This window comes from Catellatospora coxensis, assembly GCF_016862635.1.
In the GTDB taxonomy this organism is placed as follows: Bacteria; Actinomycetota; Actinomycetes; order Mycobacteriales; family Micromonosporaceae; genus Catellatospora; species Catellatospora coxensis.
Window position 1 is genome coordinate 1 of the sequence record NZ_BONI01000069.1, and the last position, 51,298, is coordinate 51,298.

A 51,298-nucleotide genomic window follows, 5' to 3' on the forward strand; every position below is an offset into this window, starting at 1 on the left:
AAAGAGGGGGTCAGTGGGTGGCGGGGGCGGTGGCGTGGCCGTCGACGAGGTGGAGTTCGGTGTCGCAGGCCGCCGCGGCTTGGGGGTCGTGGGTGGCGAAGACGACGGCGGCGCCGCGGTCGGCTTCGGCGCGCAGCAGGGTCAGCACGGTCTGGCGGTTGGCGGCGTCGAGTTCGCTGGTGACCTCGTCGGCCAGCAGCACCGGGCCGCGCAGGGCCAGGCCGCGGGCGATCGCCGTACGCTGCTGCTGCCCGCCGGACAGCTCCTCGACCAGCTGCTCGCCCTGGTTGGCCAGGCCGACCCGCTCCAGCGCCTCGGCGGTGAGCCGGCGCGCGTCGGCGGCCCGCACCCCCGCCGACACCAGCGCGACCAGGATGTTCTCGGCCGCGGTCAGGGTCGGGGCGAGCCCGTTGTGCTGCGGGATCAGGATGATGCCCTGGCCGGCAGCCTGGTCGCGGTCGCGCAGCGGGGTGCCGTCGAGGGTGACCTGGCCCTCGACCGGGCGCAGCAGCCCGGCCAGCGCCCAGAGCAGCGTGGTCTTGCCCGCGCCCGACGCGCCCGTGACGGCCAGGATGCGGCCCGGCTGGGCGGCGACGCTGATGTCGCGCAGCACCGCCCGGTCCTTGCCGTACGCCATGGTGATGCGGTCGGCCAGCAGCATCCGGGTCATCAGGCCACCTCACGGCTGTAGTCGGGGACGATCTGCCCGCGCCGGGAGTACGCCGCCGCGTCGTCCTCGGGCTCGTACTCGTCGGCGGCCACGAGCGCGCTGCCCGGCTGGGCGGCATGGGCCGGGGCCAGCAGGACCGTGCCGTCGGGGCGCGCATGCACCCGCAGCTTGGTGCCCGGCGGGAGCAGGGCCAGCACGTCGGGCGGCAGGTGCACCGAGCCGTCCCGGCCGACCACGGCGAACTCCTCGCCGAGCCGGCCCTCGCCACCGACCCGCCCGTCGCGGATGGTGACCTGGCGGCCCATGCCCGCACCGACCTCGGGGTCGTGGGTGACCACGACGACCGTGGTGCCGTTGCGGCGCACCGACTCCAGGGCCGCGATGACCTCGTCGCGGGCGACGGAGTCGAGCTGGCTGGTCGGCTCGTCGGCGAGCAGCAGCCCCGGCTTGTGCGCCAGCGCGACGGCCAGCGCCAGGCGCTGCCGCTCGCCGGGGGTCAGCTCGTGCGGGCGCTGGCGCAGCCGGCCGCGTACGCCGAGCAGGCCGACCAGGGCCAGCACGTCGCGCGGGGCCGGCAGGTCGGCGACGCCGTGGGAGCGGGCGGCCCGCTGGGCGAAGCGCACGTTCTGCTCGGCGGTCAGGTACGGCAGCAGGTTGCGCTCGGCGCCCTGCAGCACGACGCCGACCTCGGTGGCGCGCATCCGGGCGAGGTCCGCCTCGGACGCCTTGGCCAGGTCGGTCTCGCCGACGGTGGCCCGCCCGGCGGCCGGCCGGATCAGCCCGGCCAGCAGCGAGAGCAGCGTGGACTTGCCGGAGCCGGACGGGCCCAGCAGGGCCACCGACTCGCCGGGCGCGATATCCAGGTCCACCCCGCCGAGGGCGACCACGTCGTACCCTTCGAGCCGGTAGATGTAGACCAGGCCGCGACAGGTAACCGTGCCGTTCACCGGCCGCCTCCTCGGATCAGTTCGGGGGTGGCCCGCTTGACCAGCCGGCCGCCGCGTACCACCGCCAGCACGAGCACCAGCAGCGCACCGGCGATCGCCAGCGGCAGCGCGTCCAGGGCGAGGCCGGGCACGAGCGCGCCGAGCACGTCCCCGGTCAGGTTCGGCGCGCCGGCCGTGCCGACGGTGACCAGCGGGATGCCGGGCAGCATCAGCGCCGCGGCCCCGACGCCGACCAGCAGCCCGACGACCATCGGCAGGCCGATCAGCGCGAGCCGTTCCCGCCGCAGGCTGCGGCGCAGCACGTTGGGGCGTACGCCGGTGACGCGCAGCGCGGCCAGCTCGGCGCGGCGGTCGCCGGCGCCCAGCCGGGTGCTGAGCATGAGCACGCCCAGCGCGAGCAGCGCGGCCGCGATACCGGCCAGCAGGTAGAGCCGCAGCCCCAGCGCGGGGGCGCGACGACCCAGCCGGGCCAGCTCGTCCGGCACGGTCTCGGTGCGCAGCACCTGCACACCCAGACCGGCGAGCTTCGCGGCGAGGTCGGCCGGGGCGTCCGGCGCGGCCCACACCTCGTAGCGCAGGTCGCTCGCGTCGGACAGACCCTGCGTCACCGAGGCGGCCCGGGTCGCCAGGTCGAGGTCGAACAGCAGGCCGCGCTCACCCGCGCGGGGCAGCAGGGCGGCCTTCTCCAGCACGCTGAACCCCTGCGGGGCCTCGGCGAACGCGGGCAGGTCGAAGTGCTCCGGGTCGTCGCTGCTCGGTGCGGGGCCGGCCAGCACCGCGGGCAGCTCCGCTGGGGTGTCCAGGTAGGAGACGAGCACGTCGCCCTGGTCGGCGGAGTTCACGCTGAGGCCGAGCTGCGCGCCGGGGGTGACCCGTACGGTCGCGTTGGGCGTGCGGTCGACCAGGAAGCGCCACGCCGACGACTCCGCGAAGCGCAGCGGCAGCTGCTGCCCGCCGGAGCTGAGCGACTGCACGGTCAGCTCCGCCTGCACCGGGCCGCTCTCGCCGGGTTCCCGGCCGACCGCCAGGCCGACCAGGCGGCATGGCGTGCCCGCGCAGGCGGGCGTGGCAGCGGTGTAGTTGCGCGTGCCCTCCCGCAGCCTGCCCAGCCAGACGATGCTCGGCGGCTCACCCGGCGAGGACAGCACCGCGCCCAGCCGGGCCGGCGTCGTGCCGAGCGATCCCACCGCGGCCCGCGCGGTCAGCTGCGCGCCGACCTCGGCGGCCTGCGGCGCGTCGGCACGCAGCCGGCCCGCGAGCAGCGACAGCGTGGCGGCGTCGTGGTCGCGCCAGATGGCGACGGCGGGCAGCCGCTCGGACTGCACGCCGAGCAGCTCGACGCGCTGGTTGTTGTAGAGCTCGTCGACGCGCACCACGGCCATCGAACGGTTCGTCGGATCGGCCGCGGCCAGCGCCTTGACCAGCGCCTGCGGGTGATCGGCGGAGACGGCGTAGACGGTCGGCGCGCCGACCGCGTCGTCGGCCCGCTGGGCGCGGGCGTCGGCCGCGACGTCCCAGGCGGTGGCGGAGAAGGTCAGCAGCGCGACGGCGGCGGTGAGCACCGCGACGGTGCGGGCCGCACCCGGCCGGCGCGACAGCTGCGCCGCGGACAGCATGGCGGGCAGGCGGCCGCGGCGGCGGGCCAGGCCCAGCCGCACCCGCGACCAGAGGCTCAGCAGCCGGCCCGCGAGCACGCCCGCGACGATGGCCAGCGCCGCCGGGGCCAGCAGCGCCAGCGGAGCCGAACGGTCGCGCAGGGCCGCGGCCAGCGAGGCGATCGCCAGCGCGGCGGCCACGCCCTCCAGCACGCCCGCGCGCCAGGTGCCGCGCTGCGGCACGCGCCGCAGCAGGCCGAGCACGCTGCGGCCGAGCGTGGCACGGGCGGCCAGCCAGGCGGCGAAGCAGGCGATCAGCAGGCCGCCCACGGCGGCGGCGAGCACGGGCCACCGGATCTCGGTGTGTACGCCCTCGGCGAGCACCGAGCGCGCGGCCAGCTCGACGGCGCCCAGCCCGGCCGCCAGGCCCAGCGGTGCGCCGAGCACGATCAGCAGCAGCGTCTCACCCAGTCCGAACCGGACCGTGCCGCCGGTGCCGTAGCCGCGCAGCCGGGCCAGCGCCAGCTCCGGGCCGCGCTCCTCGGTCAGCGCCGCGACCAGCAACAGCAGCACGACGAACGCCAGCAGCACCAGCGGCACCGCGATGATGGGCACGGTCCGGGCAAGCGCGTCCTGGTCCTTGGCGGCGTCCTCGACGATCGACGGGAGCGCCGTCTCGACCTGCAGCTCGAACCCGTTCAGCGCCAGGCCGAGCGTGCCCAGCTCGTCGCGCAGCGCGGTGACGTCGTCCAGCCGCACCTGCCCGGGACGCAGCGGGTACGTCACGGACAGCGTGACCGGCACCGCGTCGCCGAGCCGCACGTCGTCCTCGGCGCCGGTGAACACGGCGTCCAGGCGCGGCGCGCCCTCGCCACCCGACTGGGCCTGCGCGAAGTAGCCGTTGTTGCCCCAGTAGGACTCGTCCGGGGCGAGCGGGGTGTAGAGGCCGACGACCTCGTACGACCGGACGGCCGCGTCGCCCTGCGCGGGGCGTACCGACACCTTGTCGCCGACCTCGACGCCGGCCTCGGCCGCGGCACGCTCGCTGAGCAGCACCTGCTCGGCGTCGATGGCGCAGTCGCCGGTGATCCGCAGGTGCGCGCACGCGCCCTGGTGCCAGGCCAGCCGGGCCGCGAAGCGGTTGGTGCGAGTGCTGCTCAGGGTCGTGTCGACGCTGACCGAGCCGACGGGCCGGTCCAGCACCGCGGCCAGGTGCGGCGCCTTGGCCAGCGCCCCGTTGACCGTGGCCTGGGTGTCACCGACCGGCTGGTGGGCCGCCTCGGCGGTGTCCGCGCTGCCCTCGGCGGTCACGCTGACCGCGGCGGCGGTGGCCGGGGCCGCGCTCAGCGCGTCGGTCAGCACCGACTGCTGCGCGGCGCGGCCGTATGCCGGGGCGAGCACCGCCGCGGCGGTGGCGAACGCCGCGAGCGCCAGCACCACCGCCGACCGGCCGGAGCGGTGCCGGATGCCCCGCATCATGACGGACCAACCGGTCACCGTCGCCTCCACGCGTAAGAGCCCTATGTGCCCCGACACCTTAGCGATTGGTCAGTCCACCCGTGAAGCCGCTTCGCCTATCGTTGCCAACCCGCATCCGAGCAGCTCTCCGGGCGGATTCACCTGCTCACAGAGCGTTAGCGACACCGGCGCTCAGCCGTTGCGCCGGCGGGTGCAGAGCAAGCGAATGGGTGCAGAGCAAAGTCGCCGACACCTCATATACCCGCGCCCGGCGCGGTGCCGGTCAGACCAGTTCGTCGAGCAGCTGGGTGGCTGCGGCGTACGGGTCGAGGGAGCCGGCGACGACCTTGTCGGCGAGCGCGGCGAGCCCCTCGCCCGGCAGCTCGGCGAAGCGGGCGCGCAGCTGGCCCAGGGCCAGTGCCTCGATCTCGGCGGCGGCACGGCGACGGCGGCGGACCGTCAGCTGGTCGGTGTCGACCAGCCAGCTGCGGTGTTCCTCGATCGCGGCGATGATGCCGTCGATGCCCTCCGCACGCGCCGCGACGGCCTTGACCACGCGCGGCCGCCAGTCTCCGGGGCCGCGGTCCGAGCCGCCGAGGGCGATCATGCCCTGGATGTCGCGGTGGGTGGCCTCGACGCCGTCGCGGTCGGCCTTGTTGATGACGAAGATGTCGGCGATCTCCAGGATGCCGGCCTTGACGGCCTGGATCGCGTCGCCCATGCCGGGCGCGAGCAGCACCAGGGTGGTGTCGGCCAGCGAGGCGATCTCGACCTCGGCCTGCCCCACCCCGACCGTCTCCACGAGCACGACGTCGAAGCCGACGCCCGCGAGCACGCGTACCGCCGCCGGGGTGGCCGCCGACAGCCCGCCGAGATGGCCCCGGCTGGACATGGACCGGATGTAGACGCCGGGGTCGGTGGCGTGGTCCTGCATGCGGATCCGGTCGCCGAGGATCGCCCCGCCGGTGTACGGGCTCGACGGGTCGATCGCCAGCACGGCGACCCGCCTGCCGGCCGCCCGGAACGCCCGCACGAGCTCGTTGGTCGTAGTCGACTTGCCCACACCCGGCGACCCGGTCAGCCCGACGACGATCGCACCGCCCGCGGTGGGCGCCAGCGTCGCCGCGATCTCCGGCAGCGCCGCCGCCCCCGACTCGACCAGCGTGATCAGCCGCGCCACCGCCCTGGCCTCCCCCTCGCGCGCCCGCGCGACGAGTTCGGCCACCGACCGCTGCGGCGCGGGCGACGGGGACGGCGTGCTCGGCTCGGTCATCAAGTCACCAATCAACGGCGGGACGGGGTCAGCAGGTGCGCCTCAACTCTTGAAGAGTCGCGGCTTCCGGTCACCCGGATTGCCGCGACTCTTCAAGAGTTGCGCCACGGAGGGCGGCGCGGTGCGCCGGGGGCGGCGCGGAGCGGCGCCCCCGGGCGGTGGTGGGTCAGGGGGCGACCTTGAGGATGAGGGCGTCGCCCTGGCCGCCGCCGCCGCAGAGGGCGGCCGCGCCGGTGCCGCCGCCGCGGCGCTTGAGTTCCAGGGCCAGGGTCAGGGCCAGGCGGGCGCCGGACATGCCGATCGGGTGGCCCAGCGCGATCGCGCCGCCGTTGACGTTCACGATCTCCGGGGAGATGCCCAGGTCACGGGTGGACTGGATGCCGACCGCGGCGAACGCCTCGTTGATCTCGACGAGGTCGAGGTCGGCGGCGGTCAGTCCCTCCTTGGCCAGCGCCTGCTTGATGGCGTTGGCGGGCTGGGCGTGCAGCGAGTTGTCCGGGCCGGCCACGTTGCCGTGCGCGCCGATCTCGGCGAGCCAGGTCAGGCCCAGCTCCTGCGCCTTCTCCTTGCGCATGACCACGACCGCGGCCGCGCCGTCGGAGATCGGCGAGGAGGAGCCGGCGGTGATGGTGCCGTCCTTGGCGAACGCCGGGCGCAGCCGGCCCAGCGTCTCCACCGTCGTGTCGGGGCGTACGCCCTCGTCCTCGCTGATCACGATCGGGTCGCCCTTGCGGGCCGGGATGGTGACCGGGGCGATCTCCTCGGCGAAGCGGCCGTCCTTGATCGCGGCGGCGGCGCGCTGGTGCGACGCGGCGGCGAAGGCGTCCTGCTCCTCGCGGCTGATCTCGTAGCGGCCGTTGTGGCGCTCGGTCGACTCGCCCATCGAGCAGTTGTCCCAGGCGTCGGACAGGCCGTCGTGGGCCATGTGGTCCTTGACCACGACGTCGCCGTACTTGTAGCCGGTGCGCTGGCCGATCATCAGGTGCGGCGCGTTGGTCATCGACTCCATGCCGCCGGCCACCACGATGTCGAACTCGCCGGCCCGGATCAGCTGGTCGGCCAGCGCGATCGCGTCGAGGCCGGACAGGCAGACCTTGTTCACGGTGAGCGCGGGCACGCTCATCGGGATGCCGGCCCCCACGGCCGCCTGGCGGGCGGTGATCTGGCCGCCGCCGGCCTGCAGCACCTGACCCATGATCACGTACTGCACCTGGTCGGGGGAGACCCCGGCGCGCTCCAGGGCGGCCTTGATGGCGACCGACCCGAGCTGCGTGGCCGACAGGTCCTTCAGGTTGCCGAGCAGGCGGCCCATCGGGGTGCGCGCTCCGCTCACGATCACAGAAGTCATGGTGTACCCCTCCGAGTGGCCTGGTTCACGTATCGCCTTAACGATGGTTCGGTCAGACTAACCGCATGACCGATCCCGCATCCCTGTCGACCTCATCACAGGGCATTCCGTCACAGTCCGTGGGTCTGCAGCGCATCGATCACGTGGGCATCGCGGTGCCGGATCTCGACGCCGCCATCGCCTTCTACGAAGGTACGTTCGGGATGACCTGCGTGCACACGGAGACCAACGAGGAGCAGGGCGTCCGCGAGGCGATGCTCCAGGTGGGGCCGAGCCCCGACGGCGGGGCCGTGCAGCTGCTCGCGCCGCTGCGCCCCGACTCCCCCATCGGCAGGTTCCTCGACCGCAGCGGCCCCGGCATCCAGCAGATGGCGTACACCGTCGCCGACATCGACGCGACCTGCGCCGCCCTGCGCGAGCGCGGCGTACGGCTGCTCTACGAGGTCCCCAAGCGCGGCACCGCCGGCTCGCGGATCAACTTCGTGCACCCCAAGGACGCCGGCGGCGTGCTTGTCGAACTGGTGGAGCCCGGCCACGGCCACTGAACCACCGTGCGGCCACGGCGGCTGAATGATCGTTAAGCCGAGCGTGGACTTTTTCACAGAAGCGTTCCCGCCGAAGCTACCGACCAGTAACGTCCGGCTCACCTGACCCGCCATGTGTGCCCGACCACATGGCGACCCGCAGGAGGGCCCGCCAAGGATGGCCCGCAGACCCGGAACTCACCGCCCGCAGCGCGAGCGCGGGACGCCGCAGTTCCCTCACCATGGAGGTGGCGCCGTGCAAGACATCCTCGACGTGATCATGGAAGCCGAGAACGCGGCCGACCCGGCCGCGCGGCTGCGGAGCCTGGCCGACGTGCCGGTGCCCGCCTCCTACCAGGGAATGGTGGTACGCGAGGACGAGACCGCCATGTTCGACGGACTGGCCACTCGCGACAAGGACCCGCGTAAGGCTCTCCACCTGCAGGAAGTGCCGGTGCCGGAGCTGGGTCCGGGCGAGGCGCTGATCGCCGTGATGGCCAGTGCGGTCAACTACAACACGGTGTGGACGTCCATTTTCGAGCCGTTGTCGACGTTCGGGTTCCTGAAGCGATACGGACGGTTGTCGGCGCTGACGAAGCGGCACGACCTGCCGTACCACGTGGTGGGTTCGGACGCGGCGGGCGTGGTGCTGCGCACCGGCGCGGGCGTGACGAAGTGGCAGGCCGGCGACCAGGTCGTGGCGCACTGCCTCAACGTCGAGCTGGAGGACGCGGCCGGCCACGACGACACCATGCTCGACCCGCAGCAGCGCATCTGGGGCTTCGAGACCAACTTCGGCGGCCTGGCCCAGCTGGCGATCGTCAAGGCCAACCAGCTGATGCCCAAGCCCGCCCACCTGACCTGGGAGGAGGCGGCCAGCCCGGGGCTGGTCAACTCCACCGCGTACCGGCAGCTGGTCTCGCACCACGGCGCGAACATGAAGCAGGGCGACGTCGTGCTGATCTGGGGCGCGAGCGGCGGCCTCGGCTCGTACGCCACGCAGATGGCACTCAACGGCGGCGCGATCCCGGTGTGCGTGGTGTCCTCTCCGGAGAAGGCCGAGATCTGCCGCCGCATGGGCGCCGACCTGATCATCGACCGCGCGGCCGAGGGCTACAGGTTCTGGTCCGATGAGCACACCCAGGACCCTGCCGAGTGGAAGCGGTTCGGAGCCCGCATCCGGGAGCTGACCGGCGGCGAGACTGGGTTCCCACAAGATCCCGACATCGTGTTCGAGCACCCGGGCCGGGAGACCTTCGGTGCCAGCGTGTACGTCGCCAAGAAGGGCGGCACCATCGTCACTTGCGCCTCGACCAGCGGCTACGAGCACCAGTACGACAACCGCTACCTGTGGATGTCGCTCAAGCGCATCATCGGCAGCCACTTCGCGAACTACCGCGAGGCGTGGGAGGCCAACCGCCTGATCGACCTGGGCCGGGTGCACCCGACGCTGTCGAAGGTGTTCCCCCTGGAGCAGACCGGACAAGCCGCCTACGAGGTGCACCGCAACACGCACCAGGGCAAGGTGGGCGTGCTCTGCCTCGCCCCCGAGGAGGGTCTGGGCGTACGCGACCAGGAGAAGCGGGCCCGCCATCTGCCCGCGATCAACCGCTTCCGCGGAGTGTGACCCAGGGGCTCACCACGGGCGAGGACACGGAAGGCGGAAGCGCAACGGAGCGCTTCCGCCTTCCGGCATTTCCGGCAATACTGACTATTGGCTTCCGTTATGGATCTTCCGGCCGGAATAGCACTGGCACTTTTGGCCCCTCCGGCCCACATCCGGTGGGCGAAAGTGACCCCACGCCCTTGCGCGACACCCGGGGTCATCTGCGAGTATGTCCCAATGTCCCAGCCTCCCTCCTCCGTCGCGTTCTTCGAAGGCGCGAATACCCAACAAGACTTCACAGTCGTCCTGCGCGGTTTCGACCGCGAGCAGGTAAACGCGTTTGTCGGTCGCCTGAACGCTCAGCTTGCCCAGTCGGAGCAGGCACGCGCGGAGGCCGAGCAGCGCATGAACGACGCCCAGCGTCGTCTGCGCCAGGCTGAGCAGCGCCTCAACTCGGTCGAGCAGAAGCTGACCGACACGAGCAAGCAGCTGGAAGAGAACAGCCGTCCCACTCTGTCCGGTCTCGGCACCCGCGTGGAGCAGATCCTGCGCCTCGCCGAGGAGCAGGCCAACGACCACCGTGGCGAGTCCAAGCGCGAGTCCGAGGGCATCCTGTCCGCGGCCCGCCTCGAAGCCCGCGAGATCACCGACAAGGCGCGCGCCGAGGCCGCCGCCATGAAGGCGACCGCCGAGCGCGAGGCCGGGAACCTGCGCACCGCCGCCGAGCGCGAGGCCGCCGAGGTCCGGGTGCAGGCCCGCCGCGAGGCCGACACGCTGCGCGCCGACGCCGACCGCGAGACCAAGCAGCTGCGCACCGCCACCTCGCACGAGGTCGCCGAGCTGAAGGCCACCGTCGAGCGCGAGGTCGCGACGCTGCGCGCCACCGCCGAGCGGGAGATCACCCAGCTGCGTGCCAAGGCCGCCCGCGAGGCGGAGGAGAAGCGCGCCGAGGCCTCCAAGATGCTGGCCGACGCCCGGGACAAGCGCGACAAGGACCTGCAGGCCCTGCAGCTGGAGCTGGCCGAGCGCCGCGAGAAGTCCGAGCGCGAGGAGTCGCAGCGCCACTCCTCCGCCGTGGCCGCCACGCAGAAGCTGGTCGGCGAGGCCGAGGAGCGCGCCCGCGCCGCCGAGGACCGGGCCAAGGAGATCGAGCAGCGTGCCGAGGCGCGCCGGGTCGAGTCCGAGCGCACCGCCGTCGAGACGACCGAGAAGGCCCGCGTCGCCGCGGAGAAGGCCGTCAACGAGGCCAAGGCCGAGGCGCACCGCCTGGTGTCCGAGGCCCGCAACGAGGCCGAGCTGACCACCACGGCCGCCCGCCGCGAGGTCGACGACCTCACCCGCCAGAAGAACGCGGTCACCGCGCAGCTCGGCCAGATGCTGTCCGGCCTCGCCGGCATCGTCCCGGGCGTCGGTGCACCGGCCCCGGCTGCCGCCGAGGAGAAGCCGAAGGCCGAGAAGGCCGAATAACGACCCGATCCACATCTGATCACGCCGCGCCCGGCACCTGTCGGGCGCGGCGTGACCTTTTATGTGAGGATGGACCGCATGTCGCACGGCGGAGATCTGTTCGCACTCGGTGAGGGCGTCTCATCGGAACCCAGCTTCGATACGTCCCTCAAGGGGTTCGACAAGAAGCAGGTGAACCGATACGTCGTCCAGGTCGAGTCCGAGCTGGCGACCCTGGCCGCCGAGCGGGACCAGGCCATCTCACAGCTGCAGGCGCTGGCCGGGCAGGTGCAGCAGCTCCAGCTGGAGCTCGCCGACGCCGCCCGCCGCGCCGTGCCGTCCCGGGTCTCCTTCCGGCACCTGGGCTCGCGAGTGGAGCAGATCCTCTCCCTGGCCGAGGACCAGGCCGACGACCTGCGCAACGGCGCCGCCCAGGAGATCGCCGACCAGCGCGCCGAGGCCGAGCGGCTGCTCGCCGACGCCCGTGACCGCGCCGCCACCGCGTCCCGCGACTTCGATCTGGCGCTGGCCTCCCGCCGCGCCGAGGAGCGCAAGGCCGAGGAGCAGCACCGCACCGAGCTGACCGAGGAGACGCAGCGCCTGCGCGCCGAGGCACGCGAGCTGCTCAGCCACGCCCAGACGGAGGCGCAGGGCACCCGCACCGCCGCGGCGCAAGAGGCCGCCTCGCGGCGCATCCAGGCCGACAAGGAGATCGCCGCCGCGCGCGCCGAGACCGAGCGCCACGCGGCGGAGAGCCGCGCCCAGGCCGAGCAGCAGCTCGCCGCGGCCGCCGCGGAGGCCGAGCAGCGGGTCGCGGCCGCCACGGCCGAAGCCGAGCAGCGGGTGGCCGCGGCGAACGCGGAAGCCGAGCGGCAGCTCGCCGCCGCGACCGCGGCGGCCGCGCAGAAGCTGGCCGAGGTCGAGATCCAGGCGACCCAGCGCACCGACCAGGCCGAGCAGGAGGTGGCGCTGGCCCGCGGGCGGGCCGCCGCCGAGCAGGCCGCCGCGGACACGGCCAAGCAGCAGTACGAGGACGGCCAGACCCGCCTGGTGGCGATGCGGGCCGACATCACGCAGGTCGAGCACCGGCTGGCTGAGCTGAAGCAGCAGCTGCACGTCGAGCTGGAGCGGCTGGCCAAGGCCCAGCGCGAGGCCGAGGAGGCCGAGCGCCGCCGCGCCGAGGCGTCGCGCTCCGCTGAGGCGTCGCATTCTGCGGAGGAGCCGCGTGCCGCAGAGGAGCCGACGCAGGCCATCGCGATGCCGGCCCCTCCCGCACCGGTGGCTCCCCCGGCATCGGCCGCAGTGCCGGCACCCGCCTCACCGGCCCAGGCCGGACCGGCGCAGCAGCCCGGTCAGCCGCAGGTGGCCGGGTCTCCGGCCGGCGACGAGCCTACGATCATGCTCGCCGGCAACGAGCCCACCATCAGCCTCGACGGCAGCAGCAGCGACGCCGGCGCCGCCAACCGCTAAGCCGTTCGCCGTCGCGCGTCCCGCCGCGCCGCGGCTCCGCTTTCCATAGACATTGGCCTATCTCATCGACTCCGGTGGCCGGATTTTCGATGAGATAGGCCAACGTCTATCACGAGACGGGTGCGACGCGGCGCGACCGTGCGGCTCCGCCCGGCAGTGGACCTGTGCTCAGCCGTGATCAGCGGGGCTTGTCGGCGAAGGCGGCGACGGTGCGGTCGGCGTACGCGCTGGCGTCGCCGTACTCCATGGGGCCGGGCCAGTCCTTGGGGAGCGGGGTCTCGACCTCGGGGGCGACGCGGCGGACGATCTCGTCCAGCACCGTCTCGGCGTCGCCGACCCACAGGTGCTTCGCGCCGGGCACACCCACGACCTCGGCGTGCGGGATCGCAGCGAAGCGCTCCTTCGCCTCGGCCGGGCGCAGGTAGTCGTCGTGCTCGGGCACGAGCGCGGTCACCGGGCGGCGCGACTCCGCCCATACCGCCAGATCCTCGGGCTTGGCGAAGCGCAGTGGCGGGGACAGCAGGATCGCCCCGGCGATCGCCGGATCGCAGCCGTACTTGAGGGCCAGGTCGGTGCCGAAGGACCAGCCGACCAGCCACAGGTTCGGCAGCTCGTGGAACTCGGCGTACTCGATGGCGGCGGCGACGTCGAAGCGCTCCCCCACCGCGTGGTCGAACACGCCCTCGCTGGTGCCGCGCACGCTGGACGTGCCGCGGCTGTTGAAGCGCAGCACGGCGATCCCGGCCAGCGCCGGCAGCCGCCAGGCGGCCTTGCGGTACACGTGGCTGTCCATCATGCCGCCGTGGGTGGGCAGCGGATGCAGGCAGATCAGGGTCGCGACCGGGTCGCGGTCGGCGGGCAGCGCCAGCTCCCCGACCAGCTTCAACCCGTCGGCGGTATGCAGTTCGATGTCCTGGCGCCGAGCGGGCAGGATCGAATTGGCACGGATCGCGGTCACGCCTACAGTCTGCCCGCGCACGGGGCCGCTCTACCCCCTGACGTCGCGGTGATCACACCGGCCCGCTCACCCGTAACGGGGCGCGTTCCGGGACCGTTCGACGTTGGGTTTGCGCTGGTGCCGACCCTGCCAGCAGCTGCTGTGCCAGTGCCTGCGGTCGCCCGCGTCGCCCCACCCCTGGGACGGCCACGCGACCACGTGCGGCACCCCCGGCCGGATGTCCTGGTGGCACCCCGGGCACTTGTAGACCTTGTCCGACCGCTCGCCGCTCAGATGCCGGACGGTGAACTCCCCGTCCGGATCGTCGTGCACGTACTCCACCCCGCGCCGGGACATGGCCTCATCAAGATCGCGCTCAGGCCGATCCTTCTTGTTGTTACGACGCGGACTCATGTCCCCAAGATACGGCGCACCCCACCCACCTCGACGATCTTGGGTGAACTGTTGGGGATATGCCCGGTTAGGGCGTGTCATCCCCACAGTTCACGCAAGATCGCCGGGGTCCGGGTCAGCGGTGGGTGTGGTCGCGGAAGCCGCGGCCGGTTTTGCGGCCTAGGTAGCCGGCGGTGACGAGGTGTTCGAGGAGGGGGGCGGGGGAGAAGCCGGGCTCGCGGAGTTCGAGGTAGAGCTCGCGCTGGATGGCGAGGGAGACGTCCAGGCCGACCACGTCGAGGAGTTCGAAGGGGCCCATGGGGTAGCCGCAGCCGAGTTTCATGGCGGCGTCGATGTCGTCTGCGGTGGCGTAGCTGGCTTCGAGCATCTTCACCGCGTCGTTGAGGTACGGGAAGAGCAGGGCGTTGACGATGAAGCCGGCGCGGTCGGCGCAGTCCACGGCGGTCTTGCCGAGGCTGGAGACCACGGCGTCGGCGGTGGCCAGGGTGGCGGCGCTGGTACGGATGGTCGCGACGACCTCGATCAGCGGCATGACCTGGGCGGGGTTGAAGAAGTGCAGGCCGACCACGTCCGCGGGGCGGTGGGTGGCCATGGCGCACTCGACGACCGGCAGGCTCGACGTGGTCGTGGCCAGTACGGTGCCGGGCTTGCAGATCTCGTCGAGGCTGGCGAACAGCGCCTTCTTGACGCTCAGCTCCTCGACGACGGCCTCGACCACCATGTCCACGTCGGCCAGGTGGTCCAGGTTGGTGGACCAGGTGATCCGGCTGATCGCCGCGTCGCGGTCGGCCTCGCTGAGCTTGCCCCGCACCACGCCCTTGTTCAGCGAGGTCTTCACGGACTCGCAGACCTTCGCGGACTTCTCCGCGCCGCGGGTCACGCTCAGCACCTCGTACCCCGCCTTGGCGAAGACCTCGATGATGCCGGTGGCCATGGTGCCCGAGCCGACCACGCCGACGCTGCCGATCGGGCGCGCGGCGGCCTCGTGCTCCCCGGCGGCCGGGGTCAGCTCGTCGGCCACCACGACCGGCGAGCCCTGCTTCTCGTACGTGTAGAAGCCGCGGCCGGACTTGCGGCCCAGCAGGCCCGCCGTGACCATCTGCTTGAGCAGCGGGGCCGGGGCGTGCCGGCGGTCGCGGCCGCCGCGGCGGTACATGGTGTCCAGGATCTCGTACGCCGTGTCCAGGCCGATCAGGTCCATCAGCGCGAGCGGGCCCATCGGCAGGCCGCAGCCCAGCTTCATGGCCGCGTCGATGTCCTCGCGGGTGGCGTAGTGGTTCTCGAACATCGTCACGGCGTGGTTCAGGTAACCGAACAGCAGCGCGTTGGCGATGAACCCGGCCCGGTCGCTGATGGTCACGTCGGTCTTGCCGAGGCGGGCGATCAGCGCCTCCACGTCGGCGACGACCTCCGGCGCGGTCACCACGGTACGGATGATCTCGACCAGCTTCATCACCGGCGCGGGGTTGAAGAAGTGCACGCCGATGACCTGGTTGGGCCGGTGCGTGGCGACCGAGATCTCGGTGACCGACAGCGAGCTGGTGTTGGTGGCGAGGATGGCGTGCGGCGGGCAGACCTTGTCCAGCTCGGCGAAGATCGCCTGCTTGAGGTCCAGGTGCTCGGGCACCGCCTCGATCACGAAGTCGACGCTGTGCAGTGCCGCCAGGCCGACCTGGAAGTCGACTCGGGAATGCAGCGCGTCCCGGTCCTGCTCGGAGAGCTTGCCCTTGGCCACGGCGCGGTCGGTCGAGCCGGACAGGTTGGCCCGGCCCCGCTCCAGCGCGCCCTCGCTGATCTCGACGGCCACGACGTTCAGGCCGTTGCGCGCGAATACCTCGACGATGCCGGCGCCCATGGTGCCGAGGCCGACCACGCCCACCGTGTTGATTTCGCGAGCCACAGTGCCCATCCCATCTCCCGAACGATCGCTAAGGTTACTCGGGAGTCTGCCAGAGCCCCTGCGTCCCCACACCCTGTGCCGCAAGTGAACATAGCCACTCGTCACGTACCGAGTGAAGGAAGGGCACCTTGCCATCGCTCCGCGATGTACAAGGTGCCCTTCTTAACTTTCCGGGCGGCGTCGGCGCAGGCCACGAGGCCGCGCGGGTGGGTCAGGGCGCGGCGCGGACGGCGGCGGCCACGGTCTCGGCGCCCTCGCGGCCCAGGGTGATCGTGTAGTGGTTCACATCCGGCACGTCCGACTCGGTCACGCCGGGCAGCCACTCGCTCGCCCGGCCCGGCGGGTAGAGCGGGGCGTCCGGGTCGTCGAACATGCCGCGCGGGGCGCGCAGGAACACGGCGGGGCGGGGCAGGGGCTCGGGTGCCATGCCCGGCAGCGCGTAGAGGTCCTGGCCGTCGCGGACCGCAGCCTCCATCCGGCACGCGGCGCGCAGCTCCGGCTCCTGCCCGACCACGTCGTACGCGAGATACGCGTCCGCTCCCTCGGGCCACGGGCCGAACGACGGGTGCTGCCGCCACAGCGCCAGGTAAGCGTCCCGGTCCGGGAAGGTCATGGTCAGCCGGGCGAAGACGGCGCCCACGGTCGTGGCGATGGCCTCCTCCAGCGCGGCCGGCCCGGCCGACGGGTCGACGCCCGGCGGGAGCGGTAGCGGGGCCCCGCCGTCGACCAGAATCAGGCGCTCGACGAGGTCGGGGAAGCGGCGCGCGGTCTCGGCGACCACGAAGCCGCCCATGGAGTGGCCGACCAGGAGCACGGGTCCGTCGGCGTACGCCCGGATCACCTCGGCCACGTCGGCGGCGTGCGCGGCCATGCCGTACGGCCCCGGCAGGTCCCGGCTCCCGCCCCGGCCGCGCAGGTCCACCGCGACCACCCGGTGGTCACGCCCCAGCTCCGGCCCGATCAGGGTCCAGGCCAGGTGCGACGACGTGATGCCGTGCACCGCGACGATCACCGGACCGCGCTCACCCCAGACGCCCACCCGCAGCTCGCCGCCGCGCACGGGCACACCCTCCATCCGGTACGCCACAACGTCGCCCATCACCGCTCCCCACTCGCCGTGCGCCGGATGCTGCCACACCACGCGCATCCTGCCAGTGGTGTCCGCCCACACATCCCGGGCCGCCGGACGGTGCCGCACGCCGTCGTCGGCCGCACCGTCGGCGGTGCTCGCATCGCGATCGCTCCCGTGGCCGTCCAGGACGGCGCCGCGCGGCACGATCCGGTCTGCACCGTCGCGGCACACCGGACCGCGCCCTGAGCAGGGGCGTCTCTCCGCCAAAGATGGGAAGGGCACCTTCTACAACACATAGCGATGTGAAGGTGCCCTTCCTTGCTCTTGGATAGTCGGTTGCTGCGGGCATGCGGGGGCGGGAGCATCTTCGGCATGTCGACACTCAAGGTCACCGCGGAACGGCTGGTGATCCACCCGCACCCCAATGCCGACGCGCTCGAACTCGCCGAGGTGGGACGGCTGCGCGCGGTGGTCGCCAAGGGCGCCTTCCGCACCGGGGACCACGCCGTGTACCTGCCCGAGGGCTCCGTGCTGCCGGAGCCGCTGATCGCCGAACTCGGCCTCACCGGACGCCTCGCCGGCGCGAGCAAGGACCGCATCACCGCGGTACGCCTGCGCGGCGAGCTGTCCCAGGGCATCGTCTGCCTGCCCAAGGCGCTGTCCGACCTGGACCTCGGCCAGGCGGCCGCGGCGGGCACGGACTTCGCCGAGGTGCTCGGCGTGGTCAAGTGGAACCCGCCGGTGCCGGTGCACCTCGCCGGGGACATGACGCCCGCCGCCGACCTGCTGCCCTGGCTGGAGGTGGAGAACATCCGCCGCTACCCGGACCTGTTCACGGCCGGTGAGCCGGTGATCGCCACCGAGAAGATCCACGGCTCGGCGACGCTGATGACGTACGTCGCGGCGACCGGCGCGGTGTACGCGTCCTCGAAGGGCTTCGGCAAGCAGCGCCTGGCCATCAAGGAGACCGGCGCCAACCTCTACTGGCGCGCGGTCCGGACCTTCGACGTGCCCGCGTTCGCCGGGGCGGTCGCCGCCGCGCTCGGCGCGGCCCGGGTCGGCGTGTTCGGCGAGGTGTTCGGCCGGGGCGTGCAGGATCTGCCGTACGGCGCGAACGCCGGGGTGCGCCCCGGGTACGCGGTGTTCGACGTGTGCGTGGACGCCGGGGACGGCGTGCGCTGGCTGACGCTGGACGAGTACGCGCCGCTCGCCGCGGAGCACGGGGTGCCGCTGGTGCCGGTGCTGTACCGGGGCGAGTACGACGAGCAGGAGCTGATCGCGCTGGCCGACGGCGTCGAGACGGTGTCCGGCACGGGCGCGAACCTGCGCGAGGGCCTGGTCGTGCGCTCGGTGCCCGAGCGCTACAGCCCGGTGACCGGCGGCCGCGCCATCGGCAAGCTCGTCTCCCCGGCCTACCTGACCCGCAAGGGCGGCACCGAGTACGAGTGACCACCTCCTGGCCCACCCGGACCGGCCGCCGCGCCGTCCCCGCCAGGGCCACGAGCTCGGATCTTGACGGTTTCTCGTCGCCTGGGCGGCGAGAAACCGTCAAGATCTGGCCCGAGTCCGTTGTTCGAGCCGGTCGCGTGCTTCGTGGGGGTGAGGCATTAGCCTGTCAGCGTGCGTTATGTCGTGATCACAGGTGTGTCCCGCGGGCTGGGCGAGGCCCTGCTCAACCAGTTCGAGACCGACGAGGACACCGTGGTGCTCGCGCTGGGTCGCGGCTTCACCGACGCGCAGCGCATCAATGCCGGCAAGCGGCTGATCCTGCGCCACTGCGAGCTGGCCGAGCCGTCCACCCTGCCGCACGCGTCCGAGCTGAGCGAGCTGTTCGAGGACGCCGACGAGGTGGTGCTGATCCACAACGCGGCGGTGGTCGCCCCGATCGGGCCGATCGGGGACCTGGAACCCGACGAGCTGGCCAACGCGGTGGCGGTGAACCTGACCGCGCCGATGCTGCTGACCAACTCGCTGCTGGCGGCGCTGCCCGCCACCGCCTCGCGCGCTGTGATCATGTTCGTCTCCTCGGGTGCGGCGCACCGGGTCATCGACGGCTGGTCGGCGTACTCGGCGACCAAGCGCGGGGCCGAGGAGTTCTTCGCGCACCTGGCCGAGCAGTGCTCGGACGATCCGCGGATCAGGGTGGAGGTCGTCAACCCGGGCGTGATGGACACGGGTATGCAGGAGACGATCCGGTCCGCCCGGTTCGCGGGGCAGCAGCGCTTCCTCGACCTGTACGAGAACAACGAGCTCCCGGACCCGGCGGCGGTCGCGGCCCGGCTGATCGAGGACCATCTCCAGGCGTGAGGATGTTTCGGATTACTCGTGAGTAGGCCTAGACTGCGCGCGTGACCACCACCTCATCCCTGCCGCCCGGCGCGAGTGTCGTCGAGGCCGGCGAGCTGATCTCGACGAACCCCGCCACCGGTGATGAGGTGGCCCGCCTGCCCGTCGCCTCCGCCGCGGACGTGGCCGCCGCCGTCGAGCGGGCCCGCGCCGCGAGCGTCTGGTGGGCGGGCCTGGGCTGGCGCGAGCGCCGCCGGCGGCTGCTGCGCTGGCGCAGCCTGCTGGTCGCCCGCATGCAGGAGCTGGCCGAGCTGATGCACCGCGAGGGCGGCAAGCCGGTCGACGAGGCGCTGCTGGAGATCGTCGTCTCGGTCGACCACGCCGCCTGGGCCGCCAAGCACGCCCGCAAGGTGCTCGGCCCGCGCCGGGTCGGCGGCTCGCTGATGCAGTCGGAGTACGCCGCGCACCTGGAGTACCAGCCGTTCGGCGTCATCGGCGTGCTCGGCCCGTGGAACTTCCCGATCTTCACCCCGTTCGGTTCCATCGCGTACGGGCTGGCCGCGGGCAACGCCGTGGTCTTCAAGCCCAGCGAGTACACCCCCGCCGTCGGCCAGTTCTACGTGGACGCGTTCAACGAGGTCGTGCCGGAGCACCCGGTGCTGCAGATCGTGCACGGCGCCGGTGAGACCGGTGCGGCGCTGTGCCGCTCGGGCGTGGACAAGCTGGCCTTCACCGGCTCGGCGGCGACCGGCCGCAAGGTGATGGCGGCCTGCGCGGAGACGCTGACGCCCGTGCTGATCGAGTGCGGCGGCAAGGACGCGCTGATCGTCGACGACGACGCCGACCTCGACGCGGCGGCCGAGGCGACGGCCTGGGGCGCGAACTTCAACGCCGGGCAGGCCTGCGTCGGCATCGAGCGGGCGTACGTGCACGAGCGGGTCTACGACACGTTCGTGGCCAAGCTCGTCGCCCGCACCGAGAAGCTGACCGTCGGCGAGCAGGTCGGCCCGATCACCATGCCCGGCCAGCGCGACATCATCGCCCGCCACATCGACGACGCCCTGAGCAGCGGCGGCCGCGCCCTGCTCGGCGGCCCCGACTCGGTGCAGGGCGCGTACGTCAAGCCGACGATCCTGGTCGACGTGCCGGAGTCCTCGGCCGCCGTCCGCGAGGAGACGTTCGGCCCGACCATCACCGTCACCAAGGTCGCCTCGGTCGAGGAGGCGATCGCGCTGGCCAACGACTCCGCGTACGGCCTCGGCTCGGCGGTCTTCTCCAAGCGCCACGGCATGGCCATCGCCCGCCGTCTGAAGACCGGCATGACCGCCGTCAACTCGGCCTTCTCCTTCGCCGTACTGCCCACCCTGCCCTTCGGCGGCGTAGGCGCGTCCGGCTTCGGCCGCATCCACGGCGCCGACGGCCTGCGCGAGTTCACCCGCGCCAAGGCCATCGCCCGCCGCCGCCTCCCCAGCCTCCCCGCCCTGCTGACCTTCGACCGCAAACCCTCAGCCGTAAAACTCGCCCTGACCGTGACCAAACTCCTCCACGGCCGAAACCGCTGACCCCGAACAGACCACGACCCCCGGCGCACCGCGCGCCGGGGGCTCACGCTTTCGCAGCCATGATCATGACGATCTTGCGCGAACTGTTGCCCATTTGCCCGTTTCGGGCGTGTCGCACCCACGTCACGCAAGATCGTCGTGATCTTGGGGGTTAGAAGTTAGAAGAGGGTTAGTTCGTCTTTTTTGGTGCCGCGGAGGCGGTCGTAGTCGACGACGACGCAGCGGATGCCGCGGTCTTCGGCGAGGACTCGGGCTTGGGGTTTGATCTCCTGGGCGGCGAAGATGCCGGCTACGGGGGCCAGCAGGGGGTCGCGGTTGAGGAGTTCGAGGTAGCGGGTGAGCTGCTCCACGCCGTCGATTTCGCCGCGGCGTTTGACCTCTACGGCGACGTGGGCGCTGGAGGCGTCGCGGCAGAGGAGGTCTACGGGGCCGATGGCGGTCATGTATTCGCGGCGGACCAGGGTGAAGCCTTCGCCGAAGGTGTGGGGGGCGGCGGCGAGGAGTTCCTGGAGGTGGGCTTCGACGCCGTCCTTCTGGAGGCCGGGGTCGGGGCCGAAGACGTGGGAGGTGTCCTCGAAGATCTCTTCGAGGGCGATCCTGAGTTCCTCGCCGGCCTTGTTGACCACGCGCCAGACGCCGGGCTCCTCGACGAGCTTGCAGGGCGGGCTCATCCAGTTCAGCGGCTTGTACGCCCGGTCGTCGGCGTGGATCGAGACCGAACCGTCCGCCTTCACGATGAGCAGGCGTTTGGCGGAGGGGAGGTGGGATGACAGCCGTCCGACGTAGTCGACGGTGCACCGGGCGATGACGAGACGCACCGAACCAGCCTAAGGGACGCGTATCCGTCGTAGCGTTCGCGTCCGTTGCGCGCGCGGGGCATGCTTGGGGCGTGCTCGAACTTCTGACCGGCACGGGGCTGGCAACCGCCGCGGGACTCAATGCGTACATCCCGCTTCTGGTGATCGGCATGCTGGACCGGTACACGAACCTGATCAATCTCCCTTCCGCCTGGTCCTGGTTGAGCAACGGCTGGGTGATGTTGATCCTCGCGGTGCTCCTGGCTATCGAGTTCGTCGCGGACAAGGTGCCGGTGGTGGACAGCGTCAACGACGTGGTGCAGACGGTGGTCCGGCCGACCGCGGGCGGCATGGCCTTCGCGGCGGGGTCGGGCTCCGAAACGGTGACGGTCACCGACCCGTCGGCGCTGTGGACGCAGAAGTTGTGGATACCGATCGTGATCGGTCTGCTCATCGCGTTGACCGTGCACGGCACCAAGGCGGCGGCCCGGCCGGTGATGAACGCGGCCACGCTGGGTGTCGCGGCTCCCGTCGTGTCGACGGTCGAGGACGGCGCGAGCGTGGGACTCTCGGTGGTCGCCATCATCATCCCGTTCCTCGTGGTCATTTTCTTGATCGGGCTGGTCTGGTGGATGACGACGGTTTCGCGAAGGCGGCGGCAGCGTCGCGCGATCGGGGCACTGTCGGAAAAGTAGCTCTAGCCACCAGGCGTGGCGAAAGCGTGATAAACGGGCCAAAAGGTCATACTCTCGCGGAGGAAATCCATCCGATCCCCCGTGGAGGTCTCGTGGCCAGCGTCGCCGAGGTCAAAGCCGCCATCGATGCCGCCATGCTGCACGTGCAGGAGGGCCAGGACGCGGTCCGTTCCGCCAACGACCGGCTCGGCGAGGCGCAGCTCAGCCTCGCCACCGCGGTCGAGGGGTCCGGCCACGAGGCCGTGACCGCCGCGCAGGCCGCGCTCGCCCAGGCCGCCTCGGAACTCGAGGAGTGCCTCACCGCGACGCTGCACGCGGTGGAGCAGGCCGAGTCGTACGTCGCGACGCTGTGAGCACCCCATGAGCGAGCGTAGTGAGCGAACAGCAGGCTCAGGTCAGCCGTCGGTGACGAGCGCAGCGAGGAGGCGACGGTATGAGCGAGCGTAGTGAGCGAATCAGCAGGCTCCGGTCAGCCGTCGGTGACGAGCGCAGCGAGGAGGCGACGGCATGAGTCTTGTTCAAGATCTTGCGGACCAGCTCCGGGTGGCCCGGGAGGAACTGCCGCTGCCGCAGGTCTCCGCGGCCGCCGAGCGCCTGCGCAGCGCCACTGGGCTGCTGGCCTGGGTGCTGCACCACAGCGCGACCCCGGTCAGCGTGCCCGATCTGAGCCGCGCCGTCGAGCGTCTGGACCACGCCGCCGCCGCGCTGCGCGTCGCCCAGGACCGGCTCGACGAGTACGCGCTGGCCCTGGGCATGCCCATCGACGCCCAGGCCCACCACCACGAGGGCTGGCAGAGCGCCGTACCCGCCCAGGCTCCGCGCGGTGAGGCCAGCGGCTCCGCCGACTGCCGCCTGGCCGACTGGTGGGGCGAGCGGGTCACCGCGCTGACCGGCGAGGAGTTCTCGGCATCCACGCTGCTCGGCGACCGTGCCGACGCCGCGCAGTCCAGCGCCGAGCTGCTGCGCCGCTGCGTACAGGCGGCCCATGACGGCGACCGCAGGCGCCTGCACCGGCACCTGGCCGCCGCCGGGCCCGCCGTCGGCCTGGGCCTGGCCGCCATCGCGCCGCCGCTGCTGCGCCGGCTCGCCGCCGACCTCGTCGGTTACCCGCCGCGGCTGGAGGACCTCGCCCGGGTACGCCGGGCCGCCCTGCCGCTGCCCGCCGAGCTGCTCCCGGCGCTGCCCGCCGAGGCGGCCGCGGAGATCGTGGCGCGGGTCTGCCACACCACGCCCCAGCGCACCGCCGACCGGGCCCCCACCCACCCGGTGGACGCCGCGACCGCCGCCGCGCTGCTGGTCGCCGCGCTGCTGCGGGCCAACGGCCGGCCGGCCGACGAGCTGAACCAGATCATCGAGGCCGAACGGGCCGCCGCCGGGGCCGCCCAGCAGCGGGCCGCCGAACGGGCCGAGGCCCACCGGGCCGCGCTGCGCATCACCGACAGCGGCCGCCGCCGCTCCGCCGTCGACGAGCTGGGCCGCGTCACGCAGCCCACGCGCCGCCGCAGCGGTGGCTGAGCCGGACGCCGCGACTGCGCCGACCAGCCGAGGCATCGTCGCGGCGGTACGCAGGGAACTGGCCGCGGCCCGGCACGCCGCTCGCGCGTCGCTGGCCGCGACCGGGGCGGCCCGGGTCGCGGCGCTCGCGCAGCTCGACGCCGTCCGGCGCTCGGCCCCGATCCGGCGCGACGAGCTGCTGGTCACGCGGGACACCGCACTGGCCGAGGCCCGCGCCCGCCGGGAGCGGGAGACCGCGAAACTCGGCCGAGGGCTGCTCGGGCTCGCCGAGGCGGCCGCGCCCGGCACCGCGGGCAGCCCGTGGACGGCGTGGCGGCCCGGCATGAAGCCGGAGCAGCAGGCCGGGCTCACCCCCGGGCTGCTGCGCATCGGCGCGCTGGTGCAGGAGCCGGCTCCGCCGACGGCCGTCCCGGCCCTGGTGCCGCTGCTGGACACGGCGCACCTGTACGTGTCCGGCGACGGCACGGCCGCGGCTGACGCCCTGATCGGGGCGTTGCTGCTGCGCGCGCTGGCGTCGGTGCCGCCCGGTTCGCTGCGGATCAGCGTGTACGACCCGGGCCGGCTCGGCGGCGCGCTGGCCGGGCTGGCCCCGCTGGCCCCCGCGGGCCTCATCTCGTACCTCGGGCCGGGCGGGCTCGCCCCGCTGCTCGACGACCTCGCCGAGCAGATCCGCCGGATCAACGAGAACGTGCTCGGCGGGGTCTACCTGAGCGTCGCCGAGCTGGCCGCGGAGACCGGCCGCCGCCCCGAGCCCTGGCGGGTCGCGGTGCTGCTGGCCGACCCGAACGGCGCGGAGCTGTCCAAGGCCGAGCGCGCCCAGCTCGACCGGGTCACCCGCACCGGCGTCGCCGCCGGGGTGCACCTGATCAGCCGCGGGTTCGACCTCGCCACGGACGCCGACGTCGAGACGATCGCGCTGCGGGCGGGCGGCACGGCGCGGACCAGCCTGACCGGCGAGATCCCGGTACGCCTCGACGCCCCGCCCGGCGCCGCCCTGGTCACCGGGGTCTGCCGGGCGCTGGCCGAGCAGGCCACCGCCGGGCCGCCGCCGGTGCCGTTCGCCGCTCTGCTACCCGACGAGATCTGGCAGCAGTCCTCGGCCGAGTCGCTACGCGCGCCGATCGGCGAGGGCACCGACGGCCGGCTGGTCGAGCTGGTGCTCGGCGACGACCCGCCGCACGCGCTGATCGGCGGCCCGTCCGGCTCCGGCAAGACGAACCTGATCTACTGCTGGCTCGGCGCGCTCGCCACCCGCTACTCCCCGACCGAGCTGTCGCTGTACCTGCTGGACTTCAAGGAGGGCGTGTCCTTCGCCCGCTTCGCCCCCGGCACCCGCGACCCCAGCTGGCTGCCGCAGGTGCGGCTGGTCGGCGTCAACGTCAACAGCGACCGCGAGTTCGGCCTGGCCCTGCTGCGGCACCTCGCCGAGGAGCTCAAGCGCCGGGCCGCCGCCGCCAAGCAGCACGAGGCGACCAAGCTCGCCGAGCTGCGGGCCGAGGACCCGCAGGGCGCCTGGCCGCGCATCGTCGCCGTGATCGACGAGTTCCAGGTGCTGCTGGGCGCGCGCGACGCGGTCACCAGCGAGGCGGTCGACCTGCTGGAGGACCTGGCCCGCCGGGGCCGCTCGCAGGGCATCCACCTGGTGCTGGCCAGCCAGGACGTGTCCGGCATCGAGGCGCTGTGGGGCCGGTCCGGGCTGGTCTCGCAGTTCACGCTGCGCGTCGCGCTGCCCAAGGCGCGCCGCATCCTGTCCGATGTGAACCTGGCCGCGGAGCTGATCCCGCGCTGCCACGCCGTGGTCAACGCCGACTCCGGGGTGCCGTCGGCGAACACCGTCGTGCGGCTGCCCGACGCCGGTGACCGGGCGACCTGGCTCGGGCTGCAGGAGCAGCTGTGGTCGGCCCGGCCGGACGGGGCCGAGCCGCCCCGGCTGTTCGACGGCGACTCCCGCCCGCTGTTCCCGCTGCTGCCCCCGCCGCCCGCGCCGGAACTGCCCGCGGCGGTCGGCGCGGTCGCCCTGCTCGGCGAGACCATCGACGTCGCGGGCCGCCCCGCCACGCTGCGGCTCAACCGAGCGCCCGGCCGCAACCTGGCCGTGCTCGGCACCCGGGCCGACGAGGCCTGCGCGGTGCTGCTCGCCGCCGGGCACGCGCTGGGCAGCCAGCACACGCCCGGCTCGGCCCGGTTCAGCGTGCTGTGCCTGGACTCCGACGCGACCACGCCCGCCAAGTCGCTGCACGCGGTGCTGGACGCCCGCCACCGCTGCGGCTGGTACGACGCCGACGGCGTCACCGGCCTGCTCGCCGAACTGGCCCGGGACACCGGCGAGCAGCCCGGCGGGCAGGCCGCCGTACCGCACTACGTGTTCGGCTTCGCCCTGGACGCCGTCGCGACAAGGCTGGCCGCCCGACCCGGCCCCGGCCTGCCCAGCGGCCACGAGCTGCTGCGCACCGTGCTCTCCCGGGGGCCGGAGCGGCGTACCCACCTGCTCTGCTGGTGGCGCACGGTGGCCCGGCTGCGCGACGACCTCGGCGGACCGGGGGCCCGCTTCGACGCGATCGGCGCGTGGGTGGCGCTCGACGTGCACGGGCCCGAGCTGTCCGCGCTCTACCCGCAGCCCGGCGGCCCGGCCTGGTTCCCCCGGCTCAACCGCGCGTTGCACTTCGACCGCTCGGTGCACCACCGCGCCCAGATCATCATCCCGTACGAGGTGGCCCCGTGACCTCCCCGCCGACGGTCCGCTACCGCGCGCTGATCGCCGACCTGGTCGCCGCGTCCCGGCGGCACGAGACGGCGCTGACCGCGGCCGTCCAGTCCCACGCGGACGGCATCGCCACCATCGAGCACGATCTCGCCGCGGCCGACGACGCGGTGGTCGCCGCGACGGCCCGGATGGCCCACGCGCAGCGCCTGGTCGCCCAGACCGACCTCGCCGCGGGCGCCCTCTGGGACGAGCTCAAGCAGGTACGCGGCCGCCGCGGCCGCCGCCTGGGCCCGGTGCCGCCACCACTGCCGCTGCCCGACTCCCCCGCCACCACGGACCCGATCGCGCTGCTGGAGACCGCCGCCGCCCGCATCGACCGGGCTCAGCGCGGCGGCGAGAAGCTGCCCCCGCTGATCCTGCCGCTGCTGTTCGCCCTCGGCGCGGCCTGCTCCGCCGTGGTCACCCTGCTCGCCGCCTTCCTCCAGAACCAAGGCCCGGTCGGCCTCATCGCCGGCTGGCTCGTCCTGCTCGGCGCTCCGCTGTCCGGCCTGCTCCCGGCCGGCGAGCTCGCCGACCGCTGGTTCGGCGCCCGCCTGGACCCCGGCGCCATCGCCCTCACCATCCTGGCCGGCATGCTCGCCACCACCGCCCTAACCCTCGCCTAACCCCACCCCCACCCCACCCCCGCCTCACCGCGTTGATCATGAACTTATGGCACGGCTCGACGGCGTGTCGCCGCCACAACTTCATGATCAACAAACCGGCGGGCGGGTGGGCGGTCAGGGGAGGTGGTGGCGTTCGCGGACGACCGTCACGAGCTCGGCCATGATGTCGGTGAGGGCGAAGTCCTTCGGGGTGAAGACGCGGGCGACGCCCGCCTCGCGGAGCACCTCGGCGTCGTCCTCGGGGATGATGCCGCCGACGACGACCGGCAGGTCGGCCAGCCCGGCGGTACGCAGCCCGGCCAGCACCGCGGGCACCGCGTTGAGGTGCGAGCCGGACAGCACCGACAGCCCGACGAGGTCCACGTCCTCCTGCACCGCCGCCGCCACGATCTGTGCCGGGGTCAGCCGGATGCCCTGGTAGACGACCTCGAACCCGGCGTCGCGGGCGCGTACGGCGATCTGTTCCGCGCCGTTGGAGTGCCCGTCGAGGCCCGGTTTGCCGACGAGCAGCCGCAGCGCCGGGCGCTCCAGCTCCCGGGCCGTGGCCCGCACCCGCTCGCGTACCCGGGCCAGCGAGCCGTCCCCGCTGCCGGAGACCCCGCTGCTCAGGCCGGTCGGCGCGCGGTACTCCCCGAACACCTCGCGCAGCACCCCGGCCCACTCCCCGGTGGTGACCCCGGCCCGTACGCACTCCAGCGTCGCCGGCATCAGGTTGCGCGACCCGGCGGCCTCGGCGCGCAGCCGGTCCAGCGCCTCGGCGGCCGCGGACGCGTCGCGCTCGGCCCGCCAGCGGGTCACCGCGTCGATCGCCGCCTTCTCCACCGCCGGATCGACCTGCTCGATCGCCTGCGCTCCGGCGGCGGTCAGCGGCGACGGCTCGGTCTCGACGAACCGGTTGACGCCGACGACCACGTCCTCGCCCGACTCCACCCGCCCGCGGCGGCGGGCCAGCGAGGCGACCAGCGCGCTCTTCAGGTGCCCGCTCTCCACGGCGGCCACTGCGCCGCCGAGTTCCAGCACCTCGGCGAGCTGCCGGCGGGCCCCGTCGGCGATCTCGTCGACCAACCCTTCGACGACGTGCGACCCGGCGAACAGGTCGGGGTATTCCAGCAGGTCGGACTCGTACGCCAGGACCTGCTGGAGGCGCAGGGACCACTGCTGGTCCCAGGGCCGGGGCAGGCCCAGGGCCTCGTTCCAGGCGGGCAGCTGCACGGCGCGGGCGCGGGCGTCGCGGGACATGGTGACGCCGAGCATCTCCAGCACGATCCGGGCCACGTTGTTCTCCGGCTGCGACTCGGTCAGCCCGAGGGAGTTGACCTGCACCCCGTAGCGCAGGCGGCGCTGCTTGGCGTCGGTGACGCCGTACCGGTCGCGGGTGATCTCGTCCCAGAGCCGGCCGAACGCCCGCATCTTCGCCATCTCCTCGACGAAACGCACGCCGGAGTTGACGAAGAACGAGATGCGCTGCACGACGTCGCCCATGCGCTCGGGCGCGACCTGGCCGCCGTCGCGTACCCGGTCGAGCACGGCGACGGCGGTGGCCAGTGCGAAGCCGACCTCCTGCACGGGCGTCGCGCCGGCCTCCTGGAGGTGGTACGAGCAGATGTTGACCGGGTTCCAGGCGGGCGCGTTGGCCACGGTCCACGCGACGACGTCGGTGGTCAGCCGCAGCGACGGGCCGGGCGGGAAGATGTACGTCCCGCGCGACAGGTACTCCTTGATGATGTCGTTCTGGGTCGTCCCGGCCAGCGCGGCAGGGTCCGCGCCCTGCTCCTGCGCGACGGTGACGTACAGCGCGAGCAGCCACATCGCGGTGGCGTTGATGGTCATGCTGGTGTTCGCGGCGGCCAGGTCGATGCCGTCGAACAGGGCGCGCGCGTCGCCGAGGTGCGCCACCGGCACGCCGACCCGGCCCACCTCGCCCGTGGCGAGCTCGTGGTCGGGGTCGTAGCCGGTCTGCGTGGGCAGGTCGAAGGCGACCGACAGCCCGGTCTGGCCCTTGGCCAGGTTGCGCCGGAACAGCGCGTTGGTGGCCGCCGCGTTCGAGTGGCCAGCGTAGGTGCGCATGACCCAGGGACGGTCACGATCGGCGAGACGTGGCTCCATACGCCGATGCTAAGTGAACGTTCAGTAACTTGTGCCGGTGAAGAATCTCACTGGGGTACGTGGCGTCTCTCGCGCCCGGCCGAGCAGGGGCGGGCTTCGATGACACGCTGACGTATGGTGCCGGGTGTGACTCACGAAGAGCTGGCGATCAGCGTCTCCGGGCTGCGCAAGTCCTATGCGGACAACGTCGCGGTCGCGGGGGTCGACCTGGCCGTGCCGCGCGGCGAGGTCTTCGCGCTGCTGGGCCCCAACGGGGCGGGCAAGACCACCACCGTGGAGATCCTGGAGGGCTTCCGCACCAGGGACTCCGGCACCGTCTCCGTCCTCGGCACGGACCCCGCGAAGGCCGACCGCGACTGGCGTCGCCGGGTCGGCATCGTGCTGCAGGGCACCGGCGAGTTCGACGAGCTCAAGGTGCATGAGGTGGTACGCCACTTCGCGCGCTTCTACCCGAACCCGGCCGACCCCGACGAGGTCATCGAGCGGGTCGGGCTGGGCGAGAAGGCGAACTCGCGTACGCACACCCTCTCCGGCGGCCAGAAGCGCCGCCTCGACGTGGCGCTGGGCATCGTCAACCAGCCCGAGGTGCTGTTCCTCGACGAGCCGACGACGGGCTTCGACCCGGCCGCCCGCCGCGAGTTCTGGGAGCTGATCCGGGCGCTGTCGCACACCGGCACCACCATCCTGCTGACCACGCACTACCTGGACGAGGCCGAGGCGCTCGCGGACCGGGTCGGCGTGATCGCCCGCGGCTCCATGATCGCCGTGTCGACCCCCGCCGAGCTGGGCGGGCGGCACCTGGCCACCGCCACGGTGAGCTGGCGCGAGGACGGCGGCACCCGGGTCGAGGAGACCGACCGTCCCACCGAGGTGGTGCAGCGCCTGGCCGCCTCGTTCGGCGGCGAGGTGCCGGAGCTGACCGTCACCCGGCCCACGCTGGAGGACGTCTACCTGAAGATGATCGGCGAGAACGGGCAGGTGGCGGCGTGAGTGCGCAGAGCATCGAGGAGAGCACGGCGCGGCCCGTCGCGCGGCGGGCAGGCGGCGGTGGCGGCCTGAGTCTCGCCCTGGCGCAGGGCGGGATCGAGTTCAAGCAGTTCGTGCGTACCCGGGAGTCCCTGGTCTTCACGCTGCTCTTCCCCGTCATGCTGATGCTGATCTTCGGATCGATCTTCGGCAGCGTGGTCATCACCCCGCCCGGCGAGATCCCGGCGGTGACCCTGTCGCAGTACTTCGTCACCGGCATGATCGCCTCCGGCATCATGGCCACCGGTTTCCAGAACCTGGCGATCACCATCCCGATCGAGCGCGACCGGGGTGTGCTCAAGCGCTACCGCGGCACACCGATGCCGAAGTGGGTGTTCTTCGCCGGCAAGATCCTGTGCGTGGCGGCGCTCGCCTTCATCAGCGTCGTCATGCTGCTGGCCGTCGCGGTCGCCTTCTACGACCTGCGGCTGCCCGACACCGGGCAGAAGTGGTTCACCTTCGGCTGGGTCAGCGTGCTCGGCCTGATCGCCTGCACCCTGTGCGGCATCGCGTTCTCCGGCGTCGCGAAGACCGGCCGGGCCGGGCCGGCCGTGGTCACCCCGATCGCGCTGATCCTGCAGTTCACCTCCGGCGTGTTCTTCGAGTACGACGACCTGCCGCCGTGGATGCAGCAGTTCGCCGCACTGTTCCCGCTGAAGTGGATGTGCCAGGGCCTGCGCAGCGTGTTCCTGCCCGAGTCCTTCGCGAGCCAAGAGGTCGCCGGCTCGTACGAGCTGGGCAAGGTCGCCCTGGTGCTCGCCGCCTGGTGCGTCGGCGGGCTGGTCCTGTGCCTGGTCGGGTTCCGCTGGACGAGCAAGCGGGAGGGCTGATGGAGCGCCGCCGGGTGCTGCGGATCGCCGCGGGGGTGACCCTCGGCGCGGCGGCGCTCGGCGGCGTCGCGCTCTGGCGGGGCAGCCGCCCCGACGACGCGGAGACCGCCGCCGCGCTGGTCCCGGGCGTGCCACTCGGCGACGAGCGCCTGGAACAGCGTTCCTCGGCGGCGCGGGGCGCGAGCGTCGACTTCTACACCGCGGTGCCCGAGGGGCACGGCGACGGGCGCGGGCTGCCCGTGTGCCTCGTGCTGCACGGTGCTTCGGCGACGGCCGCGAACTTCCCCGGCTTCGGTTTCGGGCGCTTCCTCACCGACGCCGTCCGGCGCGGCGTGCCGCCGTTCGTGCTGGCCGGGGCCACCGGTGGGCGGCTGCGCTGGGAGCCGTCGGGGGCCGACGACCCGCAGCGCATGGCGTACGAGGAGATCCCGGCCTGGTGCGCCGAGCGCGGCTTCGACACGACGCGCCTGGCCCTGTGGGGCTGGTCGATGGGCGGTTACGGGGCGCTGCGGCTGGCCCAGTCGCACCCGGGCGCGTATCGCGCGGTGGCGGCGTTCTCCCCCGCGGTGGCGCCCGGGGACCGCGTCTTCGCGGGCGCTTCCGCCCTGGCGGGCACGCCCGTCGCGCTGTGGTGCGGCGAGCAGGACGGCTTCTACGAGGACGTACGTGCCCTGGCCGGCGCGATCCCGGCTGCCACCACGGCGTACGCCCCGGGCGCGCACACCCGCACGTACTGGAACTCCATCACCCCGGCCGCCTTCGACTTCCTCGGCCGCGCCCTGTCCCCGGCGTGACCCCTGTCGGCCACCGCCGCACCCCGTTTGCATCGACGTTGGCCTATCACATCGACTGCGGTCGACAAAAAGTCGAGGTGATAGGCCAACGTCTATGAGAAGCACGGCACGGCCGGTCAGCGCGTGCGGCTGGTCAGTACGTGTAGAAGCCCTTGCCGCTCTTGCGGCCCAGCTCGCCGGCGGTGACCATGCGCTGGAGCAGTTCCGGCGGGAAGAACTTCGGGTCCGCGGTGTCGGTGTAGATGTTGCGGGCGGCGTGCGCCAGGATGTCCACGCCGGTCAGGTCGGTGGTGGCCAGCGGGCCCATGGCGTGACCGAAGCCCAGCTTGCAGGCCGTGTCCAGGTCCTCGGGGGTGCACACGCCCGACTCGACGAGCTTGACCGCCTCCACGACGAGCGCCGCGATGAGGCGGGTGGTGACGAAGCCCGCGATGTCGCGGTTCACCACGATGCAGGTCTTGCCGATGCCCTCGGCGAACGCCCGCGCGGCGGCCAGCGTCTCGTCGCTGGTCCGGTGGCCGCGGACCAGCTCGCACAGCTTCATCATCGGCACCGGCGAGAAGAAGTGGGTGCCCACGACCATCTCGGGCCGCTGGGTGGCGGCGGCGATCTGGGTGATCGGGATGGCAGAGGTGTTGGTGCCGAGCACCGCGTCCGGCTTGCAGATGCGGTCCAGCGCCCGGAACACCTCCTGCTTGATCTCCAGCTTCTCGAAGACCGCCTCGATCACGATGTCGGCCTCGGCCGCGGCCTCGAGGTCCGTGGTGGTGGTGATACGTCCCAGCGCGTCCTGGGCGTCCTGTTCGGTGATGGTGCCCTTGGCGGCGAACCGGCCCAGCGAGGTACGGATGCCCTCCAGGCCCCGCCCGGTGGCCGCGTCGTCGAGGTCGCGCAGCGTGACCTGCCATCCGGCCTGCGCCGCCACCTGGGCGATACCGGCGCCCATGAGTCCCGCCCCGATGACCGCGAGCTTCCCTGCCATTGCACTGCCTCCCACTGGGGAACATGAACCGGTGTCGTCGGCCGGTGCACGCGCCGCCGACCGCAGTCGAGCCTAAACGATCGCTCAGGGCACCGGGAACGGCCTCGCGACCAGGGACGCTGGGTGCAAACTGGGATCATGCCTGCTAGTGCCTATCTCGCCGGCCCGATGATCGCGATCTTGACCATCGCGGTCCTCGCCGTGGTCCTGCACCGCGGACTGCAGCGCGACGCCGAGACACCCGTGCCGCTCGCGCCGAGCCCCGCCCTCGACGACTACGGCCTGCTCGCCAGCGCCGCGGTGGTCCGTACCCTCGCCGACGCGGCGCTCATCCGTGAGCACCTGCACAGCGTCGGCATCCGCGCGACACTCGCCACCGCGCCCGACGGCCGGATCCGGGTGCTGGTCTTCGCCGACGAGGTCAACCGCGCCCGCCGCGTCGTCGGCGAAACCCGCTGAACCCCGGTTGCCGTCAACGCCGCCGGCACCCGGTCCAACCACCACGGCCCGGCCGATGGCGCCCACGACTCTTGAAAACTTGCGGCCTCAGTGACGCACTGAGGCCGCAAGTTTGCAAGAGTCGCGCCACGGGGGCGGGTCAGAAGCCGTATTCGGGGTCGGCGGGGGTTTCGGCGCGTTCTACCTGGACACCCAGGGCTCGTAGGTCGCGGGCGAAGTCGGGGTAGCCGCGGTCGATGTGGTGGACGGCGCGGACCGTGGTCACGCCGTCGCCGCAGAGGCCGGCGATGACCAGCCCGGCCCCGGCGCGGATGTCGCTGGCGGTGACCTCGGCGCTGGACAGCCGGTCCCGGCCGCGGACCATGGCGTGGTGGCCCTCGATGCGGATGTCCGCGCCGAGCCGCTTGAGCTCCTCGGCGAACATGAACCGCCCGTCGAAGATGTTCTCCGTGATCAGCGAGACCCCGTCGGCGACCGCGGCCATGCCGATCGCCATCGGCAGCAGGTCGGTGGCGAAACCCGGGAAGGGCAGCGTGCGTACGTCCACCGCGCTGGGCCGGTCGGCGATGCGCACCCGGAACCAGTCGGGCCCGTAGTCGACCGCGCCGCCCGCCTGCTGGATCTTGTCCAGGGCGATCTCCAGGCAGCGCGGGTCGATGCCACGCACGGTGACGTCGCCCCTGGTCATCGCGGCTCCGAAGGCCCAGGTGCCGGCCACGATGCGGTCGCCGATGGTGGCGTGCTCGACGGGCTGGAGCGTGCGGACGCCGTGCACGGTCAGCTCGGAGGTGCCCGCGCCCTCGATGCGCGCGCCCATCCCGGTCAGCATCCGGCAGATGTCGACGATCTCCGGCTCGCGCGCCACGTTGTCGATCACCGTGGTGCCGCGCGCCAGCACGGCCGCCATCAGCAGGTTCTCCGTCGCGCCGACACTGGGGAAGTCCAGGCTGATCTTGGCGCCGTGCAGGCCCGACGGGGCCTCCGCGACGACGAAGCCGTGCTCGCCGCTGATGTCGGCGCCCATCTTCGCCAGGCCGGACACGTGCATGTCCAGCCCGCGGGAGCCGATCGCGTCACCGCCCGGGTGCGCGACCCGCACCTTGCCGCAGCGCGCGAGCAGCGGCCCGAGCACGCAGATCGACGCGCGCAGGCGGCGTACCAGCTCGTAGTCGGCCTCGGGGTGCAGCTCGGCGGGCACGTCGATGCGCACCCGGTCGTCCTCGAAGACGACGCCGGCGCCCAGCCGCCGCAGCACCTCCCCCATCAGCGCGATGTCGGTGATGCGCGGCACGTTGGTTATCACGCTCTCGCCCTCGGCGAGCAGCGCCGCCGCCATCAGTTTGAGCGCGCTGTTCTTCGCGCCGACCACGCCGACCTCGCCGGCCAGCCGTGCGCCGCCCTTGACCCGGATCACATCCACGTCGGCCATCGTAGAGACCGGACCCCCCGCCCGGACGTCCGCCAGCAACGCGCCGACGGAGTCACCACCGTCGGCCACCATTAGGCTCGCTGTCATGGCTGTTCACCTCACCCGCATCTACACCAGGACCGGCGACGCCGGCACCACCGCGCTCGGCAACGGCGAGCGTGTGGACAAGACCGATCCGCGCATCGCCGCGTACGCCGATGTGGACGAGTGCAACGCCGCGCTGGGTGTGGCGCTCGCTCTGGGCAACCTAGCTGATGATGTGCGTTCCGTGCTGACCCTCATCCAGAACGATCTCTTCGACGTGGGCGCCGACCTCTGCAACCCGATCACCCCCGATCCGAAGTACCCGCCGCTGCGCGTCACGCAGGACTACGTCACCCGCCTGGAGGGCTGGTGCGACGAGTTCAACGCGCGACTGGCCAAGCTGGATTCTTTTATCCTGCCGGGGGGTTCGCCGGGTGCGGCCCTGCTGCACGTCGCGCGAACCACCGCCCGGCGCGCGGAACGTTCCACGTTCGCGCTGCTGAGCATGGACGCGGAGCGCACCGGCCCGCTGCCCGCACAGTATCTCAACCGCCTCTCCGATCTGCTGTTCATCCTCGGAAGAGTCGCCAATTCCGACGGCGCCGACGACGTGAAGTGGGTGCCCGGGGCCAACCGGTGAGCCTGCACCACGTCGAGGTGTGGGTGCCGGACCTGGCGGCGACCGAGCGCTCCTGGGGCTGGCTGCTGACCGAGCTGGGCTGGACCGAGCACCAGCGGTGGGCGGCGGGCGTCTCCTGGCGGCACGGCACGGCGTACGTCGTCTTCGAGTGCTCCCCGGATCTGGCCGGCGGCCGGCACGAGCGGCGCGCTCCCGGGCTGAACCACCTGGCGCTGCACGCGGGCTCCCCGGCCGACGTGGACCGGCTGGTCGCGGCGGCGGGCGAGCGCGGCTGGCGGCTGCTGTTCCCCGACCGGCACCCGCACGCGGGCGGCCCGGACACCTACGCGGCGTACCTGGAGGACGAGCAGGGGTACGAGGTCGAACTGGTCGCGACCCGGTAAAAGGGCGGATCCGGCGCGCGGGGTCCACACCGTGACTACCGTGAGCCCATGGCCGCTGCGATCGTCGCGGAAGGTCTGGTCAAGCGGTACGGCTCGACGACCGCGCTGGCCGGGCTGTCCCTGAGCGTGCCGGAGGGCACCGTGCTGGGCCTGCTCGGACCCGACCGGGCCGGCAAGACGACCGCGGTGCGCATCATGGCCACCCTGCTGCGCCCGGACGCCGGCCGGTGCCTGGTCAACGGGGTCGACGTGCTGACGCACCCGGCCTGGGCCCGGCCGGACATCGGCGTGTGCGGGCAGCGCCCGGCCGTCGACGGCTTCCTCACCGGCTTCGAGAACCTGGAGCAGCTCGGCCGGCTGCACCGGCTCGGCCGCCGCCGGGCCCGCGCGCGGGCCGAGGAGCTGCTGGAACGCTTCCACCTGAGCGAGGCCGCGCACCGGCGGGTGAGCTGCTATCCCGCCGGGATGCGCCGCCGCCTCGACCTGGCCTGCGCGCTGGTCGCCGCGCCCGCCGTGGTGCTGCTCGACGAGCCCACCGCGGGGCTGGACCAGCGCAGCCGGCTGGGCATCTGGGACGTGATCAGCGAGCGGGTGCGCGACGGCACGACCCTGCTGCTGGCGACCCGGCACCTGGAGGAGGCCGACGAACTGGCCGACGAGATCGTGGTGCTCGACCGTGGCCACGTGCTCGCGCGAGGCACGCCGGAGCAGCTCACCCGGCAGATCGGCGGGGAGCGGCTGCAGGTCGTGCTGGGCGACCGGGCCGAGACCCAGGTCGCCGAGGACATCCTGAACCGGGTCTGCGGCGGCCAGGCCGTCGTCTTCCTGGACCAGCACCTGGTCCAGGCCCCCGTGGTGTCCGGCGCGCAGGCCCTGGTCGAGCTGGTGCGCCGGCTCGACGCCGCCGGCATCGAGCCCGTCGACATCGGCATCCACCGGGCCAGCCTCGACGACGTCTTCCGCAAGCTCACCGGCCAGGCCGCCACCCCCACCCTCGCCGACGAGGAGGCGCGAACATGACCGAGAGGAAGGGCACCTGCACATCGCCATGTGTTGTAGAGGGTGCCCTTCCTGACCACGAACGGGGTGGGCGGGTGGCGATCGTCCGCCCTGCGCCGCCCGCCCGGGGTGGGGAGGACGCGTGAGCGAGCTCGCGGCGGCGGCGCAGGACGTGGTGGTGGCGGCCCGGCGCGGGCTGCTGCGCGGGCGGCGGGAACCTCGGCTGCTGGCGCTGCCGCTGCTGCAGCCGGTGCTGTTCATGATGCTGTTCGGCGTGGTCCTGGGCGGCGTGATCCGGGTGCCGGGCGTCGCGGACTATGCCGGGTTCCTGACCCCGGGCCTGATCGTGCAGGCCGTCGCGCTCACCGCCGGGCTCGCCGCCGTGGACGTCGCCCGCGACGTGCATCGCGGCATGGTCGACCGGTTCCGGGCGCTGCCCGCGCCGGGGGCCGCGGTGCTGTTCGGGCGTACGGTGTCGGACCTGGTCCGGATCGCGCTGACGGCGGCGGTCGCCGCGGCGACCGGGGTGATCGCCGGCTGGCGCGTGCACAGCGGCCCCGCTGCGGCCGCCGCGGGCTTCCTGCTGGTCCTGACCTTCGGGTACGCCGTCGCGTGGCTGTCCGTGGCGCTGGGCCTGTCCGCACGCACTCCCCGCGCGGCCCGGACCGTCCTGCTGGTGTGCCTGATGCCGCTGACGTTCGTGTCGAACGTGCTCGCGCCGCCGGACACCATGCCGCCCTGGCTGCGCCCGCTCGCGGAGGCGAATCCCGTCTCGGCCGTCGTCACGGCGCTGCGCCTGCTCTGGGGCGACGAACCCGCCGGCTCCGGCGCGACCCCGGCTTCGGCGTACCCCCTGGCTCTGGTCTGGATCTTCGCGGCGCTGCTGGCGGCGATCCCGCTGGCGCTGCGCCGCTACCGCCGCACGCCCGCGCCGTGACCCGGGGCGGCGTTCGCTACGTGGAGTAGGGGGCGGCGGCTTCGAGCCAGGAGAGGAAGCCGGTGACGGTGTGCAGGGGCATGGCGATCTCCACCTGGGCCCGGGAGTCGGCGCACTGCAGCACGACCCAGTCGGCGGGCACGAGCACCGACTCCTCCGCGCTGGGCGCGCGCCGCGCGACGACCTTCAGGTCGCGCCGCGAGAGCGTGCGGCGCGGGCGCGGGGAGAGGCTGAACATCCGGTACCAGCGCAGGTCGTCGCCGCGGAACTGGGCGAAGCCGGGGGCCCAGCCGCGCCCTCCGGCCGTCTGGCGCAGCCGGAGGTAGAGCTCCACGGTGCCGTGGCCGCGCGCGAACACCTCGCGGCGCACGAAGAGGCCCGCCAGCAGGGCGAGCAGGACGACGAGGCCGATGGCGACTACTTCGAGCAGCGACCTCATCGTCGTGGGCGGCGCTGGTCGTTCAGTGACGCGCGGCCGGTGCGACCGATGCGACGGTCTCTGCCAGCACCGTCACGCCCTCGGTCGTGACGGACAGGAAGCCGCCGAAGACCTCGTAGGCCACTTCCTCGCCGCCGGGGAGGATGATGCGCACCCCGCCCGGGTTCGCCAGCTGGCCGAGCAGCGGCGCGTGGCTGGGCAGCACGCCCAGCTCGCCCTCGGTGGTGCGGGCGATGACCATCTCGGCCTGCCCGGACCAGACCTTCTCCTCGACGGCGACGAGCTCGACCTGGAGCAGCTTGGCCACGATGACTCCTCAGGTGTGCAAGATTGGTGCAGCGAGTCTAACCGCCGGTGATCAGCGGCCCCCAGCAGGACCGGTCAGTGTGAGCTAACCGGCGACCATCACTTACCCAGCATTTCGGGATGGAAAGCCACGAAGTTCTCGACCGAGCCCGCCGCGACCGAGGCCAGGAACTGCCGGGAGTACATGTCCAGCTGCTCCCCCAGATACTGGTACTTCATCTTGGGCTTGGACTTCTTCTTCTTGTCGTCCTTCTTGTCGCCGTCCCCGCCGTCGTCGCCGTCATCCCCGCCGTCGTCGCCGTCGTCACCGCCACCGTCGTCGCCCTCGTCGTCGCCCTTGTCCTTGTCGACGACGTAACGGCCCACCCCGCCACCGGACAGCTTCACCATGTGCACGGTGCTCGGGCGCAGATCCTGCAGCGCGAACGCCCAGTCGATCACGCCGTGCCCGCGGCCGCTGAAGGTGAGCGACGAGCCCGCCGCCCGCAGCACGGTGTCCATCTGCAGCGGGTCGCCCAGCACGTCGTCGCTGAACGCCTTGGCGATCATCGCGCGGACCAGCTGCTGCTGGTGCCGCTGCCGGGCGTAGTCACCGCCGGTCACGTAACGCTGCCGGGCGTAGTCCAGCGCCTGCCAGCCCTTGAAGTGGCGCATGCCCGGCTCGTAGACCATCTGCTCGCCGACGTACCCGGTGCTGCTGTTGCCCCGGTCCCGGGGGTCGCCGTCGGGCTCCAGGTGAATCGAGGCGACCCGCTCGTCGACCATCATGTCGATGCCGCCCAGGGCGTCGATGACGTCCTTGAACCCGCTGAAGTCGATGATCGCCCCCGCGTCGAACCGCGCGATCCCGGTGTACTGGCTGACCGTCGCGGCCAGCAGCTCGAAGCCCTGGGCATGGTTGGCACGGCGGTCGCCGGGCACCATCGAGCCGAAGTACATCGCGTGCGCCAGCTTGTCGGCCGGGTTGCCGCCGTAGCCGGACTTGGCGAACGGCGGGATCGCCACCAGCAGGTCCCGGGGCAGCGAGAACAGGTAACCCCGGTCGAGGCCGGCGGGGATGTGCATGACCAGGACCGAGTCGGCCCGCGGGATCCAGAACGGGTCGTTGTGCCGCGGGTCGATGCCCGCCAGCAGGATGTTGAGCGGCCCCTTGATGTCCTCCGGCCGCGGCGGGGCCTGCCGGCCCGGCGTCTGGTCGCCGAAGAGGTCCTCGCTGTGGACGGCGCCCTCGTAGCGCGCGAGCACACGGTCCACGGTGACCAGGGACGCACCGCTCAGCATCATCAGTGCCGTACCCGCGAGCATGCTCCAGCGGGCCCAGCGCGCCGCGGCACGCCACTGTTTAGCCACCATGATGTGGCTAACGAGGCAGATGCGGCCTTCGCTCTGCCGGGGTCCGACGCGAAGCGGCCCCTGTCCCGTTCGGGACAGGGGCCGCTTCGTGCTCGCGGACCTTACTTGGTCAGCTCGCGGTAGTTCTTCTCGAGGTCGTCGAGGCCGCCGCACATGAAGAAGGCCTGCTCCGGGACGTGGTCGTACTCGCCCTGGGAGATCTTCTTGAACGCCTCCACGGTCTCCTTCACCGGCACGGTCGAACCCTCGACACCGGTGAACTGCTTGGCCGCGTAGGTGTTCTGCGACAGGAACCGCTCGATCCGGCGGGCCCGGGCCACGGTGACCTTGTCCTCCTCGGACAGCTCGTCCATGCCGAGGATCGCGATGATGTCCTGCAGGTCGTTGTACTTCTGCAGGATCCGCTTCACCTCGGAGGCGACGGCGTAGTGCTCCGCGCCGACGTACTCCGGGGCCAGGATTCGCGAGGACGAGGCCAGCGGGTCCACGGCGGGGTAGATGCCCTTGTCGGACACCTTGCGCTCGAGGTTCGTGGTCGCGTCCAGGTGGGCGAAGGTGGTCGCCGGCGCCGGGTCGGTGTAGTCGTCCGCGGGCACGTAGATGGCCTGCAGCGAGGTGATGGCCTGGCCACGCACCGAGGTGATGCGCTCCTGGAGCTCACCCATCTCGTCGGCGAGGGTCGGCTGGTAACCCACGGCGCTCGGCATACGGCCGAGCAGGGTGGACACCTCGGAGCCGGCCTGCGTGAAGCGGAAGATGTTGTCGATGAAGAGCAGCACCTCCTGCTTCTGCACGTCGCGGAAGTACTCGGCCATGGTCAGCGCGGACAGCGCGACCCGCAGACGGGTGCCCGGGGGCTCGTCCATCTGGCCGAAGACCAGCGCGGTGTCGCCGAGCACGTTGGCGTCCGCCATCTCGTGGATGAGGTCGTTGCCCTCACGGGTGCGCTCACCCACGCCCGCGAACACGGACGTTCCACCGAAGTTACGGGCAACGCGGATGATCATCTCCTGGATGAGCACCGTCTTGCCCACGCCCGCGCCGCCGAACAGACCGATCTTGCCGCCCTTGACGTACGGGGCCAGCAGGTCGATCACCTTGACGCCGGTCTCCAGCATCTCGGTCTTCGGCTCCAGCTCGGAGAACGCCGGAGGCTTGCGGTGGATCGGCCAGCGCTCGGTGACCTCGAGCTTCTGCCCCTTCTCGAGGTTGAGGCAGTCACCGAGGACGTTGAACACCTTGCCCTTGGTCTCGTTGCCGACCGGCACGCTGATCGGCGAACCGGTGTCGCGCACCTCCGCACCGCGGACCATGCCGTCGGTGGGCTGCATCGAGATGGCCCGGACCACGTTGTCGCCGAGGTGGTTGGCCACCTCGAGGGTCAGCGTGCGGTCGCCCTCGCTCAGGGTCACCTCGACCTGGAGCGCGTTGAACAGAGCGGGCATCGCGTCGCGCGGGAACTCGACGTCGACGACCGGGCCGATGACCCGGACGACTCGACCGACGCCCGCCTTGGTGTCAGTAGCAGTGGTCATCATTCACTCCCCGCCGCCGCCAGCGCGTCCACGCCGCCGACGATCTCACTGATTTCCTGGGTGATCGCGGCCTGACGCGCGGAGTTCATCTCCCGCGTCAGCGACTTGATCATGGTTTCCGCATTGTCCGTCGCGCTCTTCATCGCCCGACGGCGGGAGGCCGACTCGCTGGCCGCCGAGTCCAGCAACGCCGCGTAGATCCGCGTGTTGATGTACTTCGGCAGCAGCGCGTCGAGCAGCTCCTCGGCGTTCGGCTCGAAGTCGTACGCCGGCAGCAGCTCGCCCTTGTTGCCCGCACGCTCTTCGACCTGCATCGGCGCGAAGATCTTCGTGCTGGCGTTCTGGGTCATGAGCGACTTGAACTCGGTGTAGACGATGTGCAGCTCGTCCACGCCCAGCACGCCGTCGTCGCCCGCGCCGTCGAGGCTGTCGTCCGCGCCGTGCACGAACGCCTGGATCAGCGTCTCGCCGACCCGGCGCGCGTCCTCGAAGCGCGGCTGCTCGGAGAAGCCGCTCCAGCTTCCGGCGAGCTCGCGCCCGCGGAAGGTGTAGTAGCTGATCCCCTTGCGGCCGACGACGTACAGCGCGACCTGCTTGCCCTCGCTCTTCAGGCGAGCGATGAGCTGCTCGGCGAGGCGGATCGCGTTGGCGTTGTAACCGCCGCACAGACCGCGGTCGCTCGTGACGAGCAGCACGCCGGCCCGGTGCTCCGGGTCCCGGGGCACCAGCAGCGGGTGCTGTGCGTTGGTGTTCGACGCCAGCGCGGTCAGCACACCGGTGATCGCGTTCGCGTACGGCAAGGACGCGTCGACCCGAGCCTGAGCCTTGGCGATACGGCTGGTCGCGACCAGCTCCATCGCCTTGGTGATCTTCTTCGTCGAGCGGGTCGCCTTGATCCGCCGACGAAGCACTCGTACCGAACCGGCCATGACTACTTCTTCTCGTCCACGATGCGGGTGACGGTCTCGGTGACCTCGGGGCCCTCGAGCGCGTCGGCCTCAGCCTCGTTGATCACGACGTTGTCCTCGGCCGGCAGGAAGCCCGCCTTGAACGACGTGATCGCCTTGTCGAGGTTCGCCACGACGTCGTCGTCCCAGGTGCCGCCGGCGATCGTCTTCAGCACGTCGCTGTGCGAGGCACGCAGGTGCTGCAGGAACTCGCCCTCGAAGCGGCGGACGTCCTTGACCGGGATGTCGTCGAGCTTGCCCTCGGTGCCGGTCCAGACCGAGACGACCTGCTCCTCGATCGGGTACGGCGAGTAGTTCTGCTGCTTGAGCAGCTCGACCAGGCGGGAGCCCTTCTCCAGCTGGGCGCGCGAGGCGCGGTCCAGGTCGGAGGCGAAGGCGGCGAACGCCTCCAGCTCACGGAACTGGGCCAGGTCCAGGCGCAGGCGGCCGGAGACCTTGCGCATCGGCTTGCCCTGCGCCGAGCCACCGACCCGGGAGACCGAGGTGCCGACGTTGATCGCCGGACGCACACCCGAGTTGAACAGGTTCTCCTCGAGGAAGATCTGCCCGTCGGTGATGGAGATGACGTTGGTCGGGATGAACGCCGAGATGTCGCCGGCCTTCGTCTCGATGATCGGCAGACCGGTCATCGAGCCCGCGCCCAGGTCGTCGGACAGCTTCGCGCAGCGCTCCAGCAGGCGGGAGTGCAGGTAGAAGACGTCACCCGGGTAGGCCTCACGGCCCGGCGGGCGGCGCAGCAGCAGCGACACGGCACGGTAGGCCTCGGCCTGCTTGCTCAGGTCGTCGAAGACGATCAGAACGTGCTTGCCGGCGTACATCCAGTGCTGGCCGATGGCCGAACCGGCGTACGGCGCCAGGTACTTGAAGCCGGCCGGGTCCGACGCCGGGGAGGCGACGATGGTGGTGTACTCCATCGCACCCGCGGCCTCCAGCGTGCCCTTGACGGACGCGATGGTGGACGCCTTCTGGCCGATGGCGACGTAGATGCAGCGGACCTGCTTCTTCGGGTCGCCGGTCTTCCAGTTGGCGCGCTGGTTGATGATCGCGTCCAGCGCGACCGAGGTCTTGCCGGTCTTGCGGTCACCGATGATCAGCTGGCGCTGGCCGCGGCCGATCGGGGTCATCGCGTCGATGGCCTTGATGCCGGTCTCGAGCGACTCGTGCACGCTCTTGCGGACCATCACGTTCGGAGCCTGCAGCTCCAGCTCGCGGAAGCCCTCGTTGTCGATCTCGCCCAGCCCGTCGATGGCGGCACCCAGCGGGTTCACCACGCGGCCCAGGAACTTGTCGCCGACCGGCACGGAGAGCACGCGGCCGGTGCGCTTGACCGGCTGCCCCTCCTCGATGCCCTCGAAGGCACCCAGGACGACGACACCGATCTCGCGGACGTCCAGGTTCAGCGCGACACCCAGGGTGCCGTCTTCGAACTCCAGCAGCTCGTTGGCCATGGTGGAGGGCAGACCCTCGACCTTGGCGATGCCGTCACCGGCCTCGGTGACGACGCCGACCTCCTCGCGGGAGATCTCGGGCGCGTACGAGGAGACGAAACGCTCAAGCGCTCCACGGATCTCCTCGGACGAGATGGTCAGCTCGGCCATCCTCAGCTTCCTATCGGTGTCGTGACTGTCAAGTCAGGTTCGGTATCGGTTCAGGGGAACCCGGTGCCGGCGTGCCGCCGGAGCGGCGCACCGGGTCGGACCGGGTTCCGGGCGCTCGCTAGGCGAACGCGTTGCGGACTGCGGCCAGCCGCCGTGCGATGGTGCCGTCGTAGAGGTCGCTGCCGACCTGCACGCTCAGCCCACCCAGCACCGCGGGGTCGACGGTTACCTTCACCGAGACCTGACGGCCGTAGATGGCGGACAGCGACGAGGCCAGGCGGGACTCCTCCGCCTCGGTCAGCGGCTGCGCGACCGTGACGTACGCGACCTGCGCCTCCCGGCGCTCGGCGGCCAGTTCGACCAGCCGGGTGATCGCGCCGCTGAACGAGCGGCCGCCGAAGCCCCGCACGGCCAGCTCGGCCAGGCTCACCGTCACCGGCTTCGCCTTGCCCCGCAGCAGGCTCCCGACCAGCTCGGCCCGGCGCGCCACCGGCACGACGGTCTCGCCGATCGTGGCCGCCAGCTGCAGGTCGCCGTCGACGATCTGCCCGAAGCGGAACAGCTCGTCCTCGACCTCGCTGAGGTCGCCGGCCAGCTCCGCCGAGGCCAGCAGCGCGTCCGCGCCCAGGCGCTCGGTGCCGTCCAGCAGCTCCGACGCGGCCGACCAGCGGCCCGACGCCAGCACCTTGATCAGGTCAACGGTACCCTGGCCGACCTTGCCCGCCAGCAGGGTCGCGGCCAGCTCGGCCCGCTCCTCGCCAGAACGGGACGGGTCCGACAGCGCGCGGCGCAGCCGCGGCTCACGGCGCAGCAGGTCCGCGAAGCCGAGCAGCTCCTCGGCGATCACCGCCGTGTCGGCGGCACCCGCCGCCCGGGCGCTGGTCTCCAGCGCTGCCCGGGCCGCGGTGTACGACTCTCGGCTTGCCGCCTGCATCAACGGGCTCCGGCGGTCTCGAGCTCGGCGAGCGCGCGCTCGACCGTGCCACGGCGACGGGCCTCGTCCTCCAGCGACTCGCCAACGATCTTGCTGGCCAGGCTGACCGCCAGCGTGCCCATCTCGGCACGCAGCTCGCGGACGATGCTCGCCCGCTCGCCGGCCAGCTGGTCGCGACCGGCCGCGATGATGCGGTCGGACTCCTCGCGAGCCTTGGCCAGCACGTCGGTGCGGATGCCCTCGGCGTCGGCACGGGCCTCGTCACGGATGCGCGCGGCCTCCGTGCGAGCCTCGGCCAGCTGCGCCTTGTACTGCGACAGCAGGGCCGCGGCCTCGGCCTGAGCCTTCTCCGCCTTGACGAGCCCGCCCTCGATGGCCTCGACGCGCTGCTGGAACATGCTCTCCATACGCGGGAACACGAACTTGGTCAGCACGAACAGCAGGACGCCGAAGGCGATGAGGCCGACGATCACCTCGGCCAGCGGCACGCCGAGCACGTTGTAGCCGTGCTCCGCGGGCGCGCCTGGCGCCTCTTGTGCGATGTACATAGGTCACTCCCCTTCGGCGGTGACCGGTCGTCGCGGACCGGTCACCGGATCGTCTCGGCGCTCGGGACCCGGCTTAGCTGAGGGCGAACGCGAGAACCAGGCCCAGCAGGGCCAGCGCCTCGACGACCGCGAAGCCCATGAACATGTAGGTGCGGGTCAGGCCGGCGCTCTCGGGCTGACGGGCGGTCGCCTGGATGTAGGCGGCGAAGACCAGACCCACGCCGATACCCGGGCCGAGGGCGGCGATGCCGTAGCCGATGACGTTAAGGCTGCCGGTCATGTTGGTTTCCTCCTGAGTTCGACGCGTGTCGGTCACGCGCACGTTTTTGTTTACAGGTATGAGCGATCTTCAGTTGTGGATCGAGAAGCCAGGGGTGTCGCGCCGGGCGGGCGCGAATACTCGGTTGCCGGGAACTCAGTGCTCTTCGGAGATCGAGCTCTGGAAGTAGGTCGCCGACAGCAGGGTGAAGACGTACGCCTGCAGGCTGAGGATGAACAGCTCGAACAGGGTCATGATGATCGCGAAGGCCCAGCTGCCCAGCGCGGCCGGCTTCAGCAGCAGCGGACCCGCGTTCCACAGCGCCACACCGCCGAGGGTGAACACCAGCAGGATCATGTGACCCGCGAACATGTTCGCGAAGAGACGGACGGCGAGCGTGATCGGCCGGAGCACCAGGTTCGAGATGAACTCGATCGGGATCAGGATCGGCTGGACCAGCCACGGCACGCCCGGCTGCACGCAGGCGTGCTTCAGGTAACCGAAGAAGCCGTGCTTCTTGACGCCCAGGCCGATGTAGATGAACCAGGTCAGCACGGCGAGCACGGCCGGGAAGGCCAGGTGCGAGTTGGGGGAGATCTGCGCGAACGGCACGATGCTCCACAGGTTCGTCACGAAGACGAAGCAGAAGATGGTCGCCAGGTACGGCGCGAAGCGCACGCCCTGCGGACCGATGATGTCGGTGGCGATGTTGTTGCGCACCACGCCGTACACCGACTCGGCGAGCCACTGCTTCTTGCTCGGCACCAGCGTGGGGTTGCGGTACGTCACGAGGAAGAAGACGATGACGATGGCGACGGCGATCCAGACCAGCAGCGTCAGCTTCGTGAAGGCGTGCCCCCAGGGGCTGCCCTCGAGCGACGGGATGAGGGTCTTGTAGTCGAAGACTTCCGGCCCAGGGGGAAACTCCGAGGCAAGGAAACCCGGCTGCGTAATCAACCTGTCATCCTCCGTCGATCGGGCACGGTCACCCGTCCAGTCTTTTCACGGTCAGATAGACCCCGGCGGCCGCGCCGCCGATCAAACCGATCAACAGCCCGACGTTGGGGAGTCCCAGCCACTTATCGATGAGCCACCCGACCCCTCCCCAGACCAGCATTCCGCCGAGGAGATACCCGATGGCCGCCCAACCCGCATCGGCGCCCTCTGCGTGAGGGCGCTTCGGAGGCTGGTCATCGGCCATGACGCGGCGAACAATATCAGCCACCCCCTGCAGCGGACGACGCACCCCCCGTACGCGAGCGATGTTCATCACCAGGTCGACCGCAGGTCAACTTCCGCAAGGATGAGATCGATGTTGATTTAACCGCGCCGAACCGCTGAGATGGAGACAACCCTTCCGTTCTCCCCCACGGCGGTGCGGCGATGCGCAAGCTCACGATACCTGTAGTTTTCGTACTGCTCACAGCATTGAGCAGCGGTTGTGAGCCGCGCGGCAACGATGACACCGAATCGACCAAGCCGGTGCACTGCACGGTCATCGTCGATGGTCCGAAGGCCGACGAGGACCGGGACAACTTCGCCGGCCGCGTCCGCTATCGATGCGCCACCCCCGGCGCCGAGAAGCTCACCTTGAAGATCAAACTCGAGCGCCGCGACGGTGACGTATGGCGCAGTGTGGCCTCCCGCACACACACCCTCAAGGGCAAGCAGACCTACGCCGCCGAGCTCAAATACCAGTCCAAGGACCTGAGCCTCACCTGCCGCTCCGGCACCTTCCGCACCGTGGTCGACTGGTCCCGCACCTCCCGCAAAGACACCGAAGGCGACAACCTCATCTCCGGCGCGGTGAAGGACCCCTGCCGCCCACCCATCTTCGGCTAGCCCGCGCCCCGGCGCACCGGCGCACCGGCGGGTTGATCATGAACTTATGGCACGGCTCGACGGCGTGTCGGCGGCACAGGTTCCTGATCGACTACTTCTCGGGCTCGTCGATGTACGGGATCTTGGCGTGCCAGAGCCACCAGCCGTGGCCGATGGTCCACGCGATCGCGGCGATGCCGATGCCGATCGCCATCGGCTTGAGGCCGGCCCAGCCCGACTTGGCGATCACGGCGAGCACCAGGAACAGCACGGTGAACTTGACGCCGTACATCAGCAGGCCGACCGACAGCACCATCTTCGGGTTGATCGAGTCCGCCCAGGCGATCACGAAACTGGACAGCAGGTAGCTGACGCAGACCAGGACCACACCCGCCAGCACGCCGACCGCGGCCGCCGCGCCGACGGCGAGGTACGCCACCAGCGGCGCCACCACGGCCACCGCCGCGGTCACACCGAGCATGAACGGCAGGAACTTCAGCCGCTTACCGAGCATCACGCCTCAAGGTCATCAGGTTGTTGTGCCAACGACACGCCGACCAACCGTGCCATAGGTTCATGATCAACCAGGCGGGGGCGTGGGGTGGGTCACGCTGGGGGGAGGAGGACGGTCGTGAGGGGGTGGACGGTGGACTGGATCTCGTCGGCCACGCGGGCGAAGACCTGGTCGCCGCGGCCCCAGGGGTCGTCGAGGTCGTCCTTGGCCTGGGCGGGTTCGCCGTTGCGGGCGGTGGCGACGGCGGCGACCAGGGCTACGCCGCGGGTGTAGACCGCATCGGGGGTGCGGTCGGCGCCGGGCAGCGTCGACTGGTCCACCGAGGGCAGGAGGCGGCCGAACTCGCCGAGCACGAAGGTGCGGTCGGCGGCGTCGGGGCGCAGCGCGACGACGTAGTCGTACTGGTCGGCGGTGGCGGTGAGGATCAGGTCGGCCGACTCGATGTGCTCGGCGCGCAGCTTGCGGGCGCTGAAGTCGTCCGGCGAGCCGCCACGCGAGCGCACCTGGCGGGCCGCGGGCGGGTTCATCTCCTCGCCCTCGTGCCAGCCGCCGGTACCCGCGGAGTGCGAGAGCACCAGGTCGGCGCCGACGGGGCCGGCCTGCTCGGTGACCGCCAGCGCCAGCAGGCGCTCGGCCATCGGCGAGCGGCAGATGTTGCCCATGCAGACGTGCAGGACCGTGAACGGGGCCATCACGACTCCTCCGGACCCTGGATGTCGGTGGCGACCTCGCGCAGCTGGTCGAGGCTGATCGCCCCGGCGCGCAGCACCCGCGGGCGCTCGCCGGTCACGTCCACGATGGTCGACGGGACCGGGCTGGGGCACTCCCCCGCCTCCAGGTACACGCTGACCTTGTAGCTGAGCTGGTCACGGGCCTGCTCGGCGGTGAGCGCCGCGGGCTGGCCGGTGAGGTTCGCCGAGGAGACGGCCATCGGGCCGGTCTTGCGCAGCACCTCCAGCGCGACGGGGTGCAGCGGCATGCGTACGGCCACCGTGCCGCCCGTCTCGCCGAGGTCCCACTGCAGGCTCGGCGCCTGCTCGACGACGATGGTCAGCGCGCCCGGCCAGAAGGCCTCGACCAGGTCGCGGGCCACCGACGGCAGCCGCATCACCAGTCCGTCGAGGGTGTGCCGGGAGCCGACCAGCACCGGCGGCGGCATGTGCCGACCCCGCCCCTTGGCGCTGAGCAGGTTGGTCACCGCCCACGGCTTGAAGGCGTCGGCGCCGATGCCGTACACCGTGTCGGTGGGCAGGACCACAAGGTCGCCACTGGATACGGCGTCGATCGCGGCCTGGATCCCGCGGTCCCGTTCGACGACGTTGCGGCAGTCGTAGAGCCTCACGAGGAGCCAGTCTGTCATGCGCTGTTCGCATACGGCACACACGCCTCCCACCCACCGGACAGCAGATCCGCCATCAGGAGCCGTTAAGAAGGTGCCCTTCCGCTACGCGGAGCGATGTGAAGGTGCCCTTCCTTTCGTCGCGGTGGTGAAGCGGGGGCGGCCTGCCAGGTCGGGGTGGGTGCGGATGTCCTGCCAGGTGGCCAGGAGGGAGGCCATGGCGGGGGTATGGGTGTCGTCGTGCTCGACGCCGAGGCGGCCGCCGTCGTGGAGCACGTCCCAGGCGCGCGCGATGATCACGGGGATGAGGTCGAGGCCATGCTCGCCGGAGAAGACCGCCTCGGCGGGGTCGTGGCCGACCTCGGGCGGGACGGCGACCGTCAGGGGCACGTAGGGCGGGTTGCACAGGATCAGGTCGGCGGGGGCGGGCAGCGGCACGTCGCGCACGTCGCCGGGGACGACCCGGACCGGGGTGCCCGCGGTGTTGCGGCGCAGCCAGGGCAGGGCGTCGTCGCTGCGTTCGACGGCGTACACGGTCGCGTCGGGGCGGGCGTCGGCGACCGCGATCGCCAGGGCGCCGGAGCCGCTGCACAGGTCCAGGACCACCGGCTCGGCCACGCCGCGCAGGGCCTCGATGCCCCAGCGGGCCAGCAGCTCGGTCTCCGGGCGCGGAATGAAGACGCCCGGCCCGACCAGCAGTTCGCGGTCGAGGAACGGGGCCGTCCCGGTCAGGTGCTGCAGCGGGACCCGCTCGGCGCGGCGGCGCACCAGCTCATCGAACGACGCCACCTGCGGCTCGGTGACGGTGTCGATCAGCAGCAGCCGGCCGCGGGGCACCCCGAGCACGTGCGCGGCGAGCAGTTCCGCCTCGACCCGGGGCGAGTCGATCCCAGCGGCGGCGAGCCGGGCCGCGGCGGCGCGGATGTGGGCGGAGAGCACGGGCACCCGATCAACCTAGCGGCCCGGCCGGGTGAACCGGCCGAGCACTCGCGCCCAGGCCGCGCCGGTTCGCTGAATCGGGCACAGCCCCAGGTCCCGCGCCGGACCGGCCCGTGACGGGCAGTCGGATCCCCGCGGACCGCGGCGGGGCGGTCCACGAGAAACCGGTTGACCCCTCGGGAGTGCGTTGAGATGGTCGGCGCATGTCGTTGGTGGAGGCCCGTGGCCTGACGAAGATCTTCCGTCGGCCGGAGAAGGATCCGGGTCTGCGCGGCTCGCTGAAACATCTGGTGCAACGCAGGTTCAAGGAGTTCCGGGCGGTGGACGGCATCGACCTGTCCATCGAGGCGGGCGAGTCCGTGGCGTACGTGGGGCCCAACGGCGCGGGCAAGTCCACGACGATCAAGCTGCTCACCGGCATCCTGGTGCCGACCGCGGGCACGGTGCGGGTGGCGGGAGCCGAGCCGCACACCGACCGGATGGTCAACGCCCGCAACATCGGCGTGTTGTTCGGCCAGCGCACCCAGCTGTGGTGGGACCTGCCGGTGCGCGAGTCGCTGGCCCTGCTGCGCGACATGTACGACCTGAGCCCCGCCTTCTACAAGCAGCGCCTGGAACGCCTCGACGACGTGCTCGGCCTGGCCGACCTGCTGCCCGTGGTGGCCCGCAAGCTGTCCCTGGGCCAGCGCATGCGCGCCGACCTGGCCGCCGCGCTGCTGCACCAGCCGAAGATCGTCTACCTGGACGAGCCGACCATCGGGCTCGACATCTCGGTCAAGGACCGGGTCCGGCAGTTCCTGAGGGAGCTGCGCCAGGACGGCACGACGCTCATGCTGACGACGCATGACCTGGGCGACATCGAGGACGTGTGCGAGCGGATCGTCATCATCGACGAGGGCCGGAAGATCTTCGACGGCCCGCTGGCCGAGATGAAGGACCGCTTCGCGCGGGTACGCCGGATGCACCTGCAGCTGGCCGAGTCCACGCCGATCGAGAAGCTCACCGAGCGCCTGCCCGACGTCGAGGTCGTCGCGGGCGACAGCCCGGCCGAGGTCACGCTGACGTTCGACCGGTTCACCCACACCGCCGGCCAGCTCATCGCGGCGGTGCTGGACGTCGTCGAGGTCGGCGAGCTGCACCTGGACGAGCCCGCGATCGAGGACGTGGTGCGCAAGGTGTACGCCGGGGAGCTGCTGCGGACCGAGCGAGGCGGGGCGGTCCCGCAGCTCGGAGCGGCTCATGCCGCCGACGC

Annotated in this window: 50 protein-coding genes; 22 read left to right on the plus strand and 28 right to left on the minus strand. The window is 72.0% G+C overall.

The window, feature by feature from the left end:
* Positions 1-10: 10 nt before the first annotated feature.
* From Cco03nite_RS31455 to Cco03nite_RS31475, 5 genes are all read right to left on the minus strand, one after another.
* Positions 11-670, minus strand: a complete 660-nt coding sequence (locus Cco03nite_RS31455) for an ABC transporter ATP-binding protein (protein WP_203696852.1) — start codon at positions 668-670, stop codon at positions 11-13.
* Complete coding sequence (locus tag Cco03nite_RS31460) at positions 670-1,617, minus strand: ABC transporter ATP-binding protein (RefSeq protein WP_203696854.1); 948 nt, start codon at positions 1,615-1,617, stop codon at positions 670-672. The genes Cco03nite_RS31455 and Cco03nite_RS31460 overlap by 1 nt, the downstream gene beginning before the upstream one ends.
* Positions 1,614-4,709, minus strand: a complete 3,096-nt coding sequence (locus tag Cco03nite_RS31465; RefSeq protein ID WP_203696861.1) for an FtsX-like permease family protein — start codon at positions 4,707-4,709, stop codon at positions 1,614-1,616. The genes Cco03nite_RS31460 and Cco03nite_RS31465 overlap by 4 nt, the downstream gene beginning before the upstream one ends.
* Before the next feature lie 244 nt (positions 4,710-4,953).
* Positions 4,954-5,943, minus strand: coding sequence for a methylmalonyl Co-A mutase-associated GTPase MeaB (gene meaB / locus Cco03nite_RS31470; RefSeq protein WP_203696869.1), 990 nt, complete (start codon positions 5,941-5,943; stop codon positions 4,954-4,956).
* Between the two features lie 166 nt (positions 5,944-6,109).
* Positions 6,110-7,291 (minus strand): acetyl-CoA C-acetyltransferase, encoded by a 1,182-nt coding sequence (locus Cco03nite_RS31475; RefSeq protein ID WP_203696871.1) that lies wholly within the window; start codon positions 7,289-7,291, stop codon positions 6,110-6,112.
* A gap of 65 nt (positions 7,292-7,356) precedes the next feature.
* Between Cco03nite_RS31475 and mce the strand changes: the two genes are divergently transcribed.
* The 4 genes from mce to Cco03nite_RS31495 all read left to right on the plus strand — a co-directional run bounded on the left by mce (position 7,357) and on the right by Cco03nite_RS31495 (position 12,337).
* Complete coding sequence (mce, locus tag Cco03nite_RS31480) at positions 7,357-7,836, plus strand: methylmalonyl-CoA epimerase (protein ID WP_203696873.1); 480 nt, start codon at positions 7,357-7,359, stop codon at positions 7,834-7,836.
* Positions 7,837-8,071: 235 nt separating this feature from the next.
* A complete protein-coding gene (gene ccrA / locus Cco03nite_RS31485; RefSeq protein ID WP_239167815.1) occupies positions 8,072-9,442 on the plus strand; it encodes a crotonyl-CoA carboxylase/reductase in 1,371 nt (456 codons plus the stop codon).
* Between the two features lie 216 nt (positions 9,443-9,658).
* Positions 9,659-10,888 (plus strand): coiled-coil domain-containing protein, encoded by a 1,230-nt coding sequence (locus Cco03nite_RS31490; protein ID WP_203696874.1) that lies wholly within the window; start codon positions 9,659-9,661, stop codon positions 10,886-10,888.
* A gap of 78 nt (positions 10,889-10,966) precedes the next feature.
* Positions 10,967-12,337, plus strand: a complete 1,371-nt coding sequence (locus Cco03nite_RS31495; protein WP_203696876.1) for a coiled-coil domain-containing protein — start codon at positions 10,967-10,969, stop codon at positions 12,335-12,337.
* A gap of 178 nt (positions 12,338-12,515) precedes the next feature.
* Here Cco03nite_RS31495 and Cco03nite_RS31500 read toward each other — a convergent pair whose 3' ends face one another.
* From Cco03nite_RS31500 to Cco03nite_RS31515, 4 genes are all read right to left on the minus strand, one after another.
* On the minus strand, positions 12,516-13,295 hold the full coding sequence (locus Cco03nite_RS31500) for an alpha/beta hydrolase (protein WP_203696878.1): 780 nt from the start codon (positions 13,293-13,295) through the stop codon (positions 12,516-12,518).
* 66 nt (positions 13,296-13,361) lie between these two features.
* A complete protein-coding gene (locus Cco03nite_RS31505) occupies positions 13,362-13,688 on the minus strand; it encodes an Rv1322 family protein (protein WP_373314373.1) in 327 nt (108 codons plus the stop codon).
* A gap of 115 nt (positions 13,689-13,803) precedes the next feature.
* A complete protein-coding gene (locus Cco03nite_RS31510; protein WP_373314374.1) occupies positions 13,804-15,597 on the minus strand; it encodes a 3-hydroxyacyl-CoA dehydrogenase family protein in 1,794 nt (597 codons plus the stop codon).
* Positions 15,598-15,799: 202 nt separating this feature from the next.
* A complete protein-coding gene (locus Cco03nite_RS31515; RefSeq protein ID WP_203696880.1) occupies positions 15,800-16,687 on the minus strand; it encodes an alpha/beta fold hydrolase in 888 nt (295 codons plus the stop codon).
* Positions 16,688-17,032: 345 nt separating this feature from the next.
* On the opposite strand from Cco03nite_RS31515, the gene Cco03nite_RS31520 reads away from it, so the two are divergent.
* From Cco03nite_RS31520 to Cco03nite_RS31530, 3 genes are all read left to right on the plus strand, one after another.
* A complete protein-coding gene (locus tag Cco03nite_RS31520) occupies positions 17,033-18,109 on the plus strand; it encodes an RNA ligase (ATP) (RefSeq protein WP_203696882.1) in 1,077 nt (358 codons plus the stop codon).
* Positions 18,110-18,280: 171 nt separating this feature from the next.
* The gene (locus Cco03nite_RS31525; RefSeq protein WP_203696884.1) at positions 18,281-18,967 is read left to right on the plus strand and encodes an SDR family NAD(P)-dependent oxidoreductase; all 687 of its coding nucleotides are present in this window, start codon (positions 18,281-18,283) and stop codon (positions 18,965-18,967) included.
* Positions 18,968-19,008: 41 nt separating this feature from the next.
* Positions 19,009-20,508: an aldehyde dehydrogenase family protein gene (locus Cco03nite_RS31530; RefSeq protein ID WP_239167816.1), complete on the plus strand. Its 1,500-nt coding sequence runs from the start codon at positions 19,009-19,011 to the stop codon at positions 20,506-20,508.
* Positions 20,509-20,666: 158 nt separating this feature from the next.
* Here the strand turns inward: Cco03nite_RS31530 and nucS are convergent, their stop codons facing one another.
* Complete coding sequence (nucS, locus tag Cco03nite_RS31535) at positions 20,667-21,326, minus strand: endonuclease NucS (protein WP_203696886.1); 660 nt, start codon at positions 21,324-21,326, stop codon at positions 20,667-20,669.
* A gap of 71 nt (positions 21,327-21,397) precedes the next feature.
* Between nucS and Cco03nite_RS31540 the strand changes: the two genes are divergently transcribed.
* From Cco03nite_RS31540 to Cco03nite_RS31560, 5 genes are all read left to right on the plus strand, one after another.
* On the plus strand, positions 21,398-22,000 hold the full coding sequence (locus Cco03nite_RS31540) for a DUF4126 domain-containing protein (protein ID WP_203696888.1): 603 nt from the start codon (positions 21,398-21,400) through the stop codon (positions 21,998-22,000).
* Between the two features lie 92 nt (positions 22,001-22,092).
* A complete protein-coding gene (locus tag Cco03nite_RS31545; RefSeq protein ID WP_120318357.1) occupies positions 22,093-22,353 on the plus strand; it encodes a hypothetical protein in 261 nt (86 codons plus the stop codon).
* Positions 22,354-22,507: 154 nt separating this feature from the next.
* The gene (locus Cco03nite_RS31550; RefSeq protein ID WP_203696890.1) at positions 22,508-23,515 is read left to right on the plus strand and encodes a hypothetical protein; all 1,008 of its coding nucleotides are present in this window, start codon (positions 22,508-22,510) and stop codon (positions 23,513-23,515) included.
* Positions 23,508-26,237 carry an FtsK/SpoIIIE domain-containing protein gene (locus Cco03nite_RS31555; protein ID WP_239167817.1) on the plus strand — a complete coding sequence of 910 codons (2,730 nt, stop codon included), beginning with the start codon at positions 23,508-23,510 and terminating at the stop codon, positions 26,235-26,237. Before Cco03nite_RS31550 ends, Cco03nite_RS31555 begins: the two co-directional genes overlap by 8 nt.
* The gene (locus Cco03nite_RS31560; RefSeq protein WP_203696892.1) at positions 26,234-26,884 is read left to right on the plus strand and encodes a hypothetical protein; all 651 of its coding nucleotides are present in this window, start codon (positions 26,234-26,236) and stop codon (positions 26,882-26,884) included. Before Cco03nite_RS31555 ends, Cco03nite_RS31560 begins: the two co-directional genes overlap by 4 nt.
* Before the next feature lie 114 nt (positions 26,885-26,998).
* Here Cco03nite_RS31560 and Cco03nite_RS31565 read toward each other — a convergent pair whose 3' ends face one another.
* Positions 26,999-28,990: an ethylmalonyl-CoA mutase gene (locus Cco03nite_RS31565; protein ID WP_203696894.1), complete on the minus strand. Its 1,992-nt coding sequence runs from the start codon at positions 28,988-28,990 to the stop codon at positions 26,999-27,001.
* Positions 28,991-29,116: 126 nt separating this feature from the next.
* Between Cco03nite_RS31565 and Cco03nite_RS31570 the strand changes: the two genes are divergently transcribed.
* From Cco03nite_RS31570 to Cco03nite_RS31580, 3 genes are read left to right on the plus strand one after another with little or no spacing between them, the layout of a single operon-like run.
* Positions 29,117-29,980, plus strand: a complete 864-nt coding sequence (locus Cco03nite_RS31570) for an ABC transporter ATP-binding protein (protein WP_239167818.1) — start codon at positions 29,117-29,119, stop codon at positions 29,978-29,980.
* An 11-nt stretch (positions 29,981-29,991) separates the two neighbouring features.
* Positions 29,992-30,846 (plus strand): ABC transporter permease, encoded by an 855-nt coding sequence (locus Cco03nite_RS31575; protein WP_239167822.1) that lies wholly within the window; start codon positions 29,992-29,994, stop codon positions 30,844-30,846.
* A complete protein-coding gene (locus Cco03nite_RS31580) occupies positions 30,846-31,640 on the plus strand; it encodes an alpha/beta hydrolase (protein WP_203696898.1) in 795 nt (264 codons plus the stop codon). The genes Cco03nite_RS31575 and Cco03nite_RS31580 overlap by 1 nt, the downstream gene beginning before the upstream one ends.
* A gap of 133 nt (positions 31,641-31,773) precedes the next feature.
* Here Cco03nite_RS31580 and Cco03nite_RS31585 read toward each other — a convergent pair whose 3' ends face one another.
* On the minus strand, positions 31,774-32,622 hold the full coding sequence (locus Cco03nite_RS31585) for a 3-hydroxyacyl-CoA dehydrogenase family protein (protein ID WP_203696900.1): 849 nt from the start codon (positions 32,620-32,622) through the stop codon (positions 31,774-31,776).
* Positions 32,623-32,760: 138 nt separating this feature from the next.
* Between Cco03nite_RS31585 and Cco03nite_RS31590 the strand changes: the two genes are divergently transcribed.
* Complete coding sequence (locus Cco03nite_RS31590) at positions 32,761-33,081, plus strand: hypothetical protein (RefSeq protein WP_203696902.1); 321 nt, start codon at positions 32,761-32,763, stop codon at positions 33,079-33,081.
* A gap of 139 nt (positions 33,082-33,220) precedes the next feature.
* Here the strand turns inward: Cco03nite_RS31590 and murA are convergent, their stop codons facing one another.
* A complete protein-coding gene (gene murA, locus Cco03nite_RS31595) occupies positions 33,221-34,597 on the minus strand; it encodes a UDP-N-acetylglucosamine 1-carboxyvinyltransferase (RefSeq protein ID WP_203696910.1) in 1,377 nt (458 codons plus the stop codon).
* On the opposite strand from murA, the gene Cco03nite_RS31600 reads away from it, so the two are divergent.
* The 4 genes from Cco03nite_RS31600 (at position 34,596) to Cco03nite_RS31615 (ending at position 37,493) form a co-directional block, all read left to right on the plus strand.
* On the plus strand, positions 34,596-35,174 hold the full coding sequence (locus Cco03nite_RS31600) for a cob(I)yrinic acid a,c-diamide adenosyltransferase (RefSeq protein ID WP_203696918.1): 579 nt from the start codon (positions 34,596-34,598) through the stop codon (positions 35,172-35,174). The two genes, murA and Cco03nite_RS31600, sit on opposite strands and share 2 nt — an antisense overlap.
* A complete protein-coding gene (locus Cco03nite_RS31605) occupies positions 35,171-35,557 on the plus strand; it encodes a VOC family protein (protein ID WP_373314375.1) in 387 nt (128 codons plus the stop codon). Before Cco03nite_RS31600 ends, Cco03nite_RS31605 begins: the two co-directional genes overlap by 4 nt.
* 48 nt (positions 35,558-35,605) lie before the next feature.
* Positions 35,606-36,577, plus strand: a complete 972-nt coding sequence (locus tag Cco03nite_RS31610; RefSeq protein ID WP_203696932.1) for an ATP-binding cassette domain-containing protein — start codon at positions 35,606-35,608, stop codon at positions 36,575-36,577.
* A 121-nt stretch (positions 36,578-36,698) separates the two neighbouring features.
* Positions 36,699-37,493 carry an ABC transporter permease gene (locus Cco03nite_RS31615; RefSeq protein WP_203696934.1) on the plus strand — a complete coding sequence of 265 codons (795 nt, stop codon included), beginning with the start codon at positions 36,699-36,701 and terminating at the stop codon, positions 37,491-37,493.
* Positions 37,494-37,509: 16 nt separating this feature from the next.
* On the opposite strand, the gene Cco03nite_RS31620 is transcribed toward Cco03nite_RS31615, so the two are convergent.
* The 11 genes from Cco03nite_RS31620 to Cco03nite_RS31670 form a co-directional block, all read right to left on the minus strand.
* Positions 37,510-37,932 (minus strand): DUF2550 domain-containing protein, encoded by a 423-nt coding sequence (locus Cco03nite_RS31620; RefSeq protein ID WP_203696936.1) that lies wholly within the window; start codon positions 37,930-37,932, stop codon positions 37,510-37,512.
* Positions 37,933-37,954: 22 nt separating this feature from the next.
* A complete protein-coding gene (locus tag Cco03nite_RS31625) occupies positions 37,955-38,239 on the minus strand; it encodes a F0F1 ATP synthase subunit epsilon (protein WP_203696938.1) in 285 nt (94 codons plus the stop codon).
* A gap of 98 nt (positions 38,240-38,337) precedes the next feature.
* Complete coding sequence (locus Cco03nite_RS31630) at positions 38,338-39,591, minus strand: LCP family protein (RefSeq protein WP_203696939.1); 1,254 nt, start codon at positions 39,589-39,591, stop codon at positions 38,338-38,340.
* Positions 39,592-39,692: 101 nt separating this feature from the next.
* Positions 39,693-41,126 (minus strand): F0F1 ATP synthase subunit beta, encoded by a 1,434-nt coding sequence (gene atpD, locus Cco03nite_RS31635; RefSeq protein WP_203696941.1) that lies wholly within the window; start codon positions 41,124-41,126, stop codon positions 39,693-39,695.
* A complete protein-coding gene (locus tag Cco03nite_RS31640) occupies positions 41,126-42,055 on the minus strand; it encodes a F0F1 ATP synthase subunit gamma (RefSeq protein ID WP_203696943.1) in 930 nt (309 codons plus the stop codon). Before Cco03nite_RS31640 ends, atpD begins: the two co-directional genes overlap by 1 nt.
* Positions 42,056-42,057: 2 nt before the next feature.
* Positions 42,058-43,692 carry a F0F1 ATP synthase subunit alpha gene (atpA, locus tag Cco03nite_RS31645; RefSeq protein ID WP_203696945.1) on the minus strand — a complete coding sequence of 545 codons (1,635 nt, stop codon included), beginning with the start codon at positions 43,690-43,692 and terminating at the stop codon, positions 42,058-42,060.
* Between the two features lie 118 nt (positions 43,693-43,810).
* Entirely contained in the window at positions 43,811-44,626 is an 816-nt protein-coding gene (locus Cco03nite_RS31650; protein ID WP_203696947.1) for a F0F1 ATP synthase subunit delta, read from the minus strand.
* Positions 44,626-45,174: a F0F1 ATP synthase subunit B gene (locus Cco03nite_RS31655; RefSeq protein WP_203696949.1), complete on the minus strand. Its 549-nt coding sequence runs from the start codon at positions 45,172-45,174 to the stop codon at positions 44,626-44,628. Before Cco03nite_RS31655 ends, Cco03nite_RS31650 begins: the two co-directional genes overlap by 1 nt.
* 73 nt (positions 45,175-45,247) lie before the next feature.
* Positions 45,248-45,454, minus strand: a complete 207-nt coding sequence (gene atpE, locus Cco03nite_RS31660) for an ATP synthase F0 subunit C (RefSeq protein ID WP_155371925.1) — start codon at positions 45,452-45,454, stop codon at positions 45,248-45,250.
* A 135-nt stretch (positions 45,455-45,589) separates the two neighbouring features.
* On the minus strand, positions 45,590-46,390 hold the full coding sequence (atpB, locus tag Cco03nite_RS31665; protein ID WP_239167820.1) for a F0F1 ATP synthase subunit A: 801 nt from the start codon (positions 46,388-46,390) through the stop codon (positions 45,590-45,592).
* Between the two features lie 28 nt (positions 46,391-46,418).
* Entirely contained in the window at positions 46,419-46,634 is a 216-nt protein-coding gene (locus Cco03nite_RS31670; protein ID WP_203696950.1) for an AtpZ/AtpI family protein, read from the minus strand.
* 182 nt (positions 46,635-46,816) lie between these two features.
* On the opposite strand from Cco03nite_RS31670, the gene Cco03nite_RS31675 reads away from it, so the two are divergent.
* Positions 46,817-47,275: a hypothetical protein gene (locus Cco03nite_RS31675; protein WP_203696951.1), complete on the plus strand. Its 459-nt coding sequence runs from the start codon at positions 46,817-46,819 to the stop codon at positions 47,273-47,275.
* Positions 47,276-47,366: 91 nt separating this feature from the next.
* Here the strand turns inward: Cco03nite_RS31675 and Cco03nite_RS31680 are convergent, their stop codons facing one another.
* The 4 genes from Cco03nite_RS31680 to prmC form a co-directional block, all read right to left on the minus strand.
* The gene (locus Cco03nite_RS31680) at positions 47,367-47,771 is read right to left on the minus strand and encodes a hypothetical protein (protein ID WP_203696952.1); all 405 of its coding nucleotides are present in this window, start codon (positions 47,769-47,771) and stop codon (positions 47,367-47,369) included.
* A gap of 89 nt (positions 47,772-47,860) precedes the next feature.
* Positions 47,861-48,460, minus strand: a complete 600-nt coding sequence (locus tag Cco03nite_RS31685; RefSeq protein WP_203696953.1) for an arsenate reductase/protein-tyrosine-phosphatase family protein — start codon at positions 48,458-48,460, stop codon at positions 47,861-47,863.
* Positions 48,460-49,128 carry an L-threonylcarbamoyladenylate synthase gene (locus Cco03nite_RS31690; RefSeq protein WP_203696954.1) on the minus strand — a complete coding sequence of 223 codons (669 nt, stop codon included), beginning with the start codon at positions 49,126-49,128 and terminating at the stop codon, positions 48,460-48,462. Before Cco03nite_RS31690 ends, Cco03nite_RS31685 begins: the two co-directional genes overlap by 1 nt.
* Before the next feature lie 84 nt (positions 49,129-49,212).
* A complete protein-coding gene (gene prmC / locus Cco03nite_RS31695; protein ID WP_239167821.1) occupies positions 49,213-50,052 on the minus strand; it encodes a peptide chain release factor N(5)-glutamine methyltransferase in 840 nt (279 codons plus the stop codon).
* Positions 50,053-50,249: 197 nt separating this feature from the next.
* On the opposite strand from prmC, the gene Cco03nite_RS31700 reads away from it, so the two are divergent.
* A partial coding sequence (locus Cco03nite_RS31700) for an ABC transporter ATP-binding protein (RefSeq protein WP_203696959.1) occupies positions 50,250-51,298 on the plus strand: 1,049 nt, incomplete at its 3' end.

Excerpts from the sequence above, each read along its gene's own strand:
- Cco03nite_RS31455 (WP_203696852.1), bottom strand. The coding sequence starts at position 670 with ATGACCCGGATGCTGCTGGCCGACCGCATCACCATGGCGTACGGCAAG.
- meaB (WP_203696869.1), bottom strand. The coding sequence starts at position 5,943 with ATGACCGAGCCGAGCACGCCGTCCCCGTCGCCCGCGCCGCAGCGGTCG.
- Cco03nite_RS31475 (WP_203696871.1), bottom strand. The coding sequence starts at position 7,291 with ATGACTTCTGTGATCGTGAGCGGAGCGCGCACCCCGATGGGCCGCCTG.
- mce (WP_203696873.1), top strand. The coding sequence starts at position 7,357 with ATGACCGATCCCGCATCCCTGTCGACCTCATCACAGGGCATTCCGTCA.
- Cco03nite_RS31490 (WP_203696874.1), top strand. The coding sequence starts at position 9,659 with ATGTCCCAGCCTCCCTCCTCCGTCGCGTTCTTCGAAGGCGCGAATACC.
- Cco03nite_RS31495 (WP_203696876.1), top strand. The coding sequence starts at position 10,967 with ATGTCGCACGGCGGAGATCTGTTCGCACTCGGTGAGGGCGTCTCATCG.
- Cco03nite_RS31505 (WP_373314373.1), bottom strand. The coding sequence starts at position 13,688 with ATGAGTCCGCGTCGTAACAACAAGAAGGATCGGCCTGAGCGCGATCTT.
- Cco03nite_RS31510 (WP_373314374.1), bottom strand. The coding sequence starts at position 15,597 with ATGGGCACTGTGGCTCGCGAAATCAACACGGTGGGCGTGGTCGGCCTC.
- Cco03nite_RS31515 (WP_203696880.1), bottom strand. The coding sequence starts at position 16,687 with ATGGGCGACGTTGTGGCGTACCGGATGGAGGGTGTGCCCGTGCGCGGC.
- Cco03nite_RS31520 (WP_203696882.1), top strand. The coding sequence starts at position 17,033 with ATGTCGACACTCAAGGTCACCGCGGAACGGCTGGTGATCCACCCGCAC.
- Cco03nite_RS31550 (WP_203696890.1), top strand. The coding sequence starts at position 22,508 with ATGAGTCTTGTTCAAGATCTTGCGGACCAGCTCCGGGTGGCCCGGGAG.
- Cco03nite_RS31565 (WP_203696894.1), bottom strand. The coding sequence starts at position 28,990 with ATGGAGCCACGTCTCGCCGATCGTGACCGTCCCTGGGTCATGCGCACC.
- Cco03nite_RS31580 (WP_203696898.1), top strand. The coding sequence starts at position 30,846 with ATGGAGCGCCGCCGGGTGCTGCGGATCGCCGCGGGGGTGACCCTCGGC.
- Cco03nite_RS31585 (WP_203696900.1), bottom strand. The coding sequence starts at position 32,622 with ATGGCAGGGAAGCTCGCGGTCATCGGGGCGGGACTCATGGGCGCCGGT.
- Cco03nite_RS31590 (WP_203696902.1), top strand. The coding sequence starts at position 32,761 with ATGCCTGCTAGTGCCTATCTCGCCGGCCCGATGATCGCGATCTTGACC.
- Cco03nite_RS31600 (WP_203696918.1), top strand. The coding sequence starts at position 34,596 with ATGGCTGTTCACCTCACCCGCATCTACACCAGGACCGGCGACGCCGGC.
- murA (WP_203696910.1), bottom strand. The coding sequence starts at position 34,597 with ATGACAGCGAGCCTAATGGTGGCCGACGGTGGTGACTCCGTCGGCGCG.
- Cco03nite_RS31610 (WP_203696932.1), top strand. The coding sequence starts at position 35,606 with ATGGCCGCTGCGATCGTCGCGGAAGGTCTGGTCAAGCGGTACGGCTCG.
- Cco03nite_RS31620 (WP_203696936.1), bottom strand. The coding sequence starts at position 37,932 with ATGAGGTCGCTGCTCGAAGTAGTCGCCATCGGCCTCGTCGTCCTGCTC.
- Cco03nite_RS31630 (WP_203696939.1), bottom strand. The coding sequence starts at position 39,591 with ATGGTGGCTAAACAGTGGCGTGCCGCGGCGCGCTGGGCCCGCTGGAGC.
- atpD (WP_203696941.1), bottom strand. The coding sequence starts at position 41,126 with ATGACCACTGCTACTGACACCAAGGCGGGCGTCGGTCGAGTCGTCCGG.
- Cco03nite_RS31640 (WP_203696943.1), bottom strand. The coding sequence starts at position 42,055 with ATGGCCGGTTCGGTACGAGTGCTTCGTCGGCGGATCAAGGCGACCCGC.
- atpA (WP_203696945.1), bottom strand. The coding sequence starts at position 43,692 with ATGGCCGAGCTGACCATCTCGTCCGAGGAGATCCGTGGAGCGCTTGAG.
- Cco03nite_RS31650 (WP_203696947.1), bottom strand. The coding sequence starts at position 44,626 with ATGCAGGCGGCAAGCCGAGAGTCGTACACCGCGGCCCGGGCAGCGCTG.
- Cco03nite_RS31655 (WP_203696949.1), bottom strand. The coding sequence starts at position 45,174 with ATGTACATCGCACAAGAGGCGCCAGGCGCGCCCGCGGAGCACGGCTAC.
- atpE (WP_155371925.1), bottom strand. The coding sequence starts at position 45,454 with ATGACCGGCAGCCTTAACGTCATCGGCTACGGCATCGCCGCCCTCGGC.
- Cco03nite_RS31670 (WP_203696950.1), bottom strand. The coding sequence starts at position 46,634 with ATGGCCGATGACCAGCCTCCGAAGCGCCCTCACGCAGAGGGCGCCGAT.
- Cco03nite_RS31675 (WP_203696951.1), top strand. The coding sequence starts at position 46,817 with ATGCGCAAGCTCACGATACCTGTAGTTTTCGTACTGCTCACAGCATTG.
- Cco03nite_RS31685 (WP_203696953.1), bottom strand. The coding sequence starts at position 48,460 with ATGGCCCCGTTCACGGTCCTGCACGTCTGCATGGGCAACATCTGCCGC.
- Cco03nite_RS31690 (WP_203696954.1), bottom strand. The coding sequence starts at position 49,128 with ATGACAGACTGGCTCCTCGTGAGGCTCTACGACTGCCGCAACGTCGTC.